Consider the following 46,497-nt stretch of genomic DNA (forward strand, 5'->3'; position numbering starts at 1 on the left):
GCTGTTAGAACTCAATCTGTACGAGTGCCCACACAGATGATTGCTTTATATTGTTAAAGAACGTTGCGATTATAAAGTTGAACTTTATCTCGCTAGGGCTGCGCATATTACGCTTTCCTATTTTTTTGTCAACACTTAAATTTAAACTTTCTAAAAAGATTCAATCTAAGTTTTACTTAACACCCTGAGTTGTTCGTGCCTCGCTATGCGTTGCTGTTTCCCGTCTCAGTGGGGTCGCATTATAGGGAGATTCGAGCGGGGGTCAATGTTTTATTTCAGCTTTTTGACAATTAAATGAATTTAGTATGAAAGCTATACAAATAAAGGGCTACAGGATACTTTTAGTTTAAAAAACACGCACAATATAAGTATCTATTGATGAGGTATTAGTAAGGTTTAAACTAAGCTGTATGTTAAACAAACAACACACAGCTTTATTTTAAATTAAAGGTTTATTTAGATGCTATTTCCCATACGGCAATAGAGCCTGATATTTCATTTCCAACGATTAAGAGTGGGTTTCCTGTAGCACTTTGCTCAGCTGGAACGAATACCATTCCTTCAGGCGCTAAATCGCCTGTAATATTAGCGTCTTTAATTAAGCCTCTATTATAGAAGTAGTCTTCAAACTGCACATTATATGGATTGGTAATATCATAAACCATAATCCCACCCATACGCTCGAGCCCTATAAAAGCAAATGTACGATCGTCAATTTTACCAATAGTCAGCGCTTCTGGCTCTGCGCCTTTATCATCTGAGCGTGAGTCACCTTTGTTTTCATCTTCATTGTTGTTAAATGCTTCACCATGAACCGATGCAGTAATTCGACCTATATCATCGCCTGAATCAAACACCACCAGCCCATTGCTGTCCCAAATGGTAAACGAACGTGCACCATAAGCATAAAGCGATTCGTATTGACCATCATTATTAGTATCGCCTTTTATTGTTGTTACTTTTAAGCGACCAATATCGTTATCGTCGTTATTTAAGTAATCAAAATTAGCTGCAAGCGTTAAGTCTTCAACGCGGCTTTCATCTATATAAGCTAAGCAGCCATCGTCTTCATCGTAATCAAGTCCGCCCTTTGCTATACAGTCTGCTTCATCCGTTGTATCAAAAAAGTATTCTCTTGCGTCACCTTCGTTGGCAGTGACTATAAAGTTAGCGCCTTTCCAACTAAAGCTTGAGATAGTATCGGGCTGGTACATACCATAGAGCCCTGGGTATGATTTAAAATTAACGCCGCCATCTTTATCTGAGGCATCAAGTTGTAAGCTTGACCACTCTTTAAAGCCTAAGCCCTTTAGCTCAAGACTGTTGTCTTGTAGGTTAACTATTGCAAGTGCATTGTTTTCTTGAATAGATACATAAGCATATTTGTTATCTTTAGAAATGCTAACGTACTCGGGCTCTAAATCCATAGCTACTGTGGTATTTATTAGATTACCGTTAATAGTACGACCATTTGGATTTGCAAAAACGACCCCTTGCGCTTCTAGTTCGGTTTGTTTGTTGTTATAGGCTTTAAAATCAATATTTATTGCTGTATCAGCTATTACATTATTTGTTATATCGATAATACTAATAGAACCTTCAGGATCTACGCTGTAGTCGCCACTTGGTTCACCTTCGTTAGCAACCACTGCCTTTGCGCCATCGTGGGTGAACGTCACCATGTCTGGTAAAAATCCGACTGTAACATTTTTAATAAAGACAGGTGATTCGCCGCTTATATCGTAAAAAGCAATTTGACCTTCATCACCCGTGCTTTCAGCAGCCATTGCAACCGCTAGTAAATTATTGTTTTCATCAATAGCAATGCTGTTTGCATCGCCTTGGGTGTTCTCGTTTAAAGGTAGCGTAATGACCGAGGTTAAGTTAGTGGCGCTTATAACCCCTTCGTTATCTTTAACAAGTGCGGCAGTATCAAAGGTGTCTGCGGGTAAAATATTAACAACAGCGTCATCACCTGAACTGTTAATAGCGTAAATCCATTTTTTAGATGCTTGATATGCAACTATTTCAGCTGCACCTTCTGGGCTTTGTGCATTTAATACACCTCTACCCACAAGGTTAATATTTAATGCTGAATTGGCATTTATACCATTTAACCCATTAATTCCATCTGTGCCTTGTTCTCCCTGTAATCCTTGAGAGCCGTTTTGACCATCGTCACCATCAAGTGAGCAACCAGTAAGAACAGATATAAGTGACAGCGCAATAATTGATTTTTTAAACATGTGATTTTCCTTAGTATTGTATTTGCTAAATATCAACACACAGGCATGACAAGATTATGGCAGTTTTATTTTGATTAGCTTTCGGCAATAAAAAAGCGAGTGTTAAACTCGCTTGCAGCTAAGGAGTAGCTTATTACCCATGAAATCAGCTTTGTAACTAAAAGCTATTAATATGCTCATTACGCCTTTTTCGAGTTTCTTCTATAAACTCTTTTAGCTCATCAACAGAAGGTTCAATACCTTGTTGGTTTTTTTGCTCGAACCAATCGGCTATATCACTGATTATGACAGAGCCACCTTGTAAGCATAACTCATCGTTTTTTAGCCAAACATCAGGCGCTCGAAGTGAGGGTCCGGTGTACCAACTACAATAAGTGTAACCTTTGCTTTTTAAATTAGACTCTATAACAAGATTCGTCGGGATTGATAGAATTAATAAAACAATTAAACCTACAACTGCACTTTTAAATGCATTAATTAAAGTTAACTTTATATCAAACCCCAAAAAACGCTGTAAAGTTGATAAAAACGTTAAAAATAAGCAAGGTAATAATAAAAAAGATAATAGTATGGTGGCTTGCTCTTTGATAAAAAATTGAGGCTGACTAACTAAAAATATAGTTTCCACTTCGGAAAAAAAGTTTAAGGCTATCTTGTAGCACAGTCCCCCACTAACAATTAACAAGAAAAAAACAGATGCTAATTCTTTCATATTTGCAAGAGATAACTTTTTATCTGCTTTTTTCCATTCTAAAAACTTCACAAGTTATAAGACCTAGTTTTTTTAAACATAGGAACTCCAAAGGTTTCATGTAAAAATTCATTTGGATTTTCTTTATATTCGCTATTAATTTTTTGCGCTCCAGCCTTAATTTTAACTACACCACTCTGTATCTTATTTTCAATATTTCTTAACTCATCAGAAAGTACTTTTACATAATCACTGGTATCTGAAAATGCAATTGAAAAAGCCACCCCAACGATTACAACAACCAACAAGGGCACTAATACTGTACCTGCAATTATTGTTGCTAAACCTGCTGATGCTGCTGATGCGACACCTAATATTGTACTAGTAGTCACAATAGCAGCTCCAACTACAGCCATATCCACGGCTACACCTGCCACTAAGTCATGCCATGTTTTTTGATCGTTTAAAAGGTAGTCTGTAGCATGAAATGTCACTGAAATTACTAGAGTGAGCACAAACCCACCCTTCATAGCTTTTGCAGCTTCTAATTTACCGACACCGATAGTAAAAAGTTTGGGGTTACTTGCTAAATAACGAGTACCCGTTAAATGAGCTTTGATACCAGGATAAGAAGACATTATAATAGCAGGGGAACCATTATAAACTTTAATTTTAAACTTACCAAAAACATTACCTTGGCGCTGCATTGCAGCCGCTATAATGGCTAATGCCTTCATATCATCAAATAAAGGGTATAACCCACCCCCTGTCTTTAATGGATCTTTAATTCGTTTCCATTTACTTGATAGTGAATTATGCTCTTCCAGTAACTCATCAAGCCAATCAACCACTTCTGAACGAGATTTACCTTGCTTCATCTTTACAGAAATAATGTATTCTACAAACTCTGCAGAATTCATTTGTATCAGCGTGTGATTGTTACCTGATAGAAGACTTTTAATTTGATTTTGACGTTGCCTTTCGGCAATAGCACGGCGAGCATATGCAGACATAGGAGTTCCTTAAGTGTATTTTTTAATCCGTTAATCATAAGTTTAAATAATAGTCAAAATATAAGCAATAAAAAAGCGAGTATATAACTCGCTTTAAAAAGGTGTTGGCTTATTATTTTTTAACTGGGCGTTTCCAACCCGTTAAATTACGCTGTTTAGAGCGTGCTATTGCTAATTGGTCATCTTCAACGGTACTGGTGATCACAGAGCCTGCACCAATTGTTGCAGTTGCGCCTATATTTACTGGGGCAACGAGTGATGAATTAGAGCCAATAAAAGCATTATCGCCAATAATAGTTTTTGATTTATTAACACCATCGTAGTTGCAGGTAATAGTACCAGCGCCAATATTCACTTTTTCGCCAATTTCAGCATCACCTAAATAACTTAAGTGGTTGGCTTTTGAGCCTTTGCCTAAACGGGTTTTTTTCATCTCAACAAAGTTACCAATGTGTGAGTCTTCTTCCATAACAGCGCCAGGGCGAAGGCGAGCATAAGGGCCCAGCGTACATTTAGCAGCTACGCTTGCATCTTCAATTAAGGTATTCGCCTTTATTACCACGTTATCGCCTATGGTACAGTTTTTAAGTACACAGTTAGGGCCAATTTGTACATTGTTACCAAGGGTCACATTACCTTCAAAGATAACGTTTATATCAACTAATACGTCTTCGCCTGTTTTAACATTGCCGCGAACATCAATACGAGCAGGGTCGGCCAGGGTAGCGCCATTTAACATTAACTCTTCTGCTTGCCATGCTTGGTAAGCGCGCTCTAAGCCTGCAAGTTGTACGCGGTTATTTGCGCCTTCAACTTCCATTGCATGATCTGGTTGCGCTGAAGTGATCTCTACGCCTTCACTGTGAGCCATTGCAACGATATCTGTTAAGTAGTACTCGCCTTGTGCATTATTGTTAGATAAGTTACCTAACCATGTTTTTAATAGCTTACCGTTAACAGCCATAATGCCTGTATTTACTTCGTTAATAAGTAACTGCTCTGAGCTTGCATCTTTTTGCTCAACAATACCGACTAACTTACCACCAACACGAAGCATGCGACCATAGCCATTTGGGTTTACCAAATTTACCGTTAATACCGCTAAACCATTTTTAGGTGTTGCAGCTAATAAACGCTCTAGAGTTGATTGTTTTGTTAGCGGTACATCGCCGTATAAAATCAATACTGTGTCTTCATCGTTAATATGAGAGTTGGCTTGCGCTACTGCGTGGCCAGTACCGAGTTGTTCTGCTTGAAGTACCCAATTTACATCGTTATCGGCAAGTTGTTGTTGTAATAGATCGCCGCCGTGTCCGTAAACTAAGTTTGTAGTCGTTGCACCTAATGCCATCGCATTATCAATAACGTGCTGTACCATTGGTTTACCTGCAACATTGTGCAAAACTTTAGGTAGAGCAGAGCGCATACGAGTACCTTTACCCGCAGCAAGAATAACAGTTGTTAGAGCCATTAAAACAATTTCCTTTTTCCGTTGTTTTAGCTAAATAAGTATTATGTTTGTGCAGAAGATTACGTAAATCACTTCTTGTGCAAATACTCAGTAGGTTAGTTTATTCGTACTGAATATTGACTGAAAAACACACTTAATTGGATGACGTTATTGTAGCGAGGATTGGTGAAGGATATAAGTGATAAAGCACAGATAATAGTCTGATAGACCTGTTATTTAACAATTATAAATAAGCGATACACCATGTTTAAATTACAGACACAAAAAAGCCCACATAAAGTGGGCTTTTCAAAACCGGATAGGCTTACTTGTGACGTAATTGCTGAATTACGCGTAACTGAGCAACTGCTTCTGCCAGTCGCGTAGCCGCTTGTTGATAATCAAACTCAACAGCTGACGAATTCGCCATATGTTCTTCAGCTTCACGTTTAGCTTTTTGTACAGAATCTTCATCTAAATCTTCACCACGAACCGCAGTATCTGCAAGAATCGTGATGTGATTTGGTTGAACTTCTAATGTACCGCCAGCAACATATAACACATCTTCGTGACCATATTGCTTAACTAAACGTACCATACCAGGTTTAAGGGCAGTTAGTAGTGGAGCATGACCTAGGTTTACACCCAGCTCGCCTTCACTACCAGATACTTGAATCGATTCAACAAGACCAGAGAACAAGCTCTGCTCTGCGCTTACTACGTCAAGATGTACAGTCATAGCTGTCATACTACCCTCCTAGTTACATGCCTTTGGCTTTTTCTTGAGCTTCTTCGATAGAGCCAACCATGTAAAACGCTTGCTCTGGAAGCTCATCAAACTCGCCGTTTAAAATGCCTTTGAAGCCAGCAATTGTATCTTTCAGTGATACGTATTTACCAGACGCGCCTGTAAACACCTCTGCCACGAAGAATGGCTGAGATAGGAAACGTTGGATTTTACGTGCACGAGATACAAGTTGCTTATCTTCGTCAGAAAGCTCGTCCATACCTAGGATTGCAATGATGTCTTTAAGTTCTTTGTAACGCTGAAGAACTGTTTGAACGCCACGTGCTGTATCGTAGTGCTCTTGACCAATTACTTGTGGGTCAAGTTGACGCGAAGATGAATCAAGTGGATCTACCGCTGGGTAGATACCAAGTGATGCGATATCACGTGAAAGTACTACTGTTGCGTCTAAGTGAGCAAAGGTAGTTGCTGGAGATGGATCCGTTAAATCATCCGCAGGTACGTATACCGCTTGGATTGATGTAATTGAACCCGTCTTAGTTGAAGCGATACGCTCTTGAAGCACACCCATTTCTTCAGCAAGTGTAGGCTGGTAACCTACCGCTGACGGCATACGACCAAGAAGTGCAGATACTTCTGTACCAGCAAGTGTATAACGGTAGATATTATCTACGAAGAAAAGTACATCGCGACCTTCATCACGGAACTTTTCAGCCATAGTAAGACCTGTTAACGCTACGCGTAAACGGTTACCTGGAGGCTCGTTCATCTGACCGTATACAAGCGATACTTTATCAAGTACGTTTGAATCGTTCATCTCATGGTAGAAATCGTTACCCTCACGTGTACGCTCACCAACACCTGCGAATACTGAGTAGCCGCTGTGCTCGATTGCGATGTTACGGATAAGTTCCATCATGTTTACAGTTTTACCAACACCGGCACCACCGAATAAACCAACTTTACCACCTTTAGCAAATGGACATACAAGGTCGATAACCTTAATACCAGTTTCTAAAAGCTCAACTGAACTTGATTGCTCTTCGTATGAAGGCGCTGCACGGTGAATAGACATACGGTCTTCTTCGCCGATTGGACCCGCTTCATCGATTGGCTCACCAAGTACGTTCATGATACGACCAAGTGTTGCTTTACCAACTGGAACTTGAATCGATTCACCTGTATTCATAACTAAAGCACTACGACGTAAACCATCAGTAGTACCCATAGCGATAGTACGCACTACACCGCCACCTAGCTGTTGTTGAACTTCTAAAGTCAAACCAGCTAAATCGCCATCTGTTACTCTTAGTGCGTGGTATACCGCTGGCACGCTATCTTGTGGAAATTCAATATCCACAACGGCGCCGATAATTTGGACGACCTTACCTAAACTCATGTCTATTCCTCTCGTTAATCTTTACCTGAAGCATTAAACTGCTGCTGAGCCAGAACAAATCTCACTAATTTCTTGTGTGATTGCTGCTTGGCGAGCCTTGTTATAAACAAGCTGTAGCTCGTCCATAAGGTCACCTGCGTTATCAGTTGCAGCTTTCATTGCAACCATACGAGCAGCCTGTTCTGAGGCAGCATTTTCTACCACACCTTGGTATGCTTGAGACTCAATAAAGCGTACTAACAAAGACTCTAAAATAGCCTCTGGGTTTGGCTCGTATAAGTAATCCCATGTGTGAGCAGATACTTCTTCTTCAGCTTTTGGCAAAGGGAGTAACTGATCTATAATTGGCTCTTGCTTCATGGTATTAACGAATTTGTTATATACCAAGAATAAACGGTCTATTTTGCCTTCAGAAAATGCATCAAGCATAATTTTTACAGGACCAATAACGTCTTGTACTGAAGGTTTATCTCCTAGGCCCGCTTTTTTAGCGAGTAGTTGACCACCAAAACGTTGAAAGAAGCCTGCTGCCTTACTACCTAAAGTAGCAAATTCAGCATCAACACCTTTCTCTTTCCACGCTTTAACATCAAGTGCAACTTTCTTAAACTCGTTTGAGTTTAAACCGCCACACAGACCACGGTCTGTAGAGATAACAATATAACCAACTCGTTTCACTTCACGTTCTTTTAAGAACGGGTGAGTAAAATCAAGATTTGCTTGAGCAACACGACCAATTACTTCACGTAATTTATTAGCGTATGGACGGCTTGAAGCAACGCGTTCTTGCGCCCTTTTCATTTTAGACGCAGCAACCATTTCCATTGCGCTAGTGATCTTTTGAGTATTTTTAATACTCCCGATCTTGCTTTTAATCTCTTTTCCGCTGGCCATGACTCTCTCTCCGAATCAAGGTGTGCTTTAGTTTCCTAAAGCGCACCATTAATAACTAAATTACCAAGTTTGCGTAGACTTGAACTTCGTAAGAAGTTCTTTAAGCTGCGCTTCGATCTCGGCATTCAAGTTACCAGTTTCATTGATTTGAGCCACAAGCTCTGCGTATGTGCTAGTTGCATACGAAAGTAAAGCTGCTTCAAAGTCACCGATTTTCGAAATTTCGATGTCTTGAAGGAAGCCTTTTTCAGCAGCAAATAACGACAAAGACATTTCAGCAACAGACATTGGCGCGTACTGTTTCTGCTTCATTAGCTCTGTTACACGCTCACCATGCTCAAGTTGAGCACGAGTAGCATCATCAAGGTCAGACGCGAACTGCGAGAACGCAGCTAATTCACGGTACTGAGCTAGGGCTAGACGAATACCGCCACCTAGTTTCTTAACGATTTTAGTTTGTGCAGCACCACCAACACGCGATACCGAGATACCAGCATTTACTGCCGGACGGATACCTGAGTTGAATAAGTCAGTTTCTAAGAAGATCTGACCATCGGTGATAGAGATAACGTTAGTCGGTACGAACGCAGAAACGTCGCCGCCTTGAGTTTCAATGATTGGCAATGCCGTCAATGAACCAGTTTTACCTTTCACTTCACCATTAGTGAACTTTTCAACGTAATCTGCGTTTACACGCGATGCACGCTCTAAAAGACGAGAGTGAAGGTAGAATACGTCACCTGGGTATGCTTCACGGCCTGGTGGACGCTTAAGTAGTAATGAAATTTGACGGTAAGCAACTGCTTGCTTAGACAAATCATCATATACGATTAATGCGTTTTCACCACGGTCACGGAAGTATTCACCCATAGTACAGCCCGCGAACGGTGCTAAGTACTGAAGTGCCGCAGATTCAGAAGCAGATGCAACAACTACGATAGTATTTGCTAATGCACCATGCTCTTCTAATTTACGAACTACGTTTGCAATAGTAGATGCTTTTTGACCAATCGCAACGTACACACACTTAACGCCTGTGTCTTTTTGATTGATGATTGCATCGATTGCTAGTGCAGTTTTACCTGTTTGACGGTCACCGATGATAAGTTCACGTTGACCACGACCAACTGGAATCATCGCATCGATAGATTTATAACCAGTTTGAACTGGCTCATCTACTGATTTACGCTCGATTACACCTGGTGCAATTTTTTCTACAGGTTCAAACCCGTCGTTATCTAAAGCGCCTTTACCATCGATTGGAGCACCTAGTGTGTTTACAACACGACCAAGTAGACCAGGACCAACAGGAACTTCTAAAATACGACCAGTTGTATATACTTTTACGCCTTCAGTAAGGTCAGCGTACGGACCCATTACTACTGCACCAATTGAGTCGCGCTCAAGGTTTAGTGCGATAGCATAACGGCTGCCAGGAAGCTCAATCATTTCACCTTGCATACAGTCAGCAAGACCGTGGATGCGGATGATACCGTCAGTAACAGATACAATAGTACCTTCGTTACGAGCTTCACTTACAACTTCGAACTTCTCAATACGTTGTTTGATCAGATCTGAAATTTCAGTGGAATTAAGTTGCATGCTCTTTTTCCCAATTACGATTGTAGTGTTGTAGCTAAGCGGCTTAATTTACCGCGAATAGTACCGTCGATTACAGTGTCGCCAGACCTAATAATAAGTCCACCAACCACTGACGCGTCTTCACTACAATTCAGCTTAACTTTGCGTGCGAAACGTTTTTCAAGTGCCGCTACCAATGACTCTTGTTGCGCAGCAACAAGAGGAGTTGCAGAAATCACATCTACTTCGATTTCTTTATCGTATTCTGCTTTAAATTCAGCAAATAACTCAGCAACGTCAGGTAGAGCTGTCAAACGTCCATTTTCAGCCATCACCTTAACTAGGTTCTGACCTTGTTCGTTGAGCTGCTCAGCACAAAGTTGAATAAATAACTCAGCTTGTGCAGTAGCTGTAGGCATACCTGCTAAAGCAGATGATGCTTGTTCATTGCTGGCTACGTGGCCTGCAAAGAACAACATATCATTCCAGCTTTCTAGAGTGCCTTTCTCAACGGCAAGTTCAAAAGCCGCTTTAGCGTATGGGCGAGCGATAGTAGTCAAATTAGACATGCTCATACCCTCCTAATTACAGCTCAGCGACAAGTTTTTCAACGATGTCACTATGTGCGGCTTGATTAATTTCACGCTCTAAAATACGTTCTGCACCAATCACTGCCAGAGTTGCTACTTGCTTACGTAGCTCTTCTGTTATGCGATTACGTTCAGACTCAACTTCAGAGTGCCCTTGAGCAATGATACTTTCACGCTCTTGCTGACCACGAAGTGTTTCTTCGTCAACAATTAGCACTGCACGCTTTTTAGCTTGATCAATGATATCAGCCGCTTGAGCTTTTGCATCTTTAAGCTGTTCAGCAGCTTTCTTTTGCGCAAGTTCTAAGTCTTTTTCGGCTCTATCAGAGGCAGCTAAACCATCTTCGATTTTTTTCTGGCGAGCTTCAATTGCACCGTTTAGTGGTGGCCATACGTATTTCATACAAAATAATACGAACACCGTAAACGCAATCAATTCACCGATAAGAGTGGCGTTTAAATTCACAACCGCTCCTCCTTAAATAGTAAGCTGTTCAAAAAATAAAATTAAAGTACGAACAACAATACCATAGCGATACCAACACCAATCATTGCTACAGCATCGATTAGACCAGCAAGAATAAACATCTTAACTTGTAGCGAAGGTGCAAGCTCAGGTTGACGCGCACATGCTTCAAGGAATTTACCGCCCATGTTACCAAAACCGATTGCAGTGCCGATTGCACCAAAACCGATTAGTAAAGCTACTGCGATGTATTTTAAGCCGTTTAATAATTCTAAAGCTTCCATTTATTTCTCCAAAGTTTCAATTGTAAAGTTAAAAGTAAAAGTAAAATTGTAAATATAAAATTAGTGATTATCTGAGCTAGCCATGCTTAGGTATACGATTGTTAGCATCATAAATACGAATGCTTGCAATACAATTACTAAGATGTGGAATACAGCCCAAACAAAATGCAATGGTAATTGCATAAATCCGATAGCGCCGATCAAGATGAAAATCAATTCACCTGCATATAAGTTACCAAACAGACGTAGCGCTAATGAAAACGGTTTAGAAACCAGCGCAATCAGTTCAAGTAATAAGTTAAACGGGATTAAAAGGATTTGTAGTGCAGTATTATTTGAACTAAACGGGTGAAGTGTTAGTTCTTTAATAAAACCACCGATTCCTTTTATTTTAATTGAGTAGCCTATCATTAAAATAAATACACCCAGCGCTAGCGCTGCAGTCATATTAATGTCAGTCGTTGGTACAATTTTCATGTACACATCGTGTGAATCCATACCAAACGCAGTTTCACCAACAAAACCAGCCAATGCAGGTAAAAAGTCAACCGGTATTAAATCCATTAAGTTCATTAAAAATATCCAAACGAATATTGTTAATGCTAATGGTGCAATAAGCTTGCTTTTACCATGGAAAGTATCACGTACGTTGTCACCAACAAACTCTACTACCATTTCAATGAAACATTGAAATTTTCCAGGTACACCTAGTGTTGATTTTTTAGCGGCACTACGAAAGATCCATAAAAATATAAGACCTAAACCGATAGACCATGCGAGGGTATCTATATGCCATGTCCAGAAACCACTATCCGTACATGCTTTATTGAAGGCGAGACCTGTATCGGTCGAACACATCTTAGCATTGGTCAAATGGTGCTGGATATGGCCAGATAGAGTAACTTCTTCTGCTGCCATGTTATATCCCAAAGTTAATGTTTAAAAAAAACGGGTGCGAACAATCCAGTAAAGAGCGCCAGTATATAAGTACTAAAAAAGGGTAATAAAATTACCGGAAAATGCTTCAGTACTAGCGCAAACAATACAATTGTTAGCATAAATTTTAATCCGTTGCCGCGTTTCAACGAGGCATACGCTTGATTTGCTCGACTTGCACCCATATGTCTGAATGCATAAAGACCAAATACAAAGTGCGGAAGTACTGCGACAACTCCACCAGCGAGTGATGAAAGCGCGGCATTGACTCCCGAACTAAAACAAATAATTACAGCAGCAACTAATGCTACAACACCCTGAAGGCAAATTAACTTTAATACGGCAAGTCGATATGGACTCGCTAACTTATCAGTCACGTTTAGTTAACCTTTATTGCGTTCTAATTGTTAGGGTGTGAAAACTGGCGAAATTATACTTAATCCTGCCAGTTTTGCAACTTGAGTAGACGCTTTGTAACACGAAATAGCTACAAATGTCCCTTTTTAGACATGTAGAAAACTAATGGTGGGTATTGTCTTGATTAATGCGATTTAAAATGCCGTCAAGTTCGTCCAAATTAATATAAGAAATAACAAGCTTACCTTTGCCTTTTTTGTTGTAATTTATTTCTACTTTGGCACCTAGGTTTTCAGCGAGTTGTTGCTCTAACTGTTTAACATCTGGATCTTTTTCAGCTATTTCTTTAGCTGGCACTGGTTCTAAAATTGAACGAACTAACTTCTCGGTTTCACGAACGGTTAGTGCTTTAGCGACAGCTAAACGAGCAGCATCTGATTGTGCTTCTCCCTCAAGGGCTAATAAACAACGAGCGTGCCCCATTTCAATGTCGCCATGTTCTAACAGAATTTTTACATCACTGTTTAAATTATTTAAACGAAGTAAGTTAGTTACTGTAGTACGTGATTTACCAACTGCATCTGCTACTTGTTGATGTGTTAGTTCAAACTCATTAAGTAAGCGATTTAACGCAACCGCTTCTTCCATGGCATTTAAGTCTTCACGCTGAATATTTTCTATTAGCGCAATAGCAACTGCAGCTTCATCTGGTACGTCTTTTATAATACAAGGTACTGTTTCAAGCTTAGCTATTTGCGCTGCACGCCAACGACGCTCACCAGCGATAATTTCAAAACTATTTTGTGCAATAGGGCGCACGACTATAGGTTGAATAATACCTTGTGAGCGAATAGAACTAGCAAGCTCTTCTAGTGCCTCTTCGGACATGTCTTTACGAGGTTGATATTTACCAGAGTGTAAAAACTCGATTGGGAGTTTTTGTAATTCACTGTTAGTTGGCTCAGCCGCATTTTTTACAGCTTCAGTCACGTTTGATGTGTCTTGTTCCTTGCTTACGCTTGGTGCAGGCTTTGACGAACTTAAAAGTGCATCGAGTCCTCGGCCTAAACCTCGTTTTTTAGCAGACATGTTATTTTTTTACCTCAAAGTTAGGCGACAACGGACGCTGTTTTTTCTTTTCTACGTAACATTTCACCAGCGAGTGCTAAATATGCTTTAGCGCCACTTGATGCCCGGTCATAATACATAGCAGGTGTACCAAAACTAGGTGCCTCTGCTAAACGAACATTACGCGGGATCACCGTACGGTATACTTTGTCGCCAAAATGTTGTTTTAATTGTTCTGATACGTCATTCGCTAAACGGTTACGCGGATCATACATAGTACGAAGTATGCCTTCAATTTGTAAGCTAGGGTTTACTAACTTAGCAAGCTGCGTAATCGTATCCATTAATGCGGTTAACCCTTCAAGTGCATAATACTCACACTGCATTGGCACTAAAATAGAGTCGGCTGCGGCCATTGCGTTAACAGTTAACATATTTAAAGAGGGTGGACAGTCGATAAAAATAAATTCGTACTGATCCTGAATTTTTTCAAGTGCGTTACGTAAACGCACTTCACGGGCAAATAACTCCATAAGTTTAACTTCTGCAGCGGTTACATCACCGTTTGCAGCAATCATATGGTATTCGCCAGACGTTTCTTTGATAATAACGTCTTCTATAGGTTTATCTTCAATGAGTAAGTCGTAAATAGTTGGTACGTCGCCGTACTTATCTACGCCACTTCCCATAGTCGCATTGCCTTGCGGATCGAGATCAATTAACAGCACTTTACGTTTCGTTGCAGCCATAGACGCAGCGAGGTTAACAGCGGTTGTAGTTTTACCCACTCCACCTTTTTGATTTGCTAATGCGATGACTTTTGCCACGGTGTCTCTGATCCCTAGTCTTTAGAAAGAATAATTAAATGTCGTTGTGCATCTAACTTAGGTACTTCTAATGCAATTTTTTGCTCAAACTTAACGCCAGTAGGTAATGACTCTAGCTCTTCACTAGGGAACACACCTTTAAGCGCTATAAATTTACCCGAATGATCAATTAAGTGCGAACACCAGTCAACCATATCTTGTAATGAAGCAAATGCACGACTGAGTACGCCATCTAATTTAACACTTGGCTGATATTCTTCAACTCTTGACTGAACAGGTGTTACGTTATCAAGGCCAAGCTCATGTTTAACATGCATTAAAAAGCGAACGCGTTTACCTAGACTATCTAGTAACACAAATTGTGTGTTAGGTAATGCAATCGCTAATACAATGCCTGGAAGGCCAGGCCCTGTGCCAACATCAATATAATGATGACCGGGTAAGTGAGGTGCAACAACTAAACTATCCATAATATGCTTAATCATCATTTCTTCAGGTAAGCGTACCGAAGTTAAATTATAAGCTTTATTCCACTTATCTAATAACTCGACGTAACGAACTAGCTGTTGCTGTTGTTTTTCCGTTAGCGCAATATCAGTTTGCGCTAACAATGTAGTTAATTGTTGCTGTAACACTATGTACCCTTATCGTTACGCAGATTTGCGTAATAAGCCTTGCTTCTTCAGATACACTAATAATAGCGAAATCGCCGCTGGGGTGATACCAGAAATACGCGATGCTTGGCCAATAGTGTCTGGACGTGACTCAATAAGCTTAGCAACAACCTCATTTGATAAACCTGATACAGTTTTGTAATCAAACTCTTTTGGTAAAATTGTTTGCTCATGACGAAGCTGCTTATTGATCTCATCTTGTTGACGCGCAATATAGCCTGCGTATTTAGTATGGATCTCAACTTGTTCAAGTGCTGCTACGTTTGTAAATTCAGATCCTAAACCGTCAATAGCCATAAGATCGTTATAACGAATCTCTGGACGACGAAGTAATTCTTCTAAACTTGCTTCACGAGTTAATGGTGTTTTTAGTAATGCATTTACTTGATCAACAACAACGTGATCTTTATGAATCCACGTATCTTTAATGCGTTGTTTTTCTTTCTCAATTACTTCCATTTTTTCGTTAAATGCCTGCCAACGTTCGTCATTAACTAAACCCAGCTCACGGCCTTTTTCAGTTAAGCGAATATCTGCATTATCTTCACGAAGTAGTAAACGGTATTCGGCACGGCTAGTAAACATGCGGTACGGTTCTTTCGTACCTAGTGTTGCTAAGTCGTCGATTAATACACCCACGTAAGCTTCATCGCGACGTGGCGTCCAAGAATCTTTACCTTGCACTTTTAACGCAGCATTCATACCTGCAATTAAGCCTTGTGCACCCGCTTCTTCATAACCGGTAGTGCCGTTAATTTGACCCGCGAAAAATAAGCCTTCGATAAATTTTGTTTCTAAAGACTGTTTTAAATCACGTGGATCAAAGTAGTCATATTCTATTGCATAGCCTGGTCGACAAATATGTGCATTTTCAAAACCAGAAATAGATTGCACAATCTCAAGCTGTACATCAAACGGTAAACTAGTAGAAATACCATTTGGATATAATTCGTATGATGTTAAGCCTTCAGGTTCAACAAATATTTGGTGCTTATCTTTATCCGCAAAACGTACAATTTTATCTTCAATTGATGGGCAGTAACGTGGACCAATACCTTCAATAACACCTGAGTACATAGGTGAGCGATGTAGGTTTTTACGAATAACATCATGTGTTTTTTCGTTTGTGTAAGTGATGTAACACGGTATTTGTTGTGGGTGATCTGATTGTTTACCCATAAATGAAAATACAGGTGTTGGCATATCACCAGGCTGTGCTTCCATTTTTGTAAAATCAACAGTACGTGCATCAATACGTGGCGGAGTACCTGTTTTTAAGCGATCCACTCTAAAAGGGTGTTCGCGTAAACGTTCAGCCAATGCAATTGATGGTGGATCACCAGCACGACCGCCTTTGTAATTTTCTAAACCAATGTGTATTTGGCCACCTAAAAAAGTACCCACGGTTAAAACAACACTTGGAGCACTAAAACGTAAACCCATTTGAGTTACTACGCCAGTAACACGATCGTTTTCAACAATAAGATCATCACATGATTGTTGAAAAATCTTAAGGTTATCTTGATTTTGTAATGTTGTTTGAATAGCTGCTTTGTACAAAGCGCGATCTGCTTGTGCTCGAGTTGCACGAACAGCAGGTCCTTTTGAAGAGTTTAGTGTGCGAAATTGGATCCCGCCTTTGTCAATGGCCTGTGCCATTGCACCGCCAAGCGCATCAATTTCTTTTACCAAATGACCTTTGCCAATCCCACCAATCGCTGGGTTACAAGACATTTGACCAAGGGTATCCATATNGGTATTCATCCCCATACGGGCAGCTGCTAATGCGGCTTCAGTGCCAGCATGTCCACCACCTACTACGATAACGTCAAAATTTTCGTGAAAAATCATTAATGGGATCCTACTTAAATCAAACCGGTAAACTTCAAAAGGGAGCGTATTCTACCTAGAAATTGGCAGAAGATAAATGATTAAACAAAGAGCAAGATCTAAGTATGTGATCTCTAATAATATAAAGGATCTTTTAAAGAGATCTTTTATTACTATTACTACTACTAATCAGCTTTTCTGTTGATAAGGTTTAGATCTTCATTTAAAACATGAAATTAGATCAGATCTAAAGGTGTTAATATGATCGGATCATCCAGCAAATAAGCTCTGATCAAAAAGGCACCTTATGCACAGGGCTGAATCAGTTGGATCTTATCCCATGGATAAGCATGCTTTAAAAAGCAGTTTATTCAATCTTTATCCACAAAATCTATTAAATTATTAGTAAATTGTGGGTAACTTTATATATAACTTTTTACTTGATCTATCTATTTTAAGCCTGTTTTGGTTATCCAAGAGTCTAACCATGCTAATGCTGTGTCTTCTGGTAGTGCTTCATCGAGAATATTAAGCTCTAAGCGTTCTGCTACTTTTATAGCGCCTTTTTGAGATAATAAGGCATCTATATTACGTCCAGCTTGGTTGTAAGTGTCATAACTGGTATCACCTAAAGCGATTACTGAGTATTTTAATTCTGATAAATCATTAGCTTGAGTCACATCTTCAACAAAGCTAATAAAGTTTTCAGGATAATCACCTGCACCATAAGTAGATGTGCAAATTAACCAAATGGTATTTTGCTGATCAATATCGCTAAATTCAGGTTGATCATGTAGTTGTGTAGTAATACCAAGGCTATTAAGCGCGTAGCTTAGTTGCTCTGCAACATACTCGGCTGATCCCATTTGGCTGCCAACAATAAGATTTACTGAACTCATGAATATTAGTGATCACATTGGTTTTAATTGCTGCCTATGATAACTGAGTGTGAGTAACAGTAAAGTTAAGAGTGCTTTTTTGTATAACTATTTTTGTGCTAATTTTACTCTTATTTGAAAGCGCCTCCTTAAGTTGTTGATATTATAAGGCTTAACAAAATATCTTTAAATGTAATCTTCTGATCAAGTTGTTGATAACAGTGGGGAAAGCTCTGTTTAAACACACCTTTTAGGTTGTTTAATAATCGCTAAGTTATTGATATTACTATTTAGTGAAAGACTTAATTGTAAATCTAGGCATAAAAAGCACAAGGTGATCATAATGTGGATATAAAGGTTGTTGATAACCTTAAATTTAGATCGAAAATAATTTTATTAAATGATCTAATTGAGCTGATCTAACGAAATTAATTAAAAATAAGCTTATAAACAGATAATTTTTAATAGAGCATTAGGTTTTTCTCTGCGAGGTGGCTCAATTTACTATTTATTTGAGCTAAAAATTAGGTTTTGTGGATAAGTGATCTCAATATATTTAATTTAATGCGTATTTATAGCTGCTTTTTTATGTATTTTGCTGGTGGATTAGTAGATCAAAAGTTTGATGCACTCAAATCTCGAGTCATTTTTATTAAAAAGCCGCAGTGATCGTCTGTCCATATGTTGTATAAAGTTGATTATTTAGAGTGCTTATCGTCACGTTTTAGCTCTTAAATTGAGCAAATAACATTAGTTTTTATGAGCTAGGTAATTATAAAAAAGCTATTTATAACTAACTTTTGTGTGGAGGATAACGATTTTAAAACGTATTTTTGTTTGAAATATGTATCGGTTTTGACCTTAAAATGGGTGTTACTTGCGCTATTAATACCTTACTTAAAGGCTCTTTTCACTGTCTAATCTACATGATCTGGCTGATAATAATTATCGCTTTGGGTATGATTTTATTGGCAGAACTGGCTGGGATTGACGGTATAAATACATATTTTATAGTGAATATTTTACATAAAAAAGAGCACCTAAGTGCTCTTATAATAAACATATATCTGTAATAAGGTGCTTATTTACCAATACAAAATGAGCTAAATATCTTGCCAAGTAAGTCGTCTGAGGTAAATTCACCGGTTATTTCGTTTAAATACTGCTGTGTTAAACGCAGTTCTTCAGCCAATATTTCACCAGCAATGTGCATTTCTAATTGTGTTTTACCTGTTTCTAAATGATACGCAGCACTCTCTAGTGCATCCAAATGACGACGGCGCGCCATAAAGCCACCCTCTGTTGCGCCTTGAAAGCCTATACAGGCTTTTAAATGCTCGCGAACAAGTTCAATACCGTCAGCATTTTTAGCACTTAAGCTGATGACCGGGTATTGTTGCTCTTGCTCCATTCCGACTATATCACCCGATAAATCAGCTTTATTTCTGATGACCGTAACCCCCATACCTTCTGGTAATTTGGCCATAAATTCAGGCCAAATTTTATGCGGGTCAGTATCTATAGTGTCAGTGCCATCAAGCATAAATAAAACGCGATCGGCTTGGTTTATTTCATCCCACGCCCGTTCAATACCTATTTGTTCTACGCGGTCAGGGCTCTCTCGTAGGCCTGCGGTATCTATAATATGCAGTGGCATACCATCTATATGTATATGCTCTCGTAGTACGTCGCGAGTGGTACCGGCTATTTCTGTTACGATTGCAGCTTCACGACCGGCTAGGGCGTTTAGTAGGCTTGATTTACCGGCATTTGGGCGACCAGCAATAACAACACGCATACCTTCGCGCATAATGCTGCCTTGCTTGGCTTGGTTGGTTACAGTGTTAAGCTGAGTAATAATAGCGTCTAAGTCGCCTGACACTTTACCGTCTGATAAAAAATCAATTTCTTCATCAGGAAAATCTATTGCCGCTTCTACATACATACGTAAGTGAATTACTTTTTCTACAAGCGTTTCTATGTGTTTAGAAAATTCACCTTGGAGAGACTGTAGGGCGCTTTTGGCAGCTTGTTCGCTTGTAGCATTAATTAAGTCGGCGATGGCCTCTGCTTGTGTTAAATCAAGCTTGTCATTCATAAATGCGCGTTCAGAAAACTCACCAGGCTTTGCTAAACGAACGCCCTCTATTTTACTAATTTCTTTAAGTAGCATATCAAGTACTACAGGACCGCCGTGGCCTTGTAATTCAAGTACGTCTTCACCAGTAAATGAGTTAGGACCTGCAAAGTAAATGGCAATACCTTGGTCAAGTTGCTCGCCAGCTAGGCTTTTAAATGGCACGTAATCGGCGTAGCGAACTTTAGGAATTTTACCTACTACTTTTTCGGCGACACTTTTAGCAAGGCTGCCTGAAACGCGAATAATACCAACACCACCACGTCCTGGGGCAGTTGCTTGTGCTGCAATTGTATCTTGATTGATCATGCTATTAATTTGCCAACGATAAGTAACTTTATGGCGGTATTGTAACCTATGAAATAAACACTCGCGAATACTCTGGTGAAAAACAGGCAATAAAAAAGGCGACCGAAGTCGCCTTTATATAAGTAATATACCCAAGCCATCTCAAGATGCGAGTTTCAGTTGGAGTTAAAAGCTATTTAGGCAAGGCATTGATTGAGAATAATAGTGGTTCTATTGTTAAAATCAATAACGCAGTATAAATCGCTTTTAAACCAACCCTTTGGGCGTTTCACAGGTACTTAATTTCATCGTTGTTACTTTTTAAAAGGGACTGCCATTCTTGCAAAGTAACGCCTTGATCTTAAGCCCCTGTGAAACGCTGAATTTTGCATCTTGATGTGGCTTGGGTATAGGCGCTAGCCTCTTACTTTAATTCCTTTCTTTTCCATGCCACGGTAGATGATTAACATCTGGACAATAGAAATAAGGTTAGACACTAACCAGTAAAGAACTAAACCCGATGGGAACCATAAGAAGAATACAGAGAAGATAACCGGCATAAAGGTCATCATTTTTTGCTGCATTGGATCAGTTACCGTCATAGGCTGAAGTTTTTGCGTCACAAACATACTCGCACCAAATAAGATTGGTAATACGTAGTACGGGTCTTGTGCAGAAAGGTCTGTTAACCAAAAAATAAATTCAGCATGGCGAAGTTCAGTTGACTCTAAGAATACGTAGAACAAGGCTAAGAAAATTGGCATTTGTAGCAAAATAGGGAAACAGCCACCCATTGGGTTAACTTTTTCTTTTTTGTACATTTCCATAGTTGCTTGGCCGAACTTTTGACGGTCGTCACCAAACTTTTCTTTAAGAGCTGCCATTTTAGGCTGTAGCGCACGCATTTTTGCCATTGAAGTGTATTGCGCTTTAGTAAGTGGGTACATTAACGATTTAACGATAATAGTGATGGCAATAATTGCTACACCCCAGTTACCTAAAATGCTATGTAGCCATTTTAGCAATACAAATAAAGGTTGCGAAATAAACCATAACCAACCGTAATCTACAGTTAAGTCTAAGTCTGGGTGAATCGCTTCAAGAATATCTGACTCTTTCGGACCCATATAATAAGTAGCAGTTAGTGTTTGCTCACTACCAGCTTGAATATTTACAGCGGGATCTTTAGCACCAATAATAGCGGCATTACTTTTTGTAATTAAGCTATAAATTGTATTTGTTTGATCCTGCATTGGAACCCAAGCACTTACAAAGTAATGTTGTATAAATGCAACATAACCACCTTGCGTGTTTTTGTTTAGGTTTTTATCAGCCATATCTGAAAAACTATACTTTTCATATGGTTCTTCGTCAGTACCGTATGCAGCACCTAAATAGTTTTGATCAACCATGCTACCTTTTTCTTGTACGGTACGCTTAATTTGCGTGTATAGCTGTACTTGAAGAGGTGCGCTGGTAGTGTTGTTGATCTTGTATTCTAAGCCTACGTCATACTGACCTTTTTTGAATACGTATGTTTTAGTAAAACTAACACCATTACTATCAGTAAACTGAAGTGGAACGCGAAGCTCATCACCCGTTAAGGTATATGATTTTTGTTCGGTACTATAAGTAGGGCGACCGTTAGCTGATGCGTCAGGGCCATTTAAGCCAATTAAGCCACTTTGTGAAAAGTATTGTTTGCCACTATCAAGCTGACCAAGAAGCATATAAGGTGTTTCACTTCCTTTAGTTTCTTCGTATTGAAGAAGGTCTGTTTCAACAATGTCACCGCCTTTGGTGTCAATTTTAACTTTAAAAACGTCAGTTGTGATTTCAATAACTGAACGTTTAGCTAAAGTTGCTGAAGCGGGTAAACCTGAATCTGACGATGAAGGAATATAATCATCCGACTCTGGTGAATTTGCTTGTAGTGTTTGTGTTGTGGCACTTGGATCGGCTTTAGGCTTGTTGTAATCATTATCCCATTCTTGGAACAATAAAAACGACACTAGCATTAGGCCAATTAATAAAAACGTGCGTTGCGATTCCATAACAGCTCTTATTTCTCGTGTTGGTGGTTAATATGGGTTAATTTTTCAGGTACGGGATCGTCTCCACCTGAATGTAAAGGATGGCATTTTAATATGCGTTTTAAAGCTAACCAACTACCTTTTATAAATCCATGCAAATTAATTGCTTGAATTGCATAATGTGAGCAGCTTGGATTAAAACGACAATGCGGACCTAACAGCGGGCTAATCCACTTTTGATAACCGCGGATAAATAACACTAAACAAATCTTAGGAAAAGCAACAAGTGGTTTAATTAACCTCATGATGTTTATGCCCCTACTTAAGTTTAGTGAGATAGATATCATGTATTTAAAGACTCAATTAGAAATTTTAAATGCATGATTAAAAGGTGAGCTAAAGATACATTAATTAACCCTGCAATTCTATTGCAATTAGGTTTGTTTATTAGATTTAGCTGATTTGTTTGGGCGTTTCTTAAAAGGTGGCGGTTTAGGTGCACCTGGTTTACAGCGTTCGTTAATTTTTCGCCATAATTTAGTAAGTTGTTTGGTTAATTCTTCATTAGACTGTTCATCAATACCACTTTTCACCATAAGCACAATATCAATATTATCGATGCTGTGTTGATTTAAACGAAAACTTTCGCGAGCGAGACGTTTAATACGGTTTCGTTGGCATGCCTTTTTTACGCGTTTTTTAGCAACAGTAAGACCTAACCGAGGTTTTTCTTGGTCATTTGGTTTAGCTAATAGAGTAAAGAAAGGAGTTGCAGCCCGAGCGGGTTCATTAAATATACGAGAGTAATGCGAGGGAGTTAACAGACGTAACTCCCTGCCAAAGCTAAAGTCTTCCACTTATAAATTAAGCAGAAAGAACTTTGCGGCCTTTAGCGCGGCGACGTGCTAATACTTTACGGCCATTTACAGTTGCCATGCGAGCACGGAAGCCGTGTGCACGTTTGCGTTTTAAAACGCTAGGTTGAAAAGTTCTTTTCATAACAATCTCATCCGATCGGTTAAAGTTAAAACATCCTATACAGGTCGCGATCCTGGCATAGGTGCCATTGCGAGCGCGAGATATTATAGAGTAAGTAACGTAAAGTCAATCATAATTACGTTCGCAGTATAGAGCCTACTTATGGTTCATAAAGAGATCATGTAGAGCGATCTGATAGGATCATCAAAAATAAGAAGTTTTCCACAGCCCCTGTATAAAAAGTGAATAAAAGCGGGGGAAAAGAAAATTGGATCGTAAATTTGGTTCGCGATCTTGGTGTTATTTTGTTATGATCTCCTCTTCGGATCTAAAATAAAAACTGTTTTAAATCAGGTTGTTAATGATTTTATACATCGATATCAACAATTTTATAAAAATCAATCTTTTACTTGTGGATAAAGTGCCTTCATAATACGCGGTCTTGGGTCGCTTATTGGACCATTTGAACGCAATAAATGTATGATTTATAATCATTAATGATGTGCGGGAATAAAAATTATATCTCTGGGAGTTTAACTGTGTATCTGTCGGTTTGGCAAAGTTGTTTATATGTATTGCAAGATGAGCTGCCTTCGCAGCAATTCAGTATGTGGGTAAGACCACTACAAGCAGAAAGTACCGAAGATACCTTGACGATTTATGCACCTAATCGCTTTGTGCTTGATTGGGTAAGAGAAAAGTACCTAAATAGAATTAACGAATTATTAGTAGAAATTTGTGGTGTTGAAGCACCAAAGCTACGTTTTGATGTAGGTAGTAAGCCTTTATTAAATGCACAAGCTGCACCGGTTATAGAAACGCAATCAGCACCACAAGCTTCTACAAAACAACAGCCTCGTGAGCAAAAGCCTGTTGTTGAACCTGCACCTAAGTCAGGTTACAAATCTAACATTAAAGAAAACTATACCTTTGACAGTTTTGTTGAGGGTAAGTCAAACCAATTAGCAAAAGCAGCGGCCACTCAAGTTGCCGATAATCCTGGCTCTGCTTTTAACCCTGTATTTATTTATGGTGGTACTGGTTTAGGTAAAACTCACTTATTACATGCTGTAGGTAACGGCATTATGGCAAACAAGCCAGATGCTAAAATTGTTTACATGCATTCAGAACGCTTTGTTCAAGACATGGTAAAGGCACTACAAAATAATGCGATAGAAGAATTTAAGCGTTATTACCGCAGTGTTGACGCATTAATGATTGATGATATTCAATTTTTTGCTAATAAAGAGCGTTCACAAGAAGAGTTTTTTCATACCTTTAATGCATTGCTTGAAGGCAACCAACAAATTATTTTAACCTCTGACCGTTATCCAAAAGAGATTGAAGGGGTCGAAGACCGTCTTAAATCACGTTTTGGTTGGGGATTAACAATCGCGATTGAGCCACCAGAGCTTGAAACTCGCGTTGCTATTTTGATGAAGAAAGCACAGCAAAGTAAGATTAACTTACCACATGAAGTTGCCTTTTTTATCGCCAAAAAATTACGTTCAAATGTACGTGAACTAGAAGGCGCACTTAACCGTGTAATTGCTAATGCTAATTTTACAGGTCGTCCAATTTCGATTGATTTTGTAAAAGAAGCACTACGCGATTTACTTGCCTTGCAAGATAAGCTGGTTACGATAGATAATATTCAGCGCACCGTTGCTGAGTACTACCGAATTCGAGTGTCAGATCTATTGTCTAAGCGCCGCAGCCGCTCTATAGCAAGGCCACGCCAAGTTGCCATGGCATTATCTAAAGAATTAACTAATCACAGCTTACCTGAGATTGGTGACGCATTTGGTGGACGCGATCATACGACCGTATTACACGCATGTCGTAAGATAAAATCACTACGTGACGAAAGCCACGAAATTAAAGAAGATTACCAAAACTTAATAAGAACATTGTCATCTTAGGGCTGACTTTATTATGCAAATAACAATATCAAGACAACAATTTTTAAAGCCATTGGTGCAAGTGTCGGGTGCAATAGAGCGCAAACACACGCTACCAATCTTATCTAACGTTTTGTTAGTGGTAGAAAACGGACAACTTTCAATGACGGGTACTGACCTTGAAATTGAATTAGTTTCTGGTGTATTTGTAGGTGATGATATTGCCGATACAAAACTAACGTTACCCGCTAAAAAGTTACTCGATATTTGTAAAAGTCTACCTGATGGTTCAGACATTACTTTAAGCTTGCAAGAGCACCAATTACTTTTAACCAGTGGTAAAAGCCGTTTTTCATTAACGACTTTATCTGCTGATGATTTTCCTAATTTAGAGCAGTGGGATGGTGAGGTTGAATTTCAACTAACTCGTTTAGAGCTTCGTAAATTACTCGAAAGCACACATTTTTCGATGGCAAATCAAGACGTACGTTATTACTTAAACGGTATGTCGTTTGAAGTAGATAATACAGATATAAAAACAGTAGCAACAGATGGTCACCGTTTAGCTATTGCACAAAAGCAATTAACGCAATCGCTTAATACTCAACGTCAATTAATTATACCTCGCAAAGGTGTGCAAGAAATTATGCGCCTTATGGTAGCTGACGACGAATTGGTTACAATTCAGTTTGGTGCTAACCATATACGTATTATTGATATTGAGTTTACATTTACAAGTAAGCTAGTTGATGGACGCTTTCCTGATTACCGTCGTGTATTACCACGTGGTGGTGACAAAGTAATTACAGCTAACCGAGAATGGTTACGAAATGCGTTTCAACGAGTGTCTATTTTATCGAATGAAAAATTTCGTGGTGTACGCTTGAACCTATCAAACGGTTTATTAAAAATTACTGCCAATAACCCAGAGCAAGAACAAGCTGAAGAAGTTGTTGAAGTAAGTTACGAAGGCGCGGACCTAGAAATAGGATTCAACGTGTCTTACGTATTAGATGTACTAAACACATTAAAAACAGAAGACGTACTATTTACATTAGCCGACTCAAACAGCAGTGCATTAATTGAAGGTGCAGGCGATGAAGAAGCAATGTACGTTGTTATGCCTATGCGTTTATAAGACTATAAATACATAATGAGCTTAAGTCATTTGAGCCTCAAATATTTTCGTAATATTGAGGCGCTGACGCTAGAACCAGTCAACGGCGTTAATATAATTTATGGTGAAAATGGCAGCGGAAAAACCAGCCTTTTAGAGGCTATATATTACCTTTCTCATGGCAAATCTTTTCGTACTCCAAAACACAAAAGTATTATTGCGCACCAGCAAGAGCAATTTGTAATTCACGGGCGTAAAACAATACACGATTTATCAATTCCAATTGGTATTAGTAAAACGCAAACGGGTGAGACCAATTTAAAAATTCAAGGTAAGGCTAGCCGTAAGATATCAGAACTCGCTCAACTTATGCCTGTACAAATTATTACACCAGAGAGTTATTCTTTGTTTTTTGGTGGACCTAAAGAGCGCAGAAAGTTTTTAGATTTAGGTTTGTTCCACGTGGAACATGAGTTCTTTTTTTTGTGGCAATCATTTAATAAAGTACTTAAGCAACGTAATGCATTGTTAAAAACTAAGCCCAAGAATTATTTTGACCAAATTAAGTTTTGGGACAAAGAATTTGTTAGACTGGCTGAAGAAATAAATAAATTAAGATTGGCGTATATAAGTAGGTTTAAGCAGCAATTTTTTGATAAAATGTGTGCAGAATTGACGCTTGTACGTGATTTAGAAATGACCTTTAGCGCAGGCTGGAAAGAGACTGAATCTCTTGCAGATGCGTTAGAGCAAAACTTTGAGCGAGATGCTCGCCAAGGGTTTACAAGTAAAGGCCCTCATAAGGCCGATTTTAGTTTTAGTGTCGCTGGCAACAGTGTGGAGAATACATTCTCACGCGGTCAATTGAAGCTATTATTGTATGCGTTGAAAGTTACGCAAAATAGCTTAATTGAGTCAGAGACAGATAAGCAATCTATATTGCTAATAGATGATCTACCTTCAGAATTAGGCGAAGATACAAAAGAGAAAGTGGGACAATTACTTGCTCACTGCAGTTCTCAAATTTTTATCTCTTCAATTTTATCTGAAAGTATTTCTGCTGTGGTGGAACCCATGCAACGAGAACTACAAATGTTCCACGTGAAACATGGCAACCTAATAACAAGATAAGTGGGATTAACCATGTCTGAGAATTATGACTCGTCGAGTATTAAAGTACTTAAAGGATTAGACGCAGTAAGAAAGCGTCCTGGAATGTATATTGGGGACACCGATGATGGCACAGGCTTACACCACATGGTGTTTGAGGTCGTTGATAACTCGATCGATGAAGCCTTAGCAGGTCATTGTGATGATATTTATGTAACGATTCACTTAGACGGTTCTGTCTCAGTTCGAGATAACGGTCGTGGTATCCCAACTTCTATCCATGAAGAAGAAGGCGTATCTGCAGCCGAAGTTATTATGACGGTACTTCATGCCGGTGGTAAGTTTGATGATAACTCTTATAAAGTATCAGGTGGCTTACACGGTGTTGGTGTTTCTGTTGTAAATGCACTTTCAGAAAAACTAAAACTGACTGTTCGTCGTGAAGGTAAGCTTCATGAGCAGTTTTATACTATGGGTGTTCCAGATGCACCTTTAGCTGTAATTGGTGACTCAGAAACAACTGGTACAGAATTACGTTTTTGGCCAAGCGCTGAAACATTCACAAATTTAGATTTTCATTACGACATTTTAGCTAAGCGTTTACGCGAGCTTTCATTCCTAAACTCAGGTGTGAGCATCATCTTAAATGATGAGCGTGAAGAAAATAAATCTGACCACTTTAAATATGAAGGCGGTATTCAAGCTTTCGTAGAGTACTTAAACCGTAATAAAACACCTATACATAAAGGTGTGTTCCACTTTACTCACGAACGTGAAGAAGATGGTATTAGTGTTGAAGTATCAATGCAGTGGAATGATGCATACCAAGAAAACATTTACTGTTTCACAAATAATATTCCACAACGTGATGGTGGTACTCACTTAGCCGGTTTTAGATCAGCGCTAACACGTACACTTAATAACTACATGGAAAAAGAAGGCTTTAACAAAAAAGCTAAAACAACCAGCAATGCTACCGGTGATGATGCCCGTGAAGGCTTAACGGCTGTTGTTAGTGTTAAAGTTCCTGATCCTAAGTTCTCATCACAAACTAAAGACAAGCTAGTATCAAGTGAAGTTAAATCTGCGGTTGAACAAGCAATGGCTGAAAAATTCACTGAGTTTTTACTAGAAAACCCAACTGATGCCAAAATTGTTGTAGGTAAGATTATTGATGCCTCACGTGCACGTGAAGCGGCGCGTAAAGCCCGTGAAATGACACGACGTAAAGGTGCAATGGACTTAGCAGGCTTACCAGGTAAGCTAGCTGATTGCCAAGAAAAAGACCCAGCACAATCTGAACTATATATAGTGGAAGGGGACTCTGCTGGCGGATCAGCCAAGCAGGGACGTAACCGTAAAAACCAAGCTATTCTTCCGCTTAAAGGTAAAATATTAAACGTAGAAAAAGCACGTTTTGATAAAATGCTATCTTCGCAAGAAGTAGCAACACTAATTACTGCATTAGGGTGTGGTATTGGTCGTGACGAATATAACCCTGAGAAATTACGTTATCACCGTATCATCATCATGACCGATGCGGACGTGGATGGTTCTCACATTCGTACGTTACTACTAACATTCTTCTATCGTCAAATGCCTGAAATTGTAGAACGCGGTTATATTTATATTGCTCAACCACCACTTTATAAAGTGAAAAAAGGTAAGCAAGAGCGTTATATTAAAGATGATCCAGCATTAGTAGAGTACTTAACGTCGCTTGCACTTAATAATGCTGCTTTATATCCAAGTGCAGATGCTTCTGCGCTAGAAGGTGAAGCGCTAGAGAAAGTCGTTCACGATTACCAAAATACAGTTAAAGTTATTGAGCGTTTAAAGCGTAAATATCCTAACACGGTAATGGAACGCTTAATCTACCAAACAGAGTTGAAAACTGATGACCTTTCTGACGAAGCTAAAGTAATTGCTTGGACAAAAGAGTTAGTTGATGACCTGATTGCACGTGATGAAGATGCAACTATTTTCCATGCAGGCACAGAGTTTGACGCTGAGCGTAATATGTATTACCCGGTTGTGAATATTCGTCAGCACGGTGTTGATAAAGCACATGTACTTCATTATGACTTTATTGCATCACGTGACTACCAACGCATTGCTGTGACTGGTACTAACATTGCAAACATCCTAAAAGAAGGTGCTTATATTCAACGTGGTGAGAAAACAAAACCTGTTGATAACTTTGTGGATGCTTTGGAATGGTTGATCACAGAATCTAAGCGCGGGATCTACATTCAACGCTATAAAGGACTGGGTGAAATGAACCCAAGCCAGCTTTGGGAAACAACAATGGATCCTAGTGCTCGTCGTATGTTACAAGTAACGATTGAAGATGCTGTTGGCGCGGATCAATTATTTGCCACCTTAATGGGTGATCAAGTAGAGCCTCGTAGAGAGTTTATCGAAACTAACGCTCTACGCGTAGTTAATCTAGACGTGTAAAAATATTACTTACACCGAAAAAGGAGCCTAATGGCTCCTTTTTTATTTTTTCAATTACACAAACTGCTTAAAACCTGAGTGTACACACGGTATACTAAGGGTAATTTTCACGCTACTTCTTAGATAGTAAAAAGCCAAATATGCAAAAATATGACGTAAAAACCTTTCAAGGTTTGATCCTGGCTTTACAGGATTATTGGGCGCAGCAAGGCTGTGTCATTATTCAACCACTTGATATGGAAGTGGGCGCCGGGACATTTCACCCGCAAACATTTTTAAAGTCTATTGGTCCAGAGCCAATGTCGAGCGCGTACGTTCAGCCGTGTCGTCGTCCTACGGATGGCCGCTATGGTGAAAACCCAAATCGCCTACAACATTACTACCAATTCCAAGTAGTTTTAAAGCCATCGCCAGATAACATCCAAGAGCTTTACTTAGGCTCATTAGCGGCAATGGGTATTGATACCCTTACTCACGAAGTTCGCTTTGTAGAAGATAACTGGGAATCACCTACGCTAGGCGCATGGGGCTTGGGATGGGAAATTTGGTTAAACGGCATGGAAGTAACGCAGTTTACCTACTTTCAACAAGTGGGTGGCTTAGAGTGCTCACCAGTAACAGGCGAAATTACTTACGGCCTAGAGCGTTTAGCAATGTACATTCAAGGCGTAGATAGCATTTACGACCTAGTATGGGCAGACGGTCCACTAGGGCGCGTAACATACGGCGACGTGTTCCATCAAAATGAAGTAGAGCAATCTACTTATAATTTTGAACATGCAAACGTAGAAGACTTATTTGCACAGTTTGATAAGTGTGAAGCAGAAAGCCAAAAGTTAATTGAAGCTAACTTACCACTACCTGCATACGAGCAAGTAATGAAAGCATCGCACGCATTTAACTTACTAGACGCACGCCACGCAATTTCGGTAACCGAACGTCAGCGTTATATTTTACGCGTTCGTGCGTTATCAAAAGCGTGTGCACAAAGTTACTATGACAAACGTGAAGCGCTTGGTTTCCCGCTGTGTAAGGATAAGTAAAATGTCAGCACAAAATTTATTAGTAGAAATTGGCACAGAAGAGTTACCACCAAAAGCATTGCGTAAATTAGCAGAAGCCTTTGCTGCAAACTTAACTCAAGAGCTAGAAACATTAGAATTAGCACACCAAGGCGTAAGCTGGTATGCATCGCCTCGTCGTTTGGGTTTACAAGTAAAAGCGCTTGAAGCTAAGCAACAAGACAAAGAAGTTGAAAAGCGTGGCCCAGCAACAAAGGCAGCGTTTGACAGCGAAGGTAACCCAACAAAAGCAGCAATGGGTTGGGCACGTGGTTGTGGTATTGAAGTAAAAGACGCACAAACACTTGAAACCGATAAAGGCGCTTGGTTATTGCACATTGCTAAAGTAGCAGGGCAAGAAACTAAAACCCTAATGACAGATGCAATCACAAAAGCATTAAGTAAATTACCAATCCCTAAACCAATGCGTTGGGGCGCGAATAAAACACAATTTATTCGCCCTGTGCATACAGTAACTATTTTATTTGGTGATGAGCTACTTGAAGGCGAAATTCTTGGTAAGCAAATAACTAACCAGCTTCAGGGTCATCGTTTTCATCACCCAGAAAAAATTAGCATTAACCATGCAGATGACGTTTTTGACGTACTTAAATCTGCTTACGTTATTGCTGATTACGAGCAACGTAAGGCGCAAATTCGAGCACAAATAGAAGAGGCTGCAAGCGCAGTTAACGCTGTTGTTGCAATGGATGAAGATTTACTAGAAGAAGTAACATCACTTGTAGAGTGGCCAGTTACTTTAACGGCAACATTTGAAGAAGCATTTTTAGATGTACCAGCCGAAGCGTTAATTTACACCATGAAAGACGATCAAAAATATTTCCCGTTATTAGATCAAAACGGCAAACTTTTAAATAAGTTTTTGTTTGTATCTAACATCGAAAGTAAAGATCCAAGTGTGGTTATTTCTGGTAACGAAAAAGTAGTGCGCCCGCGTTTAGCCGATGCACAGTTCTTCTTTGAAACAGATAAAAAGAAAACCCTAGAAAGCCGATTAGAGTCGCTTGATAGCGTATTGTTCCAAAAGCAACTTGGTACGCTTAAAGATAAGTCTGAGCGCATTAGTGAACTTGCAGGTTATATTGCTGAGCAATTAGGTGCTGATAAAGACCTAGCACAGCGTGCAGGCTTATTAAGTAAAACTGACCTAATGACTGAAATGGTTATGGAATTTACCGACGTGCAAGGTGTAATGGGAATGCATTACGCTCGCCACGATGGTGAAGCCGAAGATGTAGCCGTAGCGCAAAACGAGCAGTACATGCCACGCTTTGCAGGGGATAACTTACCAACAAACTTAATTAGCTGCGCAGTAGCGATTGCTGATAAGTTTGACACGCTGGTGGGTATTTTTGGTATAGGCCAAGCACCTAAAGGTGACAAAGACCCATTTGCTCTTCGTCGTGCTGCTATTGGTGCACTGCGCATCATGGTAGAAAAAGAACTACCACTTGATATTTTAGACCTAGTAGCTAAATCGCAAACATTGTTTGGCGACAAGTTAACTAACTTAAATGTATCAACTGACGTATTTGAGTTTATGCTAGGGCGCTTCCGTGCTTGGTATCAAGACGAAGGTATTGAAGTAGACGTAATTCAAGCAGTGCTTGCACGTCGTCCGACTAAACCTGTTGATTTTGACCGCCGTGTTAAAGCCGTAAGCCACTTCCGTACATTAGACGCAGCAGAAGCGCTTGCAGCAGCTAATAAGCGTGTAGGTAATATTCTGGCTAAAAACGATATTACCAGCCAAGGTAGTGTTGATGAGAGCTTATTAAGCGACGACGCCGAAAAAGTATTGGCATCACAAGTAGCAAAATTTGCCACTGACCTTGCACCACTTTACGCAGATGGAAACTACCAAGAAGCATTAAGCCAATTGGCGGGTATTCGTGAAAGTGTTGATAACTTTTTTGACAACGTAATGGTTATGGCCGACGATGAAGCTGTTAAGCAAAATCGTCTTGCGCTATTAAGCCAGTTAAGCGGATTGTTTTTAGGTATTGCAGATATTTCTGTTCTACAAAAATAACACCGATTAGCAATTTTAAAAGCCAGCGTTTTGCTGGCTTTTTAGTTTTCACTGTATGCAAAGGATACCCATTGATGATTTCTATGAAACGAATTTTAACCTTAGCAATTGCTGGTTTACTTACTGCCTGTACAAGCCAAATTTCGATTAACGATGTATTGCCACAGCAAGAACTTGACCGCACAATTTACTTACGTGGCGACTTTACACTGTGGGATGCAGAACCCCAGTATCAGTTTGCGCCAGTTGGCCCTGCGCTTTATCAAGCGCAAGTTAAATTTTCGACCCCAGGTAAAGTGTACGAATTTAAAATAGCCGATGCCGATTTTAGTGAAGGTTACAACTGTGGTTACAGCGACGCACAACCAGCAGGACAAAAGCTAACACTGGGCCAGCCAGCTATCGCAGACTGTAATACTATTTATAACTACTTTAGTTTCACACCAGCAATAAAAGGCACGTACATAGTAAGTATTGATTACAGTGACTACGATAAGCCACAAGTGACGATAACGAAGAAGTGATTTTTAGCTATTTAATAGCCCTAGTGGGTTGATGGATTTGTGACAAGGACGTTGTAGGATTTATTCAGCATTAACACCAAGGGGGTTTCGTAGTTTGGGTAGAGTGAAGCGAAACCCAACATGTGTGGCGAACAAAACTATTTTGGTGGTTATTAAATACGTTGGGTTTCGTAAAACTCAACCCGACCTACGTGAGTTTAAAGCCCTTTCTTCACCACATATCTATACGGTGCTTCTTCTGCATCTTTAGCTACCAGCGTGTGATCCATAAACGTACAAAAGCTCGGAATATCGCGAGTGGTTGACGGGTCATCAGCAGTTATTAATAACGTTTCACCGTCATTCATTTTACGAATAGCAGCACGTACCATCATTACTGGCTCTGGGCAGCGAAGGCCTATGGCATCTAATTGGTGATCGGGATTATCAAAGCTCATAATAAATTGGCCTGTTTAATTAAAGTGTTTGCTGTGTACGCGAGTGCTTAGGTATAGCAATTAATAAGTTTGGCAGTTTAACGCAATTTTATGTGTAATTTAACTATTTTACTTAATGCTTTTAGCAGTTTCAAAATGCTTTATTTAATAATACGCCCGATCACATAATTACGCTGTTACATACTTGTTTGATAAAGGGACGTTTTTATAAATGAAGCTAATAAAAAAGGCGAACTGAATAAAATCAGTTCGCCTTTTTAATCACCAAGATGGTTTTACATGTTTAAGCTAATTAGTCTTGAACACGTTCAAATACAGTTGCAATGCCTTGGCCTAAACCAATACACATAGTTGCTAAACCGTATCGTACATTTTTGTCTTCCATTAAGTGAATAAGCGATGTGCTAATACGCGAACCCGAACAGCCCAGAGGGTGACCAAGTGCGATTGCGCCGCCATTTAAATTCACTTTTTCGTCAACAACATCCATTAACCCTAAATCTTTCATTACAGGTAATGATTGTGCTGCAAAGGCTTCGTTAAGTTCTACTACGCCTAGGTCATCAATTGTAATACCTGCTTGTGCAAGTGCTTTTTTACTTGCTGGTACTGGGCCGTAACCCATAATTGATGGATCGCAACCAGCGACTGCCATTGCTTTAATGCGCGCACGAATTGGTAAACCAAGTTCTTTTGCTTTTTCTTCGCTCATTACTAACATTGCAGATGCGCCGTCAGAAAGTGCAGAAGACGTACCGGCTGTTACCGTACCCGATGCAGGATTAAATACAGGGCGAAGCTTTGATAGACCTTCTACTGTTGTTTCTGGGCGAATTACTTCGTCGTCTTCAACTAAGATAAGCGAACCATCTGCATCGTGACCTTCCATTGCTAAAATTTCGCGACGGAAACGGCCCTCAACAGTTGCAGCTTGTGCACGTTGATGTGAGCGATAAGCAAATTCATCTTGTTGCTCACGGCTAATGCCATGAAGCGTTGCAAGGTATTCTGCTGTTAAGCCCATAGAGCCAGACGCTTGTGCAATTGATGTTGCTAAGCCTGGGTGAAAGTCGTTGCCGTGAGTCATAGGTACGTGACCCATGTGCTCAACACCACCAATTAGGTAAGTGTCGCCAGCGCCTGTCATTATTGCGCGTGCTGCGTCATGCAATGCTTGCATAGAAGAGCCACATAAACGGTTAACCGTAACAGCAGGAACGCTGTGAGGAATACCGGCAAGCAATGATGCGTTACGTGCTACGTTAAAGCCTTGCTCTAATGTTTGCTGTACACAACCCCAATAAATATCGTCAATTGATGCTGGATCAACTGCAGGGTTGCGATCTAGTAAGCCTTTCATTAAATGTGCGCTTAAGTCTTCTGCACGTTTATGTTTGAATACACCACTTTTAGAGCGACCCATTGGTGTGCGGATACAATCTACAATTACTGGATTATTCATGATATTAACCTTCCACCTTATAGAAAACACGACCTTCTTCGGCCCACTTGCGAGTTTGTTCAGATACTTGGTAAATCGCACCTAGGTGAGCGTATTTGTCTGCTGCTGCAACAAAGTTAGCTAAACCAGTTTGATCTAAGTAACGGAACGCGCCGCCTCTAAATGGAGGGAAACCAACACCGTAAACTAATGCCATATCTGCTTCTTGCGGCGAGGCAACAATGCCTTCTTGCAAACACAGTAGCACTTCGTTAATCATTGGAATCATACAACGGTCGATGATTTCTTGTTTATCAAATTCTTTTGGTGCGTCTGTGATTGGGCTTAGTAGCTCAATTGCTGTCTCGTCATGAGACTTTTTAAGACGACCGCGACGATCTGTTTCGTATTTGTAAAAACCGGCTTTGTTCTTTTGTCCAAAACGTTTTTCGTTGGCAAAAATAGTCACAGGGTCTTTATCAGCACGAGCCATACGCTCAGGGAAACCGTCAGCCATTACGCCAGTACAATGGAACGCTGTATCAATACCTACAACATCAAGTAGGTAAGCCGGACCCATAGGCCAGCCAAATACGTTTTCCATTACTTTATCTACTTTTGCAAAGTTAGCGCCTTCAACCACTAATTTGCTAAAACCTGCAAAGTAAGGGAATAAAACACGGTTTACAAAAAAGCCTGGGCAATCGTTAACAACAATTGGCGATTTACCTAATTTAAGCGCGTAATCAACTACTGCATTAATTGTTTTATCTGAGGTTTTTGCACCACGGATAATTTCTACTAATGGCATTTTTGGCACAGGGTTGAAAAAGTGCATACCACAGAAGTTTTCTGGCTTATCTAGCGCTTGTGCTAGTAAATCAATACAAATAGTCGATGTATTTGAAGTAAGTACAGTGCCTTCTGGCATGTTCTTTTCAAGATCAGCGAGTACTGCTTGCTTAACTTTAGGGTTTTCTACAACGGCTTCAACAATGATGTCGGCACTTTGTAGGTCTGACTCGTTAAGTGTTGGCTTAATTTTGCTAAGTGTTGCCAACATTTTTTCCATTGGCATGTGACCACGCTTAACTTTTGCACCTAATAACTTAGATGCTTCACCCATACCTAAATCAAGCGCATCTTGTTGGATGTCTTTCATTATAATAGGTGTGCCTTTATAAGCAGACTGGTATGCAATACCGCCACCCATAATACCAGCACCTAATACAGCGGCTTGTTTAATTTCTACATCGCTGTGCTTAGCAAATTTACGTGCTTTACCTTTAATGTATTGATCAGCTAGGAATATACCAGTTTGTGCTGCTGCTTCTGGTGTACGTGCTAATTTAGCAAAGTTAGCGTTTTCGATTGCCATTGCTTCATCGCGAGTACAGTTTGCCGCTGCTTTAATAGTACGTACAGCCATAACCGGCGCAGGATAGTGGCCTTTGGTTTTACCCATTACCATACCTTCTGCCATAGCAAAGCTCATGCCTTGCTCAACACGGTTTAATTTAAGTGGCTGTAGTTTTACGTTGCGTTTTGCTTGCCAATCTAGCTTGCCAGCAATCGCCAGTTCAAGTGTTGATACACTTGACTCTAAAAGTTTGTCAGCACTAACTACCGCGTCAAGCGCACCTACTTTAAGGGCATCTGCTGCGCGGTTTTCTGCGCCTGAGGTAATCCACATCATCGCGTTATCGGCGCCAATGATACGTGGTAAGCGCACTGTGCCACCAAACCCTGGCATTATGCCAAGTTTAACTTCTGGTAGGCCCATTTTAGCTGTTTCGCTTGCCACACGATAATCGGTAGCAAGTGCCCACTCACAACCACCGCCAAGTGCCATACCGTTTATAGCGCTTAGAGTTGGGAATGGTAAATCTTCAATTGCATCAAAAACGTCGGTTGCATTTTTGATCCACACTACTAATTCTTCTTCAGGTTTAGTAAATGTAGGTAAAAATTCGAAGATATCGGCACCAATAATAAAGTGGTCTTTATCACTGGTAAAAATCATGCCTTTGATATCAGTATTGGCGGCTAATTCTTTTAATGCTGCTGCGCAATCTGAAAGAGTTTTTTGAGATAGTGTGTTTACAGAACCTGCAACACAAAACTTAAACTCGGCGATGTTTTCCTTCAGGAAGCTAACTTCAAAGGAATCGCTTTTATATAACATTATTATTCTCCCTAGTTGACGAACTAAGACTGGTACGATGAGTTTGCATTTCAATCAGTGTGCTTGCTTTAAATTAAAAATGCAACGAAAAATTTAACTCGGTTACAATCGACTGGTTAAAATATAGCTGGTTTGGTGCTAAGGTGGTTGAAAAGTTTTTATTCACAACTTTAATTTTTATTAAAGGACATTATGAAAAAATATTTACTAAGTGTTGCGGCAGCTGCATTCATTTTTCCTCTTCATTCTGCCGAGGCAAGTAACGATAACGATGCATTTTTAGATGCCGAAAAAAAAGTAAGGTACGGCAGTTACCAAGACTTTAAACAAGCGGTTAGTAACCTAAATCATCCGTTAAAACCTTATGTTGAAAAAACGTATTGGCAACGCCATCCGAGCATTAAACATCAGGCAGAAATAGAAAAATATTTAAATATATACCAGCATACGCCGCTTGAGTGGCCGGTCCGTAAAGCGTGGTTAGAGTATTTAAAAGATAACAACGAAAAGGCGGCGTATATCCGCAACTATCGTGAAACGTCTAATACGGAGCTTACTTGTACTTATTTAGATTTTCAGCTTGATTTAGGTGCGCCCGAAAAGGCAATTCTAAATCAGGTGACCGACTTATGGGCTGTAGGTAAATCGCAACCTAATGGTTGTGATAGTTTATTTTCTACGTGGCGTAAAAAAGGCTACATGAAAGAAGAAACGGTTTGGAAGCGTGTAACACTTGCTGCACAAGGCGGAACGCAAAGCTTATTACCTTACTTAAAAACTTTATTACCAAGTAAGGAGCGTTACTTAGCTGACTTATATTTAAAAGTGCGAAAAGATCCAAGCGCAGCCGCTGGATTATATAGATATAAAAACAAGTCGGCTAAAGAAGGGCAAATAGCTATTTATGGTGTTAAGCGTTTGGTTTGGCGCGATAAAGAGCTAGCTTTAAAAGCATGGGAAAAGCTAGAAAAAATATTTAAGTACAGCGATGAAGAAAAAGCGGATGTGTATTACACTTTTGCATTGTCACTTGCCTCTAGCGGGCATAAACAAGCGAGCTTTTGGCTAAATAAAGTGCCAAAAGAGCGACTAGACAGCAAGCTTATTCAGTGGCAACTGGGCAATATGCTCAAAACCCAAGATTGGGAAGGGATTGCTGCATTTTTTACAGGTAAAGAAAATTTAAGTCTTGGTCAGCAATATTGGTTAGCTTATAGCTATGCACAACGTGGCGAGCAACAAAAAGCAGACGACATTTGGAAAAAAGTAGCGGCTAATCGTGATTATTACGGCTTTTTAGCCGCAGCACGTTTGGGGTTGCCCGTTGATTTAAATAATCAGCCTTTAGCAGTCGATAAGGTACTTGTAGATAAAGTGAGTAATGCACCAGGCTTTAAGCGTGCAAAAGCACTTTATGATATTGAGCGCTTTACGTCGGCGCGCCGTGAATGGAATTACTTAACGGATACCTCTAGCGATGAAGAAAAGCTGGCAGCATCACAGTTATCTACCGATTTAGGTTGGCACGACAGTACTATTTTTACTTTAGCAAAAATTAAAGCATGGGATAATGTAGAGCAACGTTTTCCGTTTGCGTTTCAAGATGTTTTTGAGCGCTACAGTAAACGTAGCAAGATAGATGTTGCTTGGAGTATTGCTATTGCAAGGCGCGAAAGCTCTTTTGCGCCAGATGCACGCTCGCATGCTAATGCGCGTGGTTTAATGCAGTTATTACCTAGTACTGCTGAGTATGTAAATAAAGGCAGTGTGACAAGTAGTCGTTTATATCAACCTAAAACAAATATTAGGTTGGGTACGAGTTACTTACAATACTTAAAAAAGAAAAACCATGGCAATGAAGTACTGGCTACGGCTTCTTATAATGCGGGTTATCACCGTATAAAGCGTTGGTTACCTGATGACGCTATTCCGGCTGAGTTATGGGTAGAGCTTATTCCGTATCGCGAAACCCGCGATTACGTAAAAAATGTATTTGCGTACAGGCAGGTTTATCATACAAGAATGGGTCGAGAAGGTAATGTATTAGCGCCGCTACTCGAAATGAAAATGGGCGGTTGAATATATGATACCAATCGACCAATAACTTAACACGATAGGTATAGGTATTAATAAGGGGGATGTTTACATGTTAAATATCCCCCTTTTTTGAGCGCTGAGGGTAATACCAATTTTATTAAAAACATGATCATTCTAGCGTATTAAATAACTCAATAACTGCGTTAAAAATTATTTATATAGAACAACTATGTATCATAATTTTAGCCTTGTTATTAAGCTATTTTCTTATCGCTATAATAGATCATTAATTTAATGCAATTGGTATAAGTGATAGACTCATAGCAAGTTAAATTTAACAGATGGATTAACAATGGATAAATTAGCCGTTTTATACGCCGAACATATTGCAACACTGCAACAGCGTACTCGTACAATTTGTAATAGCGAAGGGTTAGAAGGATTAGTAATTCATTCAGGCCAAGCTAAGCGCCAGTTTTTAGATGATATGTATTATCCATTTAAAGTTAATCCACAGTTTAAAGCATGGTTACCGGTTATTGATAATCCTCATTGCTGGATTGTGGTAAATGGCAGCGACAAGCCAAAACTCATATTTTATCGCCCGGTAGATTTTTGGCATAAAGTACCAGACGAGCCTCGCGACTTTTGGGCTGAGTACTTTGATATAGAGCTACTACTTCAGCCTGATCAAGTAGAAAAGTTATTACCATATGATAAAGCTAAATATGCTTACATGGGTGAATACATTGAAGTAGCGCAAGCACTTGGTTTTAGTATTATGAACCCTGAGCCTGTACTTAACTATTTTCATTACCACCGCGCTTATAAAACCCAGTACGAACTTGAATGTTTACGCAACGCTAACCGCATTGCAGTAGATGGGCATAAAGCTGCACGCGATACATTCTTTAATGGTGGTAGCGAGTTCGACATTCAGCAAGCGTACTTAATGGCGACACGTCAAAGCGAAAATGAAATGCCGTACGGCAACATTGTTGCGCTTAACGAAAACTGCGCTATTTTGCACTACACGCACTTTGATCCAAAAGTGCCACACACCCACAACTCATTTTTAATTGATGCCGGTGCAAACTTTAATGGTTACGCTGCTGATATTACTCGTACGTATGATTTTAAAAAGCAGGGTGAGTTTGCTGAGCTTGTGCAAGCGATGACTGTTCAACAAATCGAGTTAGGTAAAGGTTTAAAGCCGGGTATGCTTTATGGTGATTTACACGTTGAATGTCATAATCGTATCGCACAAATACTTAGTGACTTTAAAATTGTTAACCTACCCGCGGAGGAAATTGTTGAGCGTAAAATTACATCTACTTTCTTCCCGCATGGACTAGGACATCACCTAGGTTTACAAGTGCATGATATGGGCGGTTTTATGAGTGATGAAAAGGGCACACATCAACCATCGCCTGAAGGGCATCCGTTCTTGCGTTGTACTCGCCTGATCGAAAAAAACCAAGTGTTTACTATTGAGCCAGGTTTATACTTTATTGATTCACTGCTTGGTGATTTAGCGCAAACCGATAATAAGCAGTTTATTAACTGGGAAAAGGTAGAGTCATTTAAACCATTTGGCGGCATTCGTATTGAAGATAACATTATTGTTCACGAAGATAGCCTAGAGAATATGACGCGTAATTTAGAACTCGATTAATTTCTATAAAGACGAGTTAGCGAATAAACGTTAAAATATGCATATGAACGGGGCCTTTAGGCCCCATTTTTAATTGAGCTCTTAATATGTCTGAATATAAATATCCTGCTGCTGACGTTTTTCATCAAGAAGAAATAAAAAAAAGTACGTTTATAGTCCACATTGCACACACCCCCGATTTAAATTCAGCAAAAACATTTATTAAAAGCATTGAAGAAAAGTATAGCGATGCACGTCATAACTGCTGGGCACATGTGGCAGGCAACCCCGGTGGCAGCCATGTTTATGGTTTTTCGGATGATGGTGAACCTAATGGCACTGCAGGAAAGCCTATGCTAAATGTGCTGGTGGGTTCGGGCCTTGGCGAAATTACTGCCGTGGTGACACGTTATTTTGGCGGCATAAAATTAGGCACCGGCGGACTAGTACGTGCTTATGGTGGCTCATTAAATAATGCACTAGTAAAATTGCAAACGGTGCTTAAAGTTCCCTGCGTTGAAATTATTGGGAGTAGTGAGTACAGCATGCAAGGCGCGATTGAGCAGTTATTAAAAACAAAGTATCAAGTGCTTAATATTGATAAGCAATTTACTGCTAATATTGAGTGGGTGATTACAATCGATAGCCGCGAAGCTAAGCAAGCAGTCAAAGATATTTTTGATTTAAGTCACGGCGCAGTTGAGTTAACTATTAAAGAGTAATAACCTACACAAATTGCATATAATGCATACTGACCCTATTTAATTTGGTTGATACTACTCAGCCTGAATTTACTAATAATAAAAGCGACAAGCTAAATGCAATTTCGTACCATCATAAAAATTCTTGGCCAACTTGTTGCGCTGTTTAGTATTACCATGGTGCCTCCGGCACTGGTGTCTTTAATATACAAAGACGGTGGTGGTGTTCCTTTTGTTTTAGCATTTATCTTTAGTGTTGTTATTGGCATGATGGCTTATTACCCAAACCGCCATGAAAACGGTGATTTAAAAGCACGTGAAGGCTTTTTAATTGTTGTTTTGTTTTGGCTGGTACTTGGGGCGTTTGCGTCCTTGCCGCTTATCTTTTTACAAGAACCTAATTTATCGCTCGCCGATGCGGTGTTTGAAGCATTCTCTGGCTTAACAACCACCGGCGCTACAGTACTTACCGGTATTGAGTACTTACCTAAGTCGGTGTTGTTTTATCGCCAGCAACTCCAGTGGTTTGGCGGTATGGGTATAATCGTACTCGCTGTCGCTATACTCCCCATGCTAGGTGTTGGTGGTATGCAGTTATATCGCGCTGAAATACCTGGGCCTGTAAAAGATTCTAAAATGACCCCGCGAATTGCCGATACAGCAAAGCACCTTTGGTATATTTATGTGTCGTTGACTATTACTTGTATGCTGGCTTATTGGGCTGCAGGAATGGAGTGGTTTGATGCTATATGTCATGCATTCTCAACGGTGGCGATAGGTGGTTTTTCTACTTACGACGCCTCCATGGGGCACTTCGACAGCCCTGTAATTAACTTTATTTGTGTGTTCTTTTTAATTATTGCCGCTGTTAACTTCTCCCTGCATTACGCCGCAGTGGCGAGCCGAAACATACAAGTTTATATCAGAGACCCTGAGTTTAAGGTGTTTTTGTGTATTCAATTAGCGCTGGTGGTTATTTGTTTTACCGTACTTTCCTCTAACGAAATATTTGCTAATGGCGATGAAACCCTCGATCAGGCGTTATTTCAAGCTGTTTCAATGAGTACAACAGCAGGCTTTGCTACTGATAACTTTTCAACATGGCCTTTGTTTTTACCTATTTTACTTATATTTTCGAGCTTTATTGGTGGCTGTGCAGGCTCTACCGGTGGTGGTATGAAAGTAGTGCGCGTATTTTTACTTTATTTGCAGGGCGTGCGTGAGCTCAATCGTTTAGTGCACCCACGGGCTATATATTCAATCAAGCTGGGTCGTAAGGCGTTGCCAGACAAAGTAGTAGAAGCCGTGTGGGGTTTTTTCTCTGCTTATGCGCTTGTATTTATTATTATCATGTTAGCGCTTATGGGCACGGGTATGGATAACATAACTGCGTTCTCAGCCACTGCGGCTTGTTTAAATAACTTAGGGCCTGGCTTAGGAGATGTAGCGTCGCATTATGGTGCTATAACCGATGGTGCTAAATGGTTGCTTACTATTGCAATGGTGTTTGGTCGCCTAGAAATATTTACTTTATTAGTGTTATTTACGCCTACTTTTTGGCGTGGATAAACGAGCGGCTTAAGTTTTAAATTACAAAATATTGGAAAAAGGGATATGCCAACAAATTTAGAAAAGCTAAAGCATATAGGTGTAGGCAGTTTAGTTGACCTAGAAATATTAACACCTACAAGCAGTAAGCGTGTTAAAACTGAATTAGTTGGTTTACTCGATAAACAGTTTATTATTTTAAATTATCCCAATGCTAAGCGTTTACCTGCAGCGAGTGACTATTTACGTGATGGTGTAATGGTTGTTGTAAGAGCACTGATTGAAGGCAGTGGCGGGNGGGCAAGTTATTGCGTTTCGCCAGCAAATTATGTCAGTAGCCTCTCATCCCGCTAAACTCGTCTTTATTAATTTTCCTAAGCAAGTGCAGCTATTTGCGCTACGCTCGCAAACACGCATACCTACCTTGTTACCTGCAAAGCTAAAACTAAGTGACGATAGAGTGCTTGAAGGCCTTATTAAGGACATTTCACTCACTGGTGTAATGTTTGATATTAGAGGCGATCAGCAAGCTGAAGGTATTAAAGATATGCAATGCACTGTCGTACTCAATAGTAGTGATAAAGATTTTGAAGGTGAAATTTGCAGTGTTAAAGAGCATGTCGCAGGTGTGCACTGCGGAATTAAGCTACTAGCAAGCGAGGATGAAATGAAAACCTTTATGAAAGAGCATTTTATAGACCCATCTGCGCTTGAGCCCACCGTTGACTAAATCGTTTTTCGCTTATTTGCAACAAAATGTCGTTTTACGTGAGTATTTATAAAGTGTTTTTTTGTTTTTATATAATTAAAAATATTATTCAGTTAAAACAATGCTTTACGTATTTTTTGTTATGGCTTGTTTTTTGTTGTTATAGCTACTTCGTTAAAATTAACCTTAATTATTTTTTAAAATCCCTCCTTTTATAGCTCTACATTTTAAAATGTATCTTTTTATATAAACATAACTATTTGTTTTTAATGACTTTAGTTTTTCACCTCTAAAGCGTGTTGCGAAAAGGCAACAGTAATGACTCTGAAAATTCCTACTTATTGTATGTTTTGTTTTTAACTTGTTGAAAGTTCATGGCTTTTCAATGTTGGCATTTAAGTTGTAATAGTCAGGGTGTACTGAACGAAATCGTGATTCAAAGTGAAATACTTAATCGCACACACATAAATTTGAAGGATACATATTATGAAAAGCATTAATAAAACTTTAGCACTTATCGCTATTGCATCTTCTTCAGCCGCTTTTGCAGCAACAGATTTTGACACACTTGATGTAGACGGCAGTGGCACAATTAGCCAAGCAGAAGCATCAGTAGACGCAAAATTAATGAGCATGTTTTCTGAGCTTGATACTGACCAAAATGGTGAGTTATCAAAAGAAGAATTTTCAGAAGCTTAATTAAAAAGTATTTATCCTGAGTTGCCAAAGACAACCTAAGTAGGCAAGGGAGCTTACGAAAGAGGATAACAAGGAAGTGAAAAATTACGTTTTAAGTTAAACGAAGCAATTTTTTTGATAGAACATTGAAGGATTAAGTTATGAAACATTTAAATAAAGCATTAGCACTTATAGTACTAGCATCTTCTTCAGCTGCATTTGCAGCATCAGATTTTGACAGCCTTGATATCGATGGTAGCGGCACAATTAGCCCAAGCGAAGCGGCTGTCGATACCGATTTAATGGCTGAATTTATTGAGCTAGATACCGACGGTAGCGGCGAGCTTTCTAAAGAAGAATTCGCTAATTACTAATCTTTTTTCAGATTAAACATTTTTCACAGTCAGGGATCTTTGAAAAGGACTTCCCATATTACTAGGAATATTATTATGAAAACATTCAATACAACACTTGCAGTTATCGTTTTAGCATCTTCATCAGCAGCATATGCTGCAGTAGATTTTGCCTCTTTTGATGCAGATGGCGACGGTGCGATTACAATGGAAGAAGCGAAGGTTAACCCTCAACTTGTGAAGATTTTTGATGATTTAGATACTGATGGAAATGGTGAAATCTCTAAAGAAGAGTTTTCAAAGGTACAGTAATCAATATTCGAAGATACTCCACTAAAGCCGCCTTAGTCAGCGGCTTTTTTGTATTTTAAATTAACTAATTAGCGTAACTAGTTAAAGGAATATAGCACTTACTTGGAATAGTTTTTCTACAACGGTAATATGTTTTTTGTCGATTAAAAACATAATGACATGATCGCCCGACATAATAATTGTATCATCGTGAGCTATCAGTACATCGTCATTACGTACTATTGCGCCAATAGTTGTACCCGCTGGAAGTTTTATGTCGGCAATCGCGCGACCAACAACTTTAGATGTGCTTTCATCACCATGAGCAACCGCTTCTATGGCTTCTGCCGCACCTTTACGCAGTGAATACACATTAACAATATCACCACGGCGTACGTGCGTTAATAACGCTGATATTGTTGCTTGTTGTGGCGATATGGCAATATCTATTTCGCCGCCTTGTACCAAATCAACGTAAGCACCACGCTGGATAAGCACCATGGTTTTCTGTGCGCCCATACGTTTTGCAAGCATGGCTGACATAATGTTTGCTTCATCGTCGTTGGTTACAGCGATAAACACATCTACTTGTTCAATATGCTCTTCTGAGAGCAGTTCTTGATCAGATGCGTCACCACAAAAAACGACCGTGTTATCGAGCATTTCTGAGAGTTGCTCAGCACGTTCTTTACTGCGTTCAATTAGTTTAACGGTGTGGTTTTTTTCAAGTGAGCGGGCAAGGCCTGCCCCAATGTTACCGCCACCAGCTATCATAATTTTTTTGTACGAACGCTCAAGTTTTTGTAGCTCGTTCATTACTGCGCGTATATGTTTTGTAGCGGCAATAAAGAATACTTCGTCATCGGCTT

Annotated in this window: 41 protein-coding genes and 1 pseudogene; 15 read left to right on the forward strand and 27 right to left on the reverse strand. The window is 39.6% G+C overall.

All coding sequences use genetic code 11. The annotated features are described in order from the left end of the window. Positions 1-452: 452 nt before the first annotated feature. From L652_RS0117120 to rpmH, 23 genes are all read right to left on the reverse strand, one after another. Entirely contained in the window at positions 453-2,246 is a 1,794-nt protein-coding gene (locus tag L652_RS0117120) for a choice-of-anchor I family protein (RefSeq protein WP_024597173.1), read from the reverse strand. Between the two features lie 157 nt (positions 2,247-2,403). Beyond that, positions 2,404-3,009, reverse strand: coding sequence for a DUF1240 domain-containing protein (locus tag L652_RS0117125; RefSeq protein ID WP_024597174.1), 606 nt, complete (start codon positions 3,007-3,009; stop codon positions 2,404-2,406). Beyond that, a complete protein-coding gene (locus L652_RS0117130; protein ID WP_024597175.1) occupies positions 3,006-3,950 on the reverse strand; it encodes a hypothetical protein in 945 nt (314 codons plus the stop codon). Before L652_RS0117130 ends, L652_RS0117125 begins: the two co-directional genes overlap by 4 nt. A gap of 112 nt (positions 3,951-4,062) precedes the next feature. Beyond that, entirely contained in the window at positions 4,063-5,421 is a 1,359-nt protein-coding gene (gene glmU, locus L652_RS0117135) for a bifunctional UDP-N-acetylglucosamine diphosphorylase/glucosamine-1-phosphate N-acetyltransferase GlmU (RefSeq protein ID WP_002962912.1), read from the reverse strand. A gap of 304 nt (positions 5,422-5,725) precedes the next feature. Further along, positions 5,726-6,148: a F0F1 ATP synthase subunit epsilon gene (locus L652_RS0117140; protein ID WP_004335277.1), complete on the reverse strand. Its 423-nt coding sequence runs from the start codon at positions 6,146-6,148 to the stop codon at positions 5,726-5,728. Positions 6,149-6,161: 13 nt separating this feature from the next. Further along, positions 6,162-7,547, reverse strand: coding sequence for a F0F1 ATP synthase subunit beta (atpD, locus tag L652_RS0117145; RefSeq protein ID WP_004335274.1), 1,386 nt, complete (start codon positions 7,545-7,547; stop codon positions 6,162-6,164). 33 nt (positions 7,548-7,580) lie between these two features. Beyond that, complete coding sequence (gene atpG / locus L652_RS0117150; protein ID WP_024597176.1) at positions 7,581-8,441, reverse strand: F0F1 ATP synthase subunit gamma; 861 nt, start codon at positions 8,439-8,441, stop codon at positions 7,581-7,583. Between the two features lie 60 nt (positions 8,442-8,501). After that, positions 8,502-10,043 (reverse strand): F0F1 ATP synthase subunit alpha, encoded by a 1,542-nt coding sequence (gene atpA, locus L652_RS0117155; RefSeq protein ID WP_024597177.1) that lies wholly within the window; start codon positions 10,041-10,043, stop codon positions 8,502-8,504. Positions 10,044-10,057: 14 nt separating this feature from the next. Beyond that, the gene (atpH, locus tag L652_RS0117160) at positions 10,058-10,591 is read right to left on the reverse strand and encodes a F0F1 ATP synthase subunit delta (RefSeq protein WP_004335267.1); all 534 of its coding nucleotides are present in this window, start codon (positions 10,589-10,591) and stop codon (positions 10,058-10,060) included. 16 nt (positions 10,592-10,607) lie between these two features. Beyond that, positions 10,608-11,078: a F0F1 ATP synthase subunit B gene (gene atpF / locus L652_RS0117165; RefSeq protein ID WP_004335264.1), complete on the reverse strand. Its 471-nt coding sequence runs from the start codon at positions 11,076-11,078 to the stop codon at positions 10,608-10,610. Positions 11,079-11,119: 41 nt separating this feature from the next. Beyond that, entirely contained in the window at positions 11,120-11,362 is a 243-nt protein-coding gene (gene atpE / locus L652_RS0117170; protein ID WP_008112128.1) for a F0F1 ATP synthase subunit C, read from the reverse strand. A gap of 60 nt (positions 11,363-11,422) precedes the next feature. Next, the gene (gene atpB / locus L652_RS0117175; RefSeq protein WP_024597178.1) at positions 11,423-12,280 is read right to left on the reverse strand and encodes a F0F1 ATP synthase subunit A; all 858 of its coding nucleotides are present in this window, start codon (positions 12,278-12,280) and stop codon (positions 11,423-11,425) included. 14 nt (positions 12,281-12,294) lie between these two features. Then, positions 12,295-12,675, reverse strand: a complete 381-nt coding sequence (locus tag L652_RS0117180; protein WP_004335240.1) for an ATP synthase subunit I — start codon at positions 12,673-12,675, stop codon at positions 12,295-12,297. Positions 12,676-12,817: 142 nt separating this feature from the next. Beyond that, positions 12,818-13,744 (reverse strand): ParB/RepB/Spo0J family partition protein, encoded by a 927-nt coding sequence (locus L652_RS0117185; RefSeq protein ID WP_024597179.1) that lies wholly within the window; start codon positions 13,742-13,744, stop codon positions 12,818-12,820. 20 nt (positions 13,745-13,764) lie between these two features. Next, positions 13,765-14,550, reverse strand: a complete 786-nt coding sequence (locus L652_RS0117190) for a ParA family protein (RefSeq protein ID WP_004335235.1) — start codon at positions 14,548-14,550, stop codon at positions 13,765-13,767. 14 nt (positions 14,551-14,564) lie between these two features. Continuing rightward, complete coding sequence (gene rsmG / locus L652_RS0117195; RefSeq protein WP_004335232.1) at positions 14,565-15,185, reverse strand: 16S rRNA (guanine(527)-N(7))-methyltransferase RsmG; 621 nt, start codon at positions 15,183-15,185, stop codon at positions 14,565-14,567. Between the two features lie 15 nt (positions 15,186-15,200). Continuing rightward, entirely contained in the window at positions 15,201-17,075 is a 1,875-nt protein-coding gene (mnmG, locus tag L652_RS0117200) for a tRNA uridine-5-carboxymethylaminomethyl(34) synthesis enzyme MnmG (protein WP_024603574.1), read from the reverse strand. A gap of 428 nt (positions 17,076-17,503) precedes the next feature. Next, a complete protein-coding gene (locus L652_RS0117205; RefSeq protein ID WP_024597180.1) occupies positions 17,504-17,953 on the reverse strand; it encodes a flavodoxin domain-containing protein in 450 nt (149 codons plus the stop codon). Positions 17,954-19,013: 1,060 nt separating this feature from the next. After that, positions 19,014-20,378: a tRNA uridine-5-carboxymethylaminomethyl(34) synthesis GTPase MnmE gene (gene mnmE / locus L652_RS0117220; RefSeq protein WP_007584209.1), complete on the reverse strand. Its 1,365-nt coding sequence runs from the start codon at positions 20,376-20,378 to the stop codon at positions 19,014-19,016. Positions 20,379-20,773: 395 nt separating this feature from the next. After that, the gene (yidC, locus tag L652_RS0117225; RefSeq protein ID WP_024597181.1) at positions 20,774-22,411 is read right to left on the reverse strand and encodes a membrane protein insertase YidC; all 1,638 of its coding nucleotides are present in this window, start codon (positions 22,409-22,411) and stop codon (positions 20,774-20,776) included. An 8-nt stretch (positions 22,412-22,419) separates the two neighbouring features. Beyond that, positions 22,420-22,695: a membrane protein insertion efficiency factor YidD gene (yidD, locus tag L652_RS0117230; RefSeq protein ID WP_004335219.1), complete on the reverse strand. Its 276-nt coding sequence runs from the start codon at positions 22,693-22,695 to the stop codon at positions 22,420-22,422. Between the two features lie 129 nt (positions 22,696-22,824). Further along, positions 22,825-23,247, reverse strand: coding sequence for a ribonuclease P protein component (gene rnpA / locus L652_RS0117240; RefSeq protein WP_004335217.1), 423 nt, complete (start codon positions 23,245-23,247; stop codon positions 22,825-22,827). 7 nt (positions 23,248-23,254) lie between these two features. Further along, positions 23,255-23,389, reverse strand: a complete 135-nt coding sequence (gene rpmH / locus L652_RS0117245) for a 50S ribosomal protein L34 (protein WP_004335215.1) — start codon at positions 23,387-23,389, stop codon at positions 23,255-23,257. Between the two features lie 518 nt (positions 23,390-23,907). Here rpmH and dnaA point away from each other — a divergent pair. From dnaA to L652_RS0117280, 7 genes are all read left to right on the forward strand, one after another. After that, positions 23,908-25,290: a chromosomal replication initiator protein DnaA gene (dnaA, locus tag L652_RS0117250; RefSeq protein ID WP_004335207.1), complete on the forward strand. Its 1,383-nt coding sequence runs from the start codon at positions 23,908-23,910 to the stop codon at positions 25,288-25,290. A gap of 13 nt (positions 25,291-25,303) precedes the next feature. After that, positions 25,304-26,407 (forward strand): DNA polymerase III subunit beta, encoded by a 1,104-nt coding sequence (gene dnaN, locus L652_RS0117255; RefSeq protein WP_004335206.1) that lies wholly within the window; start codon positions 25,304-25,306, stop codon positions 26,405-26,407. A gap of 15 nt (positions 26,408-26,422) precedes the next feature. Then, positions 26,423-27,517 carry a DNA replication/repair protein RecF gene (gene recF, locus L652_RS0117260; protein ID WP_024597182.1) on the forward strand — a complete coding sequence of 365 codons (1,095 nt, stop codon included), beginning with the start codon at positions 26,423-26,425 and terminating at the stop codon, positions 27,515-27,517. A 12-nt stretch (positions 27,518-27,529) separates the two neighbouring features. Continuing rightward, positions 27,530-29,956 carry a DNA topoisomerase (ATP-hydrolyzing) subunit B gene (gene gyrB / locus L652_RS0117265; RefSeq protein WP_024597183.1) on the forward strand — a complete coding sequence of 809 codons (2,427 nt, stop codon included), beginning with the start codon at positions 27,530-27,532 and terminating at the stop codon, positions 29,954-29,956. A 140-nt stretch (positions 29,957-30,096) separates the two neighbouring features. Further along, positions 30,097-30,999, forward strand: a complete 903-nt coding sequence (gene glyQ / locus L652_RS0117270) for a glycine--tRNA ligase subunit alpha (protein WP_004335201.1) — start codon at positions 30,097-30,099, stop codon at positions 30,997-30,999. Between the two features lies 1 nt (position 31,000). Beyond that, positions 31,001-33,070: a glycine--tRNA ligase subunit beta gene (gene glyS / locus L652_RS0117275; protein ID WP_024597184.1), complete on the forward strand. Its 2,070-nt coding sequence runs from the start codon at positions 31,001-31,003 to the stop codon at positions 33,068-33,070. A gap of 74 nt (positions 33,071-33,144) precedes the next feature. Further along, on the forward strand, positions 33,145-33,594 hold the full coding sequence (locus L652_RS0117280) for a hypothetical protein (protein WP_004335197.1): 450 nt from the start codon (positions 33,145-33,147) through the stop codon (positions 33,592-33,594). Between the two features lie 197 nt (positions 33,595-33,791). On the opposite strand, the gene tusA is transcribed toward L652_RS0117280, so the two are convergent. From tusA to fadB, 3 genes are all read right to left on the reverse strand, one after another. Continuing rightward, positions 33,792-34,031, reverse strand: a complete 240-nt coding sequence (gene tusA / locus L652_RS0117285; RefSeq protein WP_004335190.1) for a sulfurtransferase TusA — start codon at positions 34,029-34,031, stop codon at positions 33,792-33,794. 292 nt (positions 34,032-34,323) lie between these two features. Further along, positions 34,324-35,493, reverse strand: coding sequence for an acetyl-CoA C-acyltransferase FadA (gene fadA / locus L652_RS0117290; protein WP_024597185.1), 1,170 nt, complete (start codon positions 35,491-35,493; stop codon positions 34,324-34,326). Positions 35,494-35,497: 4 nt separating this feature from the next. Then, positions 35,498-37,657 carry a fatty acid oxidation complex subunit alpha FadB gene (gene fadB, locus L652_RS0117295; RefSeq protein ID WP_024597186.1) on the reverse strand — a complete coding sequence of 720 codons (2,160 nt, stop codon included), beginning with the start codon at positions 37,655-37,657 and terminating at the stop codon, positions 35,498-35,500. A 192-nt stretch (positions 37,658-37,849) separates the two neighbouring features. Between fadB and L652_RS0117300 the strand changes: the two genes are divergently transcribed. The 8 genes and pseudogenes from L652_RS0117300 (at position 37,850) to L652_RS0117335 (ending at position 45,649) form a co-directional block, all read left to right on the forward strand. Further along, complete coding sequence (locus tag L652_RS0117300) at positions 37,850-39,736, forward strand: transglycosylase SLT domain-containing protein (RefSeq protein WP_024597187.1); 1,887 nt, start codon at positions 37,850-37,852, stop codon at positions 39,734-39,736. Positions 39,737-40,046: 310 nt separating this feature from the next. Then, entirely contained in the window at positions 40,047-41,369 is a 1,323-nt protein-coding gene (pepQ, locus tag L652_RS0117305) for a Xaa-Pro dipeptidase (protein ID WP_024597188.1), read from the forward strand. Positions 41,370-41,455: 86 nt separating this feature from the next. Beyond that, on the forward strand, positions 41,456-42,070 hold the full coding sequence (locus L652_RS0117310; RefSeq protein WP_024597189.1) for a YigZ family protein: 615 nt from the start codon (positions 41,456-41,458) through the stop codon (positions 42,068-42,070). 96 nt (positions 42,071-42,166) lie between these two features. Further along, positions 42,167-43,618, forward strand: coding sequence for a TrkH family potassium uptake protein (locus L652_RS0117315; protein ID WP_004335179.1), 1,452 nt, complete (start codon positions 42,167-42,169; stop codon positions 43,616-43,618). A 45-nt stretch (positions 43,619-43,663) separates the two neighbouring features. Further along, positions 43,664-44,327, forward strand: a pseudogene (locus L652_RS01000000124035) (flagellar brake protein). A gap of 465 nt (positions 44,328-44,792) precedes the next feature. Then, entirely contained in the window at positions 44,793-45,005 is a 213-nt protein-coding gene (locus L652_RS0117325) for an EF-hand domain-containing protein (protein WP_004335175.1), read from the forward strand. Positions 45,006-45,145: 140 nt separating this feature from the next. After that, positions 45,146-45,358: a calmodulin gene (locus tag L652_RS0117330; protein WP_004335174.1), complete on the forward strand. Its 213-nt coding sequence runs from the start codon at positions 45,146-45,148 to the stop codon at positions 45,356-45,358. Between the two features lie 75 nt (positions 45,359-45,433). Continuing rightward, positions 45,434-45,649: an EF-hand domain-containing protein gene (locus L652_RS0117335; RefSeq protein ID WP_024597191.1), complete on the forward strand. Its 216-nt coding sequence runs from the start codon at positions 45,434-45,436 to the stop codon at positions 45,647-45,649. Positions 45,650-45,730: 81 nt separating this feature from the next. Here L652_RS0117335 and trkA read toward each other — a convergent pair. After that, positions 45,731-46,497, reverse strand: a 767-nt coding sequence (gene trkA / locus L652_RS0117340) for a Trk system potassium transporter TrkA (RefSeq protein WP_024603575.1), incomplete at its 5' end; no start/stop codon positions are given.

This window comes from Pseudoalteromonas sp. TB25 (genome assembly GCF_000497995.1).
Taxonomy (GTDB): domain Bacteria; phylum Pseudomonadota; class Gammaproteobacteria; order Enterobacterales; family Alteromonadaceae; genus Pseudoalteromonas; species Pseudoalteromonas distincta.

What these genes read in the sequence shown, in the direction of transcription:
- L652_RS0117120 (WP_024597173.1), bottom strand. Translation starts at nt 2,246, where the DNA reads ATGTTTAAAAAATCAATTATTGCGCTGTCACTTATATCTGTTCTTACT.
- L652_RS0117130 (WP_024597175.1), bottom strand. Translation starts at nt 3,950, where the DNA reads ATGTCTGCATATGCTCGCCGTGCTATTGCCGAAAGGCAACGTCAAAAT.
- glmU (WP_002962912.1), bottom strand. Translation starts at nt 5,421, where the DNA reads ATGGCTCTAACAACTGTTATTCTTGCTGCGGGTAAAGGTACTCGTATG.
- L652_RS0117140 (WP_004335277.1), bottom strand. Translation starts at nt 6,148, where the DNA reads ATGACAGCTATGACTGTACATCTTGACGTAGTAAGCGCAGAGCAGAGC.
- atpD (WP_004335274.1), bottom strand. Translation starts at nt 7,547, where the DNA reads ATGAGTTTAGGTAAGGTCGTCCAAATTATCGGCGCCGTTGTGGATATT.
- atpG (WP_024597176.1), bottom strand. Translation starts at nt 8,441, where the DNA reads ATGGCCAGCGGAAAAGAGATTAAAAGCAAGATCGGGAGTATTAAAAAT.
- atpA (WP_024597177.1), bottom strand. Translation starts at nt 10,043, where the DNA reads ATGCAACTTAATTCCACTGAAATTTCAGATCTGATCAAACAACGTATT.
- atpH (WP_004335267.1), bottom strand. Translation starts at nt 10,591, where the DNA reads ATGTCTAATTTGACTACTATCGCTCGCCCATACGCTAAAGCGGCTTTT.
- atpE (WP_008112128.1), bottom strand. Translation starts at nt 11,362, where the DNA reads ATGGAAGCTTTAGAATTATTAAACGGCTTAAAATACATCGCAGTAGCT.
- atpB (WP_024597178.1), bottom strand. Translation starts at nt 12,280, where the DNA reads ATGGCAGCAGAAGAAGTTACTCTATCTGGCCATATCCAGCACCATTTG.
- L652_RS0117185 (WP_024597179.1), bottom strand. Translation starts at nt 13,744, where the DNA reads ATGTCTGCTAAAAAACGAGGTTTAGGCCGAGGACTCGATGCACTTTTA.
- L652_RS0117205 (WP_024597180.1), bottom strand. Translation starts at nt 17,953, where the DNA reads ATGAGTTCAGTAAATCTTATTGTTGGCAGCCAAATGGGATCAGCCGAG.
- mnmE (WP_007584209.1), bottom strand. Translation starts at nt 20,378, where the DNA reads ATGATCAATCAAGATACAATTGCAGCACAAGCAACTGCCCCAGGACGT.
- yidC (WP_024597181.1), bottom strand. Translation starts at nt 22,411, where the DNA reads ATGGAATCGCAACGCACGTTTTTATTAATTGGCCTAATGCTAGTGTCG.
- yidD (WP_004335219.1), bottom strand. Translation starts at nt 22,695, where the DNA reads ATGAGGTTAATTAAACCACTTGTTGCTTTTCCTAAGATTTGTTTAGTG.
- rpmH (WP_004335215.1), bottom strand. Translation starts at nt 23,389, where the DNA reads ATGAAAAGAACTTTTCAACCTAGCGTTTTAAAACGCAAACGTGCACAC.
- dnaN (WP_004335206.1), top strand. Translation starts at nt 25,304, where the DNA reads ATGCAAATAACAATATCAAGACAACAATTTTTAAAGCCATTGGTGCAA.
- recF (WP_024597182.1), top strand. Translation starts at nt 26,423, where the DNA reads ATGAGCTTAAGTCATTTGAGCCTCAAATATTTTCGTAATATTGAGGCG.
- gyrB (WP_024597183.1), top strand. Translation starts at nt 27,530, where the DNA reads ATGTCTGAGAATTATGACTCGTCGAGTATTAAAGTACTTAAAGGATTA.
- glyQ (WP_004335201.1), top strand. Translation starts at nt 30,097, where the DNA reads ATGCAAAAATATGACGTAAAAACCTTTCAAGGTTTGATCCTGGCTTTA.
- glyS (WP_024597184.1), top strand. Translation starts at nt 31,001, where the DNA reads ATGTCAGCACAAAATTTATTAGTAGAAATTGGCACAGAAGAGTTACCA.
- L652_RS0117280 (WP_004335197.1), top strand. Translation starts at nt 33,145, where the DNA reads ATGATTTCTATGAAACGAATTTTAACCTTAGCAATTGCTGGTTTACTT.
- tusA (WP_004335190.1), bottom strand. Translation starts at nt 34,031, where the DNA reads ATGAGCTTTGATAATCCCGATCACCAATTAGATGCCATAGGCCTTCGC.
- fadA (WP_024597185.1), bottom strand. Translation starts at nt 35,493, where the DNA reads ATGAATAATCCAGTAATTGTAGATTGTATCCGCACACCAATGGGTCGC.
- fadB (WP_024597186.1), bottom strand. Translation starts at nt 37,657, where the DNA reads ATGTTATATAAAAGCGATTCCTTTGAAGTTAGCTTCCTGAAGGAAAAC.
- L652_RS0117300 (WP_024597187.1), top strand. Translation starts at nt 37,850, where the DNA reads ATGAAAAAATATTTACTAAGTGTTGCGGCAGCTGCATTCATTTTTCCT.
- pepQ (WP_024597188.1), top strand. Translation starts at nt 40,047, where the DNA reads ATGGATAAATTAGCCGTTTTATACGCCGAACATATTGCAACACTGCAA.
- L652_RS0117310 (WP_024597189.1), top strand. Translation starts at nt 41,456, where the DNA reads ATGTCTGAATATAAATATCCTGCTGCTGACGTTTTTCATCAAGAAGAA.
- L652_RS0117315 (WP_004335179.1), top strand. Translation starts at nt 42,167, where the DNA reads ATGCAATTTCGTACCATCATAAAAATTCTTGGCCAACTTGTTGCGCTG.
- L652_RS0117325 (WP_004335175.1), top strand. Translation starts at nt 44,793, where the DNA reads ATGAAAAGCATTAATAAAACTTTAGCACTTATCGCTATTGCATCTTCT.
- L652_RS0117330 (WP_004335174.1), top strand. Translation starts at nt 45,146, where the DNA reads ATGAAACATTTAAATAAAGCATTAGCACTTATAGTACTAGCATCTTCT.
- L652_RS0117335 (WP_024597191.1), top strand. Translation starts at nt 45,434, where the DNA reads ATGAAAACATTCAATACAACACTTGCAGTTATCGTTTTAGCATCTTCA.